Source organism: Dyella halodurans (assembly GCF_026283925.1).
Lineage (GTDB): Bacteria > Pseudomonadota > Gammaproteobacteria > Xanthomonadales > Rhodanobacteraceae > Dyella > Dyella halodurans.
In genome coordinates this window covers 743959-800990 of record NZ_JAPDPF010000001.1, presented here as the reverse complement: position 1 = coordinate 800990, position 57032 = coordinate 743959, and the positions used below count along the sequence as shown (strand labels likewise).

Annotated in this window: 52 protein-coding genes; 23 read left to right on the top strand and 29 right to left on the bottom strand. The window is 61.7% G+C overall.

From position 1 onward, the window contains the following. Nucleotides 1-152: 152 nt before the first annotated feature. Together OUZ49_RS03550 and OUZ49_RS03545 are read right to left on the bottom strand one after the other, a co-directional pair. A complete protein-coding gene (locus tag OUZ49_RS03550; RefSeq protein WP_323134908.1) occupies nucleotides 153-911 on the bottom strand; it encodes a pseudouridine synthase in 759 nt (252 codons plus the stop codon). Nucleotides 912-1096: 185 nt separating this feature from the next. Further along, on the bottom strand, nucleotides 1097-2209 hold the full coding sequence (locus tag OUZ49_RS03545; protein WP_266148650.1) for an OmpA family protein: 1113 nt from the start codon (nucleotides 2207-2209) through the stop codon (nucleotides 1097-1099). Nucleotides 2210-2651: 442 nt separating this feature from the next. Between OUZ49_RS03545 and OUZ49_RS03540 the strand changes: the two genes are divergently transcribed. Beyond that, the gene (locus tag OUZ49_RS03540) at nucleotides 2652-2888 is read left to right on the top strand and encodes a hypothetical protein (RefSeq protein WP_266148558.1); all 237 of its coding nucleotides are present in this window, start codon (nucleotides 2652-2654) and stop codon (nucleotides 2886-2888) included. Here OUZ49_RS03540 and OUZ49_RS03535 read toward each other — a convergent pair. Beyond that, the gene (locus OUZ49_RS03535; protein WP_266148557.1) at nucleotides 2879-4000 is read right to left on the bottom strand and encodes an OmpA family protein; all 1122 of its coding nucleotides are present in this window, start codon (nucleotides 3998-4000) and stop codon (nucleotides 2879-2881) included. The genes OUZ49_RS03540 and OUZ49_RS03535 overlap by 10 nt on opposite strands. Nucleotides 4001-4209: 209 nt before the next feature. Further along, the gene (locus OUZ49_RS03530) at nucleotides 4210-5661 is read right to left on the bottom strand and encodes a bifunctional 2-methylcitrate dehydratase/aconitate hydratase (protein ID WP_266148556.1); all 1452 of its coding nucleotides are present in this window, start codon (nucleotides 5659-5661) and stop codon (nucleotides 4210-4212) included. Nucleotides 5662-6131: 470 nt separating this feature from the next. Here OUZ49_RS03530 and acnD point away from each other — a divergent pair, with 470 nt between their 5' ends. The 4 genes from acnD to OUZ49_RS03510 all read left to right on the top strand — a co-directional run bounded on the left by acnD (nucleotide 6132) and on the right by OUZ49_RS03510 (nucleotide 11812). Next, on the top strand, nucleotides 6132-8726 hold the full coding sequence (acnD, locus tag OUZ49_RS03525) for a Fe/S-dependent 2-methylisocitrate dehydratase AcnD (protein ID WP_266148555.1): 2595 nt from the start codon (nucleotides 6132-6134) through the stop codon (nucleotides 8724-8726). A gap of 217 nt (nucleotides 8727-8943) precedes the next feature. Further along, on the top strand, nucleotides 8944-10131 hold the full coding sequence (gene prpF / locus OUZ49_RS03520; RefSeq protein ID WP_266148554.1) for a 2-methylaconitate cis-trans isomerase PrpF: 1188 nt from the start codon (nucleotides 8944-8946) through the stop codon (nucleotides 10129-10131). 325 nt (nucleotides 10132-10456) lie between these two features. After that, the gene (locus OUZ49_RS03515; protein ID WP_266148553.1) at nucleotides 10457-11143 is read left to right on the top strand and encodes a TerC family protein; all 687 of its coding nucleotides are present in this window, start codon (nucleotides 10457-10459) and stop codon (nucleotides 11141-11143) included. A 57-nt stretch (nucleotides 11144-11200) separates the two neighbouring features. Next, a complete protein-coding gene (locus OUZ49_RS03510; protein ID WP_266148552.1) occupies nucleotides 11201-11812 on the top strand; it encodes a glutathione S-transferase N-terminal domain-containing protein in 612 nt (203 codons plus the stop codon). A gap of 42 nt (nucleotides 11813-11854) precedes the next feature. Here the strand turns inward: OUZ49_RS03510 and OUZ49_RS03505 are convergent, their stop codons facing one another. The 11 genes from OUZ49_RS03505 to OUZ49_RS03455 all read right to left on the bottom strand — a co-directional run bounded on the left by OUZ49_RS03505 (nucleotide 11855) and on the right by OUZ49_RS03455 (nucleotide 23902). Then, a complete protein-coding gene (locus tag OUZ49_RS03505; RefSeq protein WP_266148551.1) occupies nucleotides 11855-13186 on the bottom strand; it encodes a coiled-coil domain-containing protein in 1332 nt (443 codons plus the stop codon). A gap of 364 nt (nucleotides 13187-13550) precedes the next feature. Next, the gene (locus OUZ49_RS03500; protein WP_266148550.1) at nucleotides 13551-14147 is read right to left on the bottom strand and encodes a hypothetical protein; all 597 of its coding nucleotides are present in this window, start codon (nucleotides 14145-14147) and stop codon (nucleotides 13551-13553) included. Between the two features lie 10 nt (nucleotides 14148-14157). Beyond that, on the bottom strand, nucleotides 14158-14844 hold the full coding sequence (locus OUZ49_RS03495) for a C39 family peptidase (protein WP_266148549.1): 687 nt from the start codon (nucleotides 14842-14844) through the stop codon (nucleotides 14158-14160). Continuing rightward, nucleotides 14841-15260, bottom strand: a complete 420-nt coding sequence (locus OUZ49_RS03490; protein WP_266148548.1) for a hypothetical protein — start codon at nucleotides 15258-15260, stop codon at nucleotides 14841-14843. The genes OUZ49_RS03495 and OUZ49_RS03490 overlap by 4 nt, the downstream gene beginning before the upstream one ends. A 132-nt stretch (nucleotides 15261-15392) precedes the next feature. Next, nucleotides 15393-16247, bottom strand: a complete 855-nt coding sequence (locus OUZ49_RS03485; protein ID WP_266148547.1) for a hypothetical protein — start codon at nucleotides 16245-16247, stop codon at nucleotides 15393-15395. A gap of 446 nt (nucleotides 16248-16693) precedes the next feature. Next, the gene (prpC, locus tag OUZ49_RS03480) at nucleotides 16694-17839 is read right to left on the bottom strand and encodes a bifunctional 2-methylcitrate synthase/citrate synthase (RefSeq protein WP_266148546.1); all 1146 of its coding nucleotides are present in this window, start codon (nucleotides 17837-17839) and stop codon (nucleotides 16694-16696) included. A 75-nt stretch (nucleotides 17840-17914) separates the two neighbouring features. Next, a complete protein-coding gene (gene prpB, locus OUZ49_RS03475) occupies nucleotides 17915-18802 on the bottom strand; it encodes a methylisocitrate lyase (RefSeq protein WP_266148545.1) in 888 nt (295 codons plus the stop codon). A 300-nt stretch (nucleotides 18803-19102) separates the two neighbouring features. Then, complete coding sequence (gene prpE / locus OUZ49_RS03470; RefSeq protein ID WP_266148649.1) at nucleotides 19103-20998, bottom strand: propionate--CoA ligase; 1896 nt, start codon at nucleotides 20996-20998, stop codon at nucleotides 19103-19105. Between the two features lie 129 nt (nucleotides 20999-21127). Then, the gene (locus OUZ49_RS03465; RefSeq protein ID WP_266148544.1) at nucleotides 21128-21469 is read right to left on the bottom strand and encodes a hypothetical protein; all 342 of its coding nucleotides are present in this window, start codon (nucleotides 21467-21469) and stop codon (nucleotides 21128-21130) included. Between the two features lie 164 nt (nucleotides 21470-21633). Beyond that, on the bottom strand, nucleotides 21634-22620 hold the full coding sequence (locus tag OUZ49_RS03460; protein ID WP_266148543.1) for a malate dehydrogenase: 987 nt from the start codon (nucleotides 22618-22620) through the stop codon (nucleotides 21634-21636). Nucleotides 22621-22702: 82 nt separating this feature from the next. Beyond that, nucleotides 22703-23902 carry a pyridoxal phosphate-dependent aminotransferase gene (locus OUZ49_RS03455; RefSeq protein WP_266148542.1) on the bottom strand — a complete coding sequence of 400 codons (1200 nt, stop codon included), beginning with the start codon at nucleotides 23900-23902 and terminating at the stop codon, nucleotides 22703-22705. A 249-nt stretch (nucleotides 23903-24151) separates the two neighbouring features. Here OUZ49_RS03455 and OUZ49_RS03450 point away from each other — a divergent pair, with 249 nt between their 5' ends. Beyond that, nucleotides 24152-24409 (top strand): GlsB/YeaQ/YmgE family stress response membrane protein, encoded by a 258-nt coding sequence (locus OUZ49_RS03450; RefSeq protein ID WP_266148541.1) that lies wholly within the window; start codon nucleotides 24152-24154, stop codon nucleotides 24407-24409. 58 nt (nucleotides 24410-24467) lie between these two features. On the opposite strand, the gene OUZ49_RS03445 is transcribed toward OUZ49_RS03450, so the two are convergent. The 3 genes from OUZ49_RS03445 to OUZ49_RS03435 all read right to left on the bottom strand — a co-directional run bounded on the left by OUZ49_RS03445 (nucleotide 24468) and on the right by OUZ49_RS03435 (nucleotide 27544). Further along, on the bottom strand, nucleotides 24468-24896 hold the full coding sequence (locus OUZ49_RS03445; protein WP_266148540.1) for a YidB family protein: 429 nt from the start codon (nucleotides 24894-24896) through the stop codon (nucleotides 24468-24470). Between the two features lie 154 nt (nucleotides 24897-25050). Further along, nucleotides 25051-25560, bottom strand: coding sequence for a peptidylprolyl isomerase (locus OUZ49_RS03440; RefSeq protein WP_266148539.1), 510 nt, complete (start codon nucleotides 25558-25560; stop codon nucleotides 25051-25053). A gap of 118 nt (nucleotides 25561-25678) precedes the next feature. Beyond that, nucleotides 25679-27544, bottom strand: a complete 1866-nt coding sequence (locus OUZ49_RS03435) for a 3-hydroxybutyrate oligomer hydrolase family protein (protein WP_266148538.1) — start codon at nucleotides 27542-27544, stop codon at nucleotides 25679-25681. Nucleotides 27545-27809: 265 nt separating this feature from the next. Between OUZ49_RS03435 and typA the strand changes: the two genes are divergently transcribed. Both typA and OUZ49_RS03425 read left to right on the top strand, forming a co-directional pair. Further along, a complete protein-coding gene (typA, locus tag OUZ49_RS03430; protein WP_266148536.1) occupies nucleotides 27810-29654 on the top strand; it encodes a translational GTPase TypA in 1845 nt (614 codons plus the stop codon). Nucleotides 29655-29807: 153 nt separating this feature from the next. Next, nucleotides 29808-31097, top strand: a complete 1290-nt coding sequence (locus OUZ49_RS03425; protein ID WP_266148535.1) for a carbohydrate porin — start codon at nucleotides 29808-29810, stop codon at nucleotides 31095-31097. A 322-nt stretch (nucleotides 31098-31419) separates the two neighbouring features. Here OUZ49_RS03425 and OUZ49_RS03420 read toward each other — a convergent pair whose 3' ends face one another. Beyond that, on the bottom strand, nucleotides 31420-32031 hold the full coding sequence (locus OUZ49_RS03420) for a class I SAM-dependent DNA methyltransferase (protein WP_266148534.1): 612 nt from the start codon (nucleotides 32029-32031) through the stop codon (nucleotides 31420-31422). Between the two features lie 147 nt (nucleotides 32032-32178). On the opposite strand from OUZ49_RS03420, the gene OUZ49_RS03415 reads away from it, so the two are divergent. The 3 genes from OUZ49_RS03415 (at nucleotide 32179) to OUZ49_RS03405 (ending at nucleotide 35499) form a co-directional block, all read left to right on the top strand. Next, entirely contained in the window at nucleotides 32179-32466 is a 288-nt protein-coding gene (locus OUZ49_RS03415) for a hypothetical protein (protein ID WP_266148533.1), read from the top strand. Nucleotides 32467-32725: 259 nt separating this feature from the next. After that, the gene (locus OUZ49_RS03410) at nucleotides 32726-34285 is read left to right on the top strand and encodes a DUF1800 domain-containing protein (RefSeq protein ID WP_266148532.1); all 1560 of its coding nucleotides are present in this window, start codon (nucleotides 32726-32728) and stop codon (nucleotides 34283-34285) included. A gap of 11 nt (nucleotides 34286-34296) precedes the next feature. After that, the gene (locus OUZ49_RS03405; protein WP_266148531.1) at nucleotides 34297-35499 is read left to right on the top strand and encodes a DUF1501 domain-containing protein; all 1203 of its coding nucleotides are present in this window, start codon (nucleotides 34297-34299) and stop codon (nucleotides 35497-35499) included. Between the two features lie 55 nt (nucleotides 35500-35554). Here OUZ49_RS03405 and OUZ49_RS03400 read toward each other — a convergent pair whose 3' ends face one another. Together OUZ49_RS03400 and OUZ49_RS03395 are read right to left on the bottom strand one after the other, a co-directional pair. Further along, complete coding sequence (locus OUZ49_RS03400; protein ID WP_266148530.1) at nucleotides 35555-36460, bottom strand: sensor domain-containing protein; 906 nt, start codon at nucleotides 36458-36460, stop codon at nucleotides 35555-35557. Continuing rightward, a complete protein-coding gene (locus OUZ49_RS03395) occupies nucleotides 36460-36822 on the bottom strand; it encodes a PadR family transcriptional regulator (protein WP_266148529.1) in 363 nt (120 codons plus the stop codon). The genes OUZ49_RS03400 and OUZ49_RS03395 overlap by 1 nt, the downstream gene beginning before the upstream one ends. 1457 nt (nucleotides 36823-38279) lie before the next feature. On the opposite strand from OUZ49_RS03395, the gene OUZ49_RS03390 reads away from it, so the two are divergent. After that, entirely contained in the window at nucleotides 38280-39881 is a 1602-nt protein-coding gene (locus tag OUZ49_RS03390; RefSeq protein WP_266148528.1) for a hypothetical protein, read from the top strand. Between the two features lie 740 nt (nucleotides 39882-40621). Here OUZ49_RS03390 and OUZ49_RS03385 read toward each other — a convergent pair. Next, complete coding sequence (locus OUZ49_RS03385) at nucleotides 40622-41944, bottom strand: hypothetical protein (protein ID WP_266148527.1); 1323 nt, start codon at nucleotides 41942-41944, stop codon at nucleotides 40622-40624. Between the two features lie 163 nt (nucleotides 41945-42107). Between OUZ49_RS03385 and OUZ49_RS03380 the strand changes: the two genes are divergently transcribed. Continuing rightward, complete coding sequence (locus tag OUZ49_RS03380) at nucleotides 42108-42287, top strand: hypothetical protein (RefSeq protein WP_266148525.1); 180 nt, start codon at nucleotides 42108-42110, stop codon at nucleotides 42285-42287. 587 nt (nucleotides 42288-42874) lie between these two features. Here OUZ49_RS03380 and OUZ49_RS03375 read toward each other — a convergent pair. Together OUZ49_RS03375 and OUZ49_RS03370 are read right to left on the bottom strand one after the other, a co-directional pair. Next, entirely contained in the window at nucleotides 42875-43567 is a 693-nt protein-coding gene (locus OUZ49_RS03375) for an HD domain-containing protein (RefSeq protein WP_266148524.1), read from the bottom strand. Between the two features lie 7 nt (nucleotides 43568-43574). Further along, nucleotides 43575-45539 carry a M61 family metallopeptidase gene (locus tag OUZ49_RS03370; RefSeq protein ID WP_266148523.1) on the bottom strand — a complete coding sequence of 655 codons (1965 nt, stop codon included), beginning with the start codon at nucleotides 45537-45539 and terminating at the stop codon, nucleotides 43575-43577. A gap of 297 nt (nucleotides 45540-45836) precedes the next feature. Here OUZ49_RS03370 and OUZ49_RS03365 point away from each other — a divergent pair, with 297 nt between their 5' ends. After that, the gene (locus OUZ49_RS03365; RefSeq protein WP_380004739.1) at nucleotides 45837-46031 is read left to right on the top strand and encodes a hypothetical protein; all 195 of its coding nucleotides are present in this window, start codon (nucleotides 45837-45839) and stop codon (nucleotides 46029-46031) included. A gap of 30 nt (nucleotides 46032-46061) precedes the next feature. Here the strand turns inward: OUZ49_RS03365 and OUZ49_RS03360 are convergent, their stop codons facing one another. Together OUZ49_RS03360 and OUZ49_RS03355 are read right to left on the bottom strand one after the other, a co-directional pair. Beyond that, on the bottom strand, nucleotides 46062-46661 hold the full coding sequence (locus OUZ49_RS03360) for an NADPH-dependent F420 reductase (RefSeq protein WP_266148521.1): 600 nt from the start codon (nucleotides 46659-46661) through the stop codon (nucleotides 46062-46064). A gap of 70 nt (nucleotides 46662-46731) precedes the next feature. After that, nucleotides 46732-47466 carry an SDR family NAD(P)-dependent oxidoreductase gene (locus tag OUZ49_RS03355; protein ID WP_266148520.1) on the bottom strand — a complete coding sequence of 245 codons (735 nt, stop codon included), beginning with the start codon at nucleotides 47464-47466 and terminating at the stop codon, nucleotides 46732-46734. Nucleotides 47467-47497: 31 nt separating this feature from the next. On the opposite strand from OUZ49_RS03355, the gene OUZ49_RS03350 reads away from it, so the two are divergent. The 8 genes from OUZ49_RS03350 (at nucleotide 47498) to OUZ49_RS03315 (ending at nucleotide 53888) form a co-directional block, all read left to right on the top strand. Further along, entirely contained in the window at nucleotides 47498-47965 is a 468-nt protein-coding gene (locus OUZ49_RS03350; protein WP_266148519.1) for a winged helix-turn-helix transcriptional regulator, read from the top strand. A gap of 28 nt (nucleotides 47966-47993) precedes the next feature. Beyond that, entirely contained in the window at nucleotides 47994-49091 is a 1098-nt protein-coding gene (locus OUZ49_RS03345; RefSeq protein WP_266148518.1) for a sensor histidine kinase, read from the top strand. Beyond that, on the top strand, nucleotides 49091-49819 hold the full coding sequence (locus tag OUZ49_RS03340; RefSeq protein ID WP_266148647.1) for a LytR/AlgR family response regulator transcription factor: 729 nt from the start codon (nucleotides 49091-49093) through the stop codon (nucleotides 49817-49819). The genes OUZ49_RS03345 and OUZ49_RS03340 overlap by 1 nt, the downstream gene beginning before the upstream one ends. 104 nt (nucleotides 49820-49923) lie before the next feature. Further along, nucleotides 49924-50442 (top strand): Cif family virulence factor, encoded by a 519-nt coding sequence (locus tag OUZ49_RS03335; RefSeq protein WP_266148517.1) that lies wholly within the window; start codon nucleotides 49924-49926, stop codon nucleotides 50440-50442. Between the two features lie 138 nt (nucleotides 50443-50580). Next, nucleotides 50581-51432, top strand: coding sequence for a nuclear transport factor 2 family protein (locus OUZ49_RS03330; RefSeq protein WP_323134906.1), 852 nt, complete (start codon nucleotides 50581-50583; stop codon nucleotides 51430-51432). 86 nt (nucleotides 51433-51518) lie between these two features. Then, nucleotides 51519-52076: a carboxymuconolactone decarboxylase family protein gene (locus OUZ49_RS03325; RefSeq protein WP_266148516.1), complete on the top strand. Its 558-nt coding sequence runs from the start codon at nucleotides 51519-51521 to the stop codon at nucleotides 52074-52076. A gap of 211 nt (nucleotides 52077-52287) precedes the next feature. After that, the gene (locus OUZ49_RS03320; RefSeq protein WP_266148515.1) at nucleotides 52288-53010 is read left to right on the top strand and encodes a DJ-1/PfpI family protein; all 723 of its coding nucleotides are present in this window, start codon (nucleotides 52288-52290) and stop codon (nucleotides 53008-53010) included. 38 nt (nucleotides 53011-53048) lie between these two features. Then, complete coding sequence (locus tag OUZ49_RS03315) at nucleotides 53049-53888, top strand: helix-turn-helix domain-containing protein (RefSeq protein ID WP_266148514.1); 840 nt, start codon at nucleotides 53049-53051, stop codon at nucleotides 53886-53888. Here the strand turns inward: OUZ49_RS03315 and OUZ49_RS03310 are convergent. The 3 genes from OUZ49_RS03310 to OUZ49_RS03300 all read right to left on the bottom strand — a co-directional run bounded on the left by OUZ49_RS03310 (nucleotide 53882) and on the right by OUZ49_RS03300 (nucleotide 55843). Beyond that, nucleotides 53882-54229: a hypothetical protein gene (locus OUZ49_RS03310; protein WP_266148513.1), complete on the bottom strand. Its 348-nt coding sequence runs from the start codon at nucleotides 54227-54229 to the stop codon at nucleotides 53882-53884. The genes OUZ49_RS03315 and OUZ49_RS03310 overlap by 7 nt on opposite strands. A gap of 132 nt (nucleotides 54230-54361) precedes the next feature. Continuing rightward, nucleotides 54362-54970, bottom strand: a complete 609-nt coding sequence (locus tag OUZ49_RS03305; protein ID WP_266148512.1) for a hypothetical protein — start codon at nucleotides 54968-54970, stop codon at nucleotides 54362-54364. Nucleotides 54971-55558: 588 nt separating this feature from the next. Continuing rightward, a complete protein-coding gene (locus OUZ49_RS03300; protein ID WP_266148511.1) occupies nucleotides 55559-55843 on the bottom strand; it encodes a DUF4242 domain-containing protein in 285 nt (94 codons plus the stop codon). A 99-nt stretch (nucleotides 55844-55942) separates the two neighbouring features. On the opposite strand from OUZ49_RS03300, the gene OUZ49_RS03295 reads away from it, so the two are divergent. Further along, a complete protein-coding gene (locus tag OUZ49_RS03295; RefSeq protein WP_266148510.1) occupies nucleotides 55943-56884 on the top strand; it encodes a LysR family transcriptional regulator in 942 nt (313 codons plus the stop codon). Nucleotides 56885-57032 lie beyond the last annotated feature (148 nt).

Sequence of the window (57032 nt, the reverse complement as noted above, 5' to 3'; positions counted from 1 at the left end):
CCCCTTTGGGGAGAGGGTTGGGGTGAGGGGTCAATCTTGCGACATCGCCAATTCAAAGCGAGCTCGTTTGCGCGGTTTTCGCGAGCACCCGCCCTTTACCCCCTTTTTGGGGCTCACCTCAGTCCTCTCCCCACCGGGGAGAGGAAGACAAGCTAAGGCACCGCCAACGCGCGCACTTCATCAGCGCTCAAATGCCGCCACTGCCCCTTGGCCAGCTCACCCAGCGCCAGCGGCCCAATCGCCACGCGAATCAGCCGCAGCACCGAGATGTCATGTGCTGCCAGCAGGCGCCTGATGTGCCGATTGCGCCCTTCATCCAGCACGATCTCGAGCCACGCGTTCTTTTCGCCTGAGCGCAACAGCGCGACGCGTATGGCGGCAAGGCGCTCACCCTGCTCGACGATGCCTTCCAGCAGCCGATCCAACAGCGCCTGATCCGGAATGCTGTCGATCTGCACGTGATAGGTCTTGTCCACGTGATGCCTGGGCTCGGTAAGCTGCGCCGCCCAGACGCTGTCGTTGCTCAACAGCAGCAAACCCTCGCTGGCCTTGTCCAGCCTCCCCACCGGACCCAGCCACGGTAACCCGGCATCCTTCAGCAAGTCGTAGACCGTGTCGCGGCCGCGCTCGTCGGCTGCACTGACCACGATGCCTCGCGGCTTGTTGAGCGCGAGATAGACACGCGTCGTGGCCATCACCGGCTCGTTGTCGAACCTGATCTGCTGGCGTTGCGCATCGGTGGGACGTTCGGGATCGAGCACGACCTTGCCATCCACACTCACCCTGCCCTCGCGCACCGCCTTTTCGGCCTGGCTGCGCGAGCACACGCCCAGCTTGCTCAGCACACGCGCCAATCCATGACGAGGTGCAGCCGCTGCGCGTGTCGAGGTGTTGGATCGGGGAGTACGCATGAGTGGTCGAACGATAGGCTCTCGACGAAAGTCGCCATGCCACATGGTAGGCGATTGGGCGACCGGGTGCGCCATTGAGATCGATGGCGTACCCGCGTGGTTGCGGGATCCGTCGGGCCGATACGTGCGCACAAAAAGAAAAGCCCGGCAAAAGCCGGGCTTTTCGGTACTGCTCTACAGGTCGATTACTGCTTGACCTGCAGCTCCGTGCGACGGTTACGTGCGCGGCCAGCATCTGTGTCGTTGGTGTCGATCGGGTTGTTCTTGCCGAAACCGAGCGGGCCTTCCAGACGATCGGCAGCGATGCCGCGCGAGGTCAGGTAGTCAAACACGATCTTCGCGCGACGCTCGGACAGCGCCTGGTTGTACTCGGCGGTGCCGACGTTGTCGGTGTGGCCGGCAACGGTCACGTGCACCTGCGGGTAACGCTGCAAGGTGTCGACAGCCTGATCCAGGATCGCCAGCGAGTCAGCGGTCGGCTCAGCCAGCGCCTTGCGGATGTCGGCCTCGCCCTTCTTCGGACGATCGAACTTGAAGTTCACGCCGCGCAGGTCGATGACGACCTTTTGCGGGCAACCGTCCGGACCGACGATCGTGCCTTCCGGCAGATCCGGGCACTTGTTGTCGCACAGGTTCACGCCGTTGCGGAACTGCTTGGAGCAGTCCGGAGCAACCGGTGCCGGCGCGGGAGCTGCGACCGGAGCGGCAGCTGCCGGCTCGCCGAAGCGCGACACGATGCTGAGGCCCAGGAACCAATCGCCGTAGCCGTTCTTGTTCGGCTGGGTCTTGTCGTCCCAGTCATAACGGTAGCCGGTTTCGACGCGCAGGTCGGTGCTGTCGGTGATGGTCTTCGACACGCCCACGCCCAGCTCGGCAGCCGGTGCCCAGCCGTTGTCGACAGCGTTCTGGTGCTGGCTGCCCATCACGCCGGCGAGCAGGTACGGACGCCATGCGGTCCATTCGCCGTAGTAGAAGCGCGCGGTCACACCGTAGTTGTTGTTGGCCCAGCGACTATTTTGGCCACCATCAACGGTGCGCTTCGTGCGATCGACGAACAGGTCGAGCGACACGTTCGGGGAAATGAAGCGACCAACGCCAAGGCCATAGTAGAACTGGCGGCTGTTGGTGTTGCGATCGGTGTCGTTGTAGTAGCCGCCGACGGTCGGAGCGATATACCAGCGACCATCGTAGCTAGGCGTGGTCGTGGTGGCCGCACCGGCGGTGTTGTCCTGCGCGTGAACGGCACCTACGCCGCCCAGGGCCAGGGCGATCATGAAGTACAAGCCCTTACGATTCATCATCTGGTGTCTCCTAGTTATTGGTATTCGCGTCCATTCCACCCCAGACGGAAATCGCGCGTCTAAAACAAATTTCTACGACCAGGGATTTGTGTCATCCCTTTGCTTCACGTCGCGATCAAGAAAAATTCACGAAATCGTGAGCGCGGCGGAGTGTAGCAAAATCGTTAAGCGCATCGCACGCAATACGAGACGACGTTGGTGAACTGTGGTTCAGACAAGTGCGGATTGCGCATGCATCGATGCTGTCGATGAGTGCGACAAAGTGTCGCTGACCCAGCGCATTTCATGCGCGCAACACCGACCAGCAAGTGCAGTTCGTCACGCATAACGTCAGCAGCAAGCCATGATTTGCGTTCGCGTGCGCGCGATGGTGAGCAAGCGAATTCATTGCTGATGCGCATGCCATCAGCAAACGTGTCGCCACTCGCCGAGGTGTGCGATGTCGACCAGCGAGCGCGCTTCGCCGGAGCACGCTCGCCATGACGACAGAAAAAACGTCACTCACGAAGCGCGTGAAGCGCACAACGAGATGCGCATGAAGCGCGGCAAGTATTTAGGCATTGCCGTACATGCAGTCGCTCAAAGCGATGTCGCGGTCGTGCGCGGCAAAGCAAAAAAAGAGCCCGGCAATGCCGGGCTCTCTTTCCAACTTTACCGTTGCAGCGATTACTGCTGAACGTCCAGCTCCGTACGACGATTGCGAGCGCGACCTTCGGCCGTGTCGTTGGTGTCGATCGGCTTGGTCAAGCCATAACCCACCGGAGGATCGAGGCGGCTCTGATCGATGCCGTGGGCGATCAGGTAGTCGTACACGATCTTCGCACGACGCTCCGACAGGCTCTGGTTGTACTCGGCCGTACCGACGTTGTCTGTGTGGCCAGCCACCAGCACGCGCACCTGCGGGTAACGCTTGAGGGTATCAACCGTCTGATCGAGGATCGCCAACGAGTCCTTGGTCGGCTCAGCCAGCGACGGTCCGATGTTCGTCTCGTTCTTCTTCGGACGATCGAACTTGAAGTTCACGCCGCGCAGGTCGATCACCACCTTCTGCGGGCAGCCATCCGGACCGACGATCGTGCCTTCCGGCAGATCCGGGCACTTGTTGTCGCACAGGTTCACGCCGTTGCGGAACTGCTTGGAGCAATCCGGCGGCGGCGGCGGCGCCGCAACCACGGGTGCAGCGGCGGGCTCGCCGAAGCGAGACACGATGCTGACGCCGAAGAACCAGTCGCCATAACCATTGCGGTTGCGCAGGGTCACGTTGTCCCAGTCGTAGCGGTAGCCGCCTTCGACACGGAAATCGGAACTGTCGGTGATGGTCTTCGACAGACCCACGCCTGCTTCGGCCGCCGGCGACCAGCCGTTGCTGATCTGGGTGATGTGCTGGCTACCCATCACGCCGCCCAACAGATACGGGCGCCATGCGTTCCAATCCAGGAAGTAGTAGCGGGCCGTCACGCCGTAGTTGTTGTTCGACCAACGACCGCCGCCCAGGCTGTCGTCGATGGTGCGCTTGGTGCGATCCGCGAAGAGATCAAGCGACCAGTTCGGACCGAAGAACCGACCAACGCCCAGGCCATAGTAGAACTGAGTGCTGTTGGTGTTGCGCTTGGTGTCGTTGTAGTAGCCACCGACCGTCGGGGCTATGTACCAGCGACCGTCATAGCCCGAGGCCGGGGTCGACTGTGTGGTGGTCGACGTCGAGCTGGAAGTGTTGTCCTGTGCATGAACGGCACCTGCGCCGCCCAGTACGAGGGCAATAAAAATGTATAGGCCCTTACGTTTCATCAGGTGTCTCCTCGTTTATTGGTGTGCGCGTCCGTTCACCCCAGACGGGAATTACATCAGCCGTGGAAACCAACTCCTCTCGAATCCCCGGACATGACTTTAGAACCTATGATGCTCAGATACCCGAAACGGGCGCGGAGTAGTTTAGCAAAAATTAAACAATTGCGAATCGACCCCAAACGCTCGTTCATTTTCAGCTCACGCCGTCTTTACAACGTGAAGAAGCCCAGGAACTGCTGAATAGGCATGCCATCCAGCCTCGCCGGGTCTGCCGTGGCCTCAAGAATGGCCTTGACCCGGTGGGCAGGCAAGTGGCCCCGCAGGGCCGCCTCGAACTTCGCTAGCAGGACCGGGATACCCTCGGCACGGCGCTTGCGGTGGCCAATCGGGAAGTCGATGGAGACCTTTTCCGTGCTCGTGCCGTCCTTGAAGAACACCTGGACCGAATTGCCGATATAACGCTTGTCCGGGTCGTAATAGTCCTTGGTGAACTGCGGGTTCTGGCTGACCACCATCCGCTCGCGGAGGGCGTCAATACGCGGGTCGGCGGCCACCTCGTCGTTGTAATCATCGGCGGTGAGACGGCCGAAGATCAGCGGTACGGCAACCATGTACTGGATGCAGTGATCGCGATCGGCGTAGTTGGCCAGGGGGCCGGTCTTGTCGATGATGCGCGCACCCGCTTCCTGGGTTTCAATCGCCACCTTGTTGATCTGATCGATCCTTCCGGCGACGGCCCCATGCAGCTGCATGGCGCACTCCACCGCGGTCTGCGCATGAAATTCCGCCGGGTAGCTGAGCTTGAACAGCACGTTTTCCATCACGTAGCTGCCGAACGGGCGCTCGAATTGAAACGCGTTGCCCTTGAAGGCCACGTCGTAATAGCCCCAGGTCTTGGCGCTCAGCGCCGATGGATACCCCACCACGCCGCGGTAAACCGCATTGATGGCGTGCGTCACCGCACGGCGGCAGGCGTCACCGGCGGCCCAGCTCTTGCGCGGCCCCGTGTTCGGCGCATGGCGGTAGCTGCGCAGCGCGCCGTTATCGATCCAACTGTGCGACACCGCCGTCGTGATCTGCTCCTTGGTGCCTCCCAGCATGGCCGTGGCGACCGCCGTGGAGGCCAGGCGCACCAGGATCACGTGGTCCTGGCCGACGCGGTTGAAGCTGTTCCTGAGGGCGTAGCAGCCCTGGATTTCGTGGGCCTTGATGGCGTACGTCAGCACGTCGCGCACGCTCAGCGGCCGACCGCCTTCGCGCTCGGCCTGGCGACTGAGGTAGTCGGCCACGGCCAGGATGGCGCCGAGGTTGTCCGACGGATGGCCCCATTCGGCCGCCAGCCAGGTGTCGTTGAAGTCCAGCCAGCGGATCTGCGTCCCGATGGCGAAGGCCGCCTGCACCGGATCCAGCTCGTGACTGGTGCCCGGCACGCGGGCGCCGCCCGGCAGCGTGGCGCCCGGCACGACCGGGCCGAGATGCTTCACGCACTCGGGGAACTTCATCGCCAGCATGGCTGTGGCCAGCGAATCGAGCAGCATGTAGCGCGCGGTGTCGTAGGCTTCGGCGGATTCGATCTGGTAGTCGACCACGTAGTTAGCCACGTCGAGCATCGGCTGGTCAGGCTCGGGGCGCTTGGCGGAACGGATGTCGTGCGCGCTCATGGGAGATCTCGCAGCAACCGGGGAACGCAACCATACCTCGGTCGACTGGACCGCGCGCGACTCGGTTTTTTGCCGCGCCACGAACCTTGCCCCTTGTTCCCGTCAAACGACCTGACCAGGCGTTTGTTGCGCACAAACGCTGGACCGACCACGAGGTGCACATTGCGCCCCTTCTATTTGGGGGGGACGAATGCCGCCTCGGCTCGGGTCATGTCCGGGAGGCGTGCGTTACAATCGCGAGCTAGATAGTGCGAATTTCCGATCGTGTCCCGGTCACGGGCGTCGTTGCGCCCTGGTCGCCGACACGAGGACTTCCGCTGTTGGGCCACGCGCGGGGCGCCAGTCCATCTGCCCCGGCGTGCGCGGCCATGGTCATTCAGACAGGTCGCAGGTGCCGATCGGGCGGCAGGTCCGCGCCGAGCATCGGCCTGCGGTCCGTCGGGCGTTAATCTCCAGGATTCTTGATACGTATGAATACCGTCTACCGCCAATCCCTCCCCGGCACGTCGCTGGATTATTTCAATACGCGTGCCGCCGTCGAGGCGATCCAGCCGGGCGCTTATGACGCGCTGCCCTATACCTCGCGCGTGCTCGCCGAGAATCTGGTGCGCCGTTGCGATCCGGCCATCCTCACCGAGTCGCTCAGGCAGATCATCGAGCGCAAGCGCGAACGTGATTTCCCCTGGTTCCCGGCGCGCGTGGTATGCCACGACATCCTCGGCCAGACCGCCCTGGTCGACCTGGCCGGCCTGCGCGACGCCATCGCCGAACGCGGCGGCGACCCGGCCAAGGTGAACCCGGTGGTGCCGGTGCAGTTGATCGTCGACCACTCGCTGGCAGTGGAGTGCGGTGGCTTCGACCCGCAGGCATTCGCGAAGAATCGCGCGATCGAGGATCGCCGCAACGAGGACCGCTTCCACTTCATCAACTGGACCAAGAAGGCGTTCGAGAACGTCGACGTAATTCCGCCGGGCAACGGCATCATGCACCAGATCAACCTGGAGAAGATGTCGCCGGTGATCCAGGTCCAGGACGGTGTCGCCTATCCGGATACCTGCGTGGGTACCGACAGCCATACGCCGCACGTGGATGCGCTCGGCGTCATCGCCATAGGCGTGGGCGGCCTGGAGGCCGAGAACGTGATGCTTGGCCGCGCCTCGTGGATGCGCCTGCCCGACATCATCGGCGTGGAGCTCACCGGCAAGCGCCAGCCCGGCATCACCGCCACTGATATCGTGCTGGCGCTCACCGAGTTCCTGCGCAAGGAAAAAGTGGTTGGCGCCTACCTGGAATTCCGCGGCGAAGGTGCGGCCAGCCTCACCCTGGGCGACCGCGCCACCATCTCCAATATGGCGCCCGAATACGGTGCCACTGCGGCGATGTTCTTCATCGACGGGCAGACCATCGACTATCTGCGCCTGACCGGGCGCAGCGACGAGCAGGGCAAGCTCGTTGAAACCTACGCCAAGGCTGCCGGCCTGTGGGCCGACTCGCTCGTCGCTGCGCAGTACGAGCGCACGCTGACGTTCGACCTGTCTTCGGTCGTGCGCAACATGGCGGGCCCGTCCAACCCGCACAAGCGCCTGCCCACCTCCGATCTCGCTGCACGCGGCATCGCCGGCCAGTGGCAGGAACAGCCGGGCCAGATGCCCGATGGCGCGGTGATCATCGCCGCCATCACCAGTTGCACCAACACCAGCAACCCGCGCAACGTGATCGCGGCGGCACTGCTGGCGCGCAATGCGAACGCACGCGGGCTCACGCGCAAGCCGTGGGTGAAGAGCTCGCTCGCGCCCGGTTCCAAGGCGGTGGAGCTGTATCTGAAAGAAGCAAACCTGCTCCCTGAGCTGGAGCAACTCGGCTTCGGCATCGTCGCGTTTGCGTGCACCACCTGCAATGGCATGTCCGGCGCGCTCGATCCGGCGATCCAGCAGGAGATCATCGATCGCGACCTGTACGCCACCGCCGTGCTGTCCGGCAACCGCAACTTCGACGGCCGCATCCATCCGTATGCCAAGCAGGCTTTCCTGGCTTCGCCGCCGCTGGTGGTGGCTTACGCCATCGCCGGCACCATCCGCTTCGACATCGAGCAGGATGTGCTTGGCGTCGATACCAACGGCCAGCCGGTAACGCTCAAGGACATCTGGCCCACCGACGAAGAGATCGATGCGATCGTGGCGAGCAGCGTCAAGCCGGAGCATTTCCGCCAGGTCTACGAGCCGATGTTCGCGCGCAGCGCCCGCGCCGGCACCAGCGCCGCGCCGCTGTACGACTGGCGTGCGCAGAGCACCTATATCCGTCGTCCGCCCTACTGGGAAGGCGCCCTCGCGGGCGAGCGCACGCTCAAGGGCATGCGTCCGCTGGCCGTGCTTGGCGACAACATCACCACCGACCACCTGTCGCCGTCCAACGCCATCATGCTCGACAGCGCCGCGGGCGAGTACCTCGCCAAGATGGGCTTGCCAGAAGAGGACTTCAATTCGTACGCGACCCATCGCGGCGATCACCTCACGGCGCAGCGTGCCACCTTTGCCAACCCCACCCTGGTCAACGAGATGGCCGTGGTCGATGGCGAAGTGAAGAAGGGTTCGCTGGCCCGCGTGGAGCCGGAAGGCAAGGTCATGCGCATGTGGGAAGCGATCGAAACCTATATGGAGCGCAAGCAGCCGCTGATCGTGATCGCCGGCGCCGACTACGGCCAGGGCTCGTCGCGCGACTGGGCCGCGAAGGGCGTGCGCCTGGCCGGTGCGGAGGCGATCGTGGCCGAAGGCTTCGAGCGCATCCACCGCACCAACCTGATCGGCATGGGCGTGCTGCCGCTGGAGTTCAAGCCCGGTACCAACCGCAAGACGCTGGGCATCGATGGCACCGAGACCTTCGACGTGGTTGGCGCGCGCACGCCACGCGCGGACCTCACCCTGGTCATCCATCGCAAGAACGGCGAGCGCGTGGAAGTACCGGTGACCTGCCGCCTGGACACCGCCGAGGAAGTGTCGATCTACGACGCTGGCGGCGTGCTGCAGCGGTTTGCGCAGGACTTCCTCGAAGCCTCGCAGGCGGCTTGACCGCTCTTGCCCGTCATTCCTGCGAAAGCAGGAGGCGCTTTACAACGGCGCAGCCGGTCATCCAGTGTCTTTGCTTTTGAAAGCCCGACAGTCACTGGATTCCCGCTTTCGCGGGAATGACGAGTTAATTGATACGCCCCGCTAGGCCCGCCTCGAATCGGTGACTCGGCTCGCGCATTGCGCGCCGGCCTGGTCCACTCATCACAGGACAACACAGATGGCATCGCTTCCCCAGCTCCGCATTCCCGCCACCTACCTGCGCGGCGGTACCAGCAAGGGCGTGTTCTTCCGCCTGCAGGACCTGCCGCAGGCCGCGCAGGTGCCGGGTGCCGCGCGCGATGCGCTGCTGCAACGCGTGATCGGCAGCCCCGATCCCTACGGCAAGCAGATCGACGGCATGGGCGGCGCCACCTCCAGCACCAGCAAGACGGTGATCGTGTCCAGCAGCAGCCGCCCGGATCATGACGTGGACTACCTGTTCGGCCAGGTGGCCATCGACAAGGCCTTCGTCGACTGGAGCGGCAACTGCGGCAACCTGTCGGCGGCGGTCGGTCCGTTCGCCATCGCAAGCGGCCTGATCGATCCTGGGCGCCTGCCGCGCGATGGCATCGCCACCGTGCGCATCTGGCAGGCCAATATCGGCAAGACGATCATTGCCCATGTGCCGATGACCGACGGCGCCGTGCAGGAAACCGGCGAGTTCGAGCTGGATGGCGTGACCTTCCCTGCCGCCGAAGTGCAGCTGGAGTTCATGGACCCGGCCGCCGAGGAAGAAGACGGCGCGGGCGGGGCCATGTTCCCCACCGGCCATCTCGTCGACGACCTGGAGGTACCGGGTGTCGGCACGCTCAAGGCGACCATGATCAATGCCGGCATTCCCACCATCTTCGTCGAAGCCGCCGCGATCGGCTACACCGGCACGGAGCTGCAGGACGCCATCAACGGCGATGCCAAGGCGCTGGCGAAATTCGAGACCATTCGCGCGCACGGTGCGCTGCGCATGGGCCTGATCAAGTCGCTCGATGAGATCGCCACGCGCCAGCACACGCCCAAGGTGGCCTTCGTTGCCAGGCCGGCCGACTATGTCGCGTCGAGTGGCAAGCCCGTGAAAGCAGGCGATGTGGACCTGCTCGTTCGCGCCATGTCGATGGGCAAGCTGCATCACGCCATGATGGGTACGGCGGCGGTCGCCATCGGCACCGCCGCGGCCATACCAGGCACGCTGGTGAATCTTGCCGCAGGCGGCGGCGAGCGCCAGGCGGTGCGCTTTGGCCATCCGTCGGGAACGTTGCGCGTGGGCGCCCAGGCGGTCCTGGCGGACGGCACCTGGAGCGTCACCAAGGCGGTCATGAGCCGAAGTGCGCGTGTGCTGATGGAAGGCTGGGTGCGCGTTCCTGCGGAGTGAACCCAGCGGCGTGCCTGCATCACGGATGTCACGCGCACGCATGGCATTCCCGCAGCAAAGGCCATTGGGCTTTTCCAACGACGGCGCGCCGGCTCAAGCGGCGCTTGACCGGCATGAGCCACGACCTCGACAATGGCCGGGTACTGACCCCAAAAGGGAGTAGTTCCAGGATACGGCTTCCGTCGTATCCACGCAGTGGTCGTCATCACGAGCGGAACCCCGCTCCGGTCACTGCGGCGGCTCTGCCGCGAACGAGACTTTTGCAGTCATGGCGGGCCGCGCGTGTCCGTCGTTACTGCACTGTCCACGCGCAGAGGCCCTCCCCATGCAATTCATCGGCAGCGATTTTCTCTCTGGCCTGCTCACCATTGTCCTGCTGGACCTGGTATTGGCGGGCGACAACGCCATCGTGATTGCGCTGGCCGCGCGCAACCTGCCCCGTCAAGTGCAGAAGAAGGCCATCCTGTGGGGCACGGTAGGCGCAGTGGCCGTGCGCATCGCGCTCACCGGCGTCGTCGTTTTTCTGCTGGAGCTGCCCGGCCTGATGCTGGCAGGCGGCCTGCTGTTGTTGCCGATCGCCTGGAAGCTGCTGCAAACCGAGGCCAAACCGGCGCATGGGATCGACGCTGCGAACAGTTTCTGGACCGCCATGCGCACGATCGTCGTCGCCGACGCCCTGATGGGCTTGGACAATGTGCTGGCCATCGCCGGTGCCGCCGACGGCCACATCGCGCTGGTGGTTATCGGCTTGGCGATCAGCGTACCCCTGGTGGTGTGGGGCTCGTCGTTGATTTTGCGCCTGATCGAGCGTTTCCCGATCATCGTCTATATCGGCGCCGCGGCTATTGCCTGGACCGCCGCCCGCATGATCGCGCACGACCATTGGATCGCGCCGTGGTTCGAGGCCAGGCCGTGGGCCAAGTGGACCCTCGACGTACTGCTGGTGGTTGGCGTCTGCCTGAGTGGCTGGTTGGCGCAACGCAGGCAAGCGCAACGCGTCGACAAAGCTTGAGGCGAAGTCGCCTGACCGGCGACACTGCGCCGCTTTACCAGTCCAAGGAAACAACGCATGAAGCTGTACTACCTGCCGGGTGCCTGCTCGCTCGCCGACCATATCGTGCTGGAATGGATCGGCCAGCCTTATGAAGCGCGTCGTGTCGAACGCGAGGAACTGCGTTCCCCGGCTTACCTGAGCATCAGTCCCGCCGGTGTCGTGCCCGCACTGCAGGAGAACGATGGATGGGTGCTCACCGAGAATGCGGCCATCCTCAACTATCTGGCGGACAAGTACACGGAATCCGGCCTGGGCGGCGACGGCAGCGCGCGCGGCCGCGCGGAAGTGAACCGCTGGCTCGCCTATATCAACTCCGACCTGCATCCGGCGTTTCGCCCGGTGTTCCGCCCGGAACGCTTCATCGAGGGTGAGGCCGCACAGGAAGCCTTGCGCAGTACGGCACTGACGAAGTTGCGCCCCTACTACGAGCGACTGGATGCACAACTGAGCGGCCGCGACTGGCTGACCGGCGCCCGTTCGTTTGCCGACCCCTACCTGTTCGTGGTGTTGCGCTGGGCCCTGGCCAAGGGCGTGAACCTGGACGGACTGGACAACCTCGCCCGCTTCCAGCAGCACATGCTCGCCGACGCCGGCGTCAAGGCCGCGATGCAGCAGGAAGGTCTCTAATCCAGGCAACGGCTCACCGCTCTGCGGAGCGGTGAGTACGTTCTAGTACATCATCGGCACACGTACGGTGACCGTCGCATCCGGTGTGTCGCGGGTCACGCCCACGCCTAGGGTGAAGTTGAGCGTGCGTTTGTCGGTCATGCGCCATGAGCCGCCGATCAGCAGCGTGCCGAGCACGGTTTTCACCGAGCCTGGCACGGTATGGTTGTTCTGCTTGGTCACGCCTACAAAGCTCTGGTCGTAGCCGATACTCAAGGAGGCCTTCTCGTTGAGCGACAAGCCCATGCCGATGCTCACATCCGCAATATCGCCTTCCGAAACCTTGCCCAGAAACTCCGTGCCGCCGAGCAGGATGTTGCGGCTGACGTTGTTGCGCGGGAAGTTGTGCAGGTAGCTCAGGTTGCCAAAGAACACCACCGGATCGGACGGGTACAGCCAGGTGACGCCCGGCTGCAACGCATAGAAGCCCGTGCCGGTCGGCTGCTGCAGCGGCAGGCCGGTGCCTGTCGCCTGCAGGTTCGCCTCATTCGTGCCGTCGATCACGGCCTCCACGCAGCGTTGTATGCAGTCGGTGGTGACCGAGAACGGATCGGTGCCGGTGCGGGATTTGAAGCGCAGCCAGCCCACATAGAATGCCTTGTCGGGACCACCCACATTGATCTGGTAGCGTGCGGTCGCCTCGACATCGCCGAGTCCGTGGCCGCTGGACCCGAACGCGACGTCGGTCGCCGAACCGGTGAAAATCTCACGACTCACCGTGTCGGTATGCTGGTAGACATACGGCACGCGCACTTCGACTTCCAGCCGATTGGTGATGCCGTAGCGCGTGGTGAGCCAGCCGATCTGGGTAGTGGTTCTGACCTGGCGCGCGTCGATCAGGCCGATAAGAATCGCCGGGATTACGGTGTAACCGACCAGTGCCACGCGCTCAGCGGATGAATATTCGTACTGGTAAGCCGGTTCGATGATGAACTTGCCCTTGGGCGTCAGCACGCCAGGTTGCTGGAAGATCGGCGCCACCTCGGGCGGACGCGTATCGACCTTTGGCGCCTCGCCGACAGGCTGCTGGCCTGACCCATCGGAAGACTGCGGACTGGCCGATGGCGCGTTGGACGCAAGTGCCTGGCCCGCTGGCATGGGTAGCGCCGATGCACCGGGCCCACCCGCCGAAATGCTGCCGGCGCGCTGCTTGTCCAGCTCATCCATGCCGACCGCGTGCCGCAGCGCCTGGTAATCGGCTTCCTGCGCCGCCAGCGCGCGCTTCATCGCATCGAGCTGCTCGATCTGCGCGCTGATCTGGCTGCGCATCGCGTCGATGCGCTCACCCTGCTCCGCCACTTTCTTGCGCACGTCGTCGGGGGCGACAGCGTTCACCGGTGCTGGAGCCGTTGGTGCCGCCGTCGTTCCAACAGATTGCGCCGCCGAAGTGGGTTGCGCGGCTGGAATGGGCTGCGCTGCAGGCGCCGCCTGCGCTGTTGGAGTCGCCTGCGCTGAGGGAATTGGCTGCGTCGCTGTCGGGGTCGGTTGCGGTGCCGCGCCTTGTTGAGCCGCAACCGGGGCTCCGAGTGCCACCAACCCCGCGCACCCTGCCGAACATAAGTATCGCCACGCTGCGTGTCGCATCATGCATCCTTATGATTCTGTGATTAAGGTCGATGGTGTACGAGCGCACCGCAACCATGGGCTGCAGCGTTCGAAGGAAACACAGCGACGGCGGACGGTGTGCATGCCATGGCGATCAGTGCCCCAGGGACTGCAGCTCGGCCTGCTGCAACGCACTCTGGAAATTCGCCTGCCGGAATGCATTCAGCGAATTGACTGAGGCGTTGATGGTGGTGATGCTTTGGATGTTCTGATTATTCAGTGTGTTCTGGATCACCGTCCCTGCCGTGGTTTTGCTAAGCGACCCGGGATTGAACGTATTGTTTGGACCGACCTGGGTCAGCGAGACCGAATTGAGCGCCGCATTCATCGCGGCAGCCTGCGTCGTGGTGATGTGGGAGACATCCGGAATATTGAAGCTGGTCGTCGTGACCAGATCACCATTCACGTACACCGCGCGATCGATACCAAACGACGCCACTAGCCCGTTGCCCAGGTCGAAGCCACCTCGCATGTCGTCAAGCGTGTCCTCGCTGACCGGAGTCCAGTCGGCTATTTCATGGTTGGTACCGATATCGCTGGTGGGCGCGGCTGCAATTACGGACGCCGGCTGGGGGGACGCCGGAAGTGTCGCAGGCAACGGTGCAGACTCTTGGGCCAGCGCACTGTAAATCCAGGGACCGCCGGCCAGGAATACGGTGCTCAGGCAAATGGCGCGGATGATCGGCTTCATCGCTATCCCCTCAGAGGTCGTCCGGCCCGCGCTTGGGCATCACCATGTTGAAGAGGCCATTGCGATCGATGCCGGTGTTCAACGGCGCCAAAGGTGCGACCTTCCAGTCATTGGGGTTGTTGAAAACCGCCAGATTGCGGCGGTTGTGGATCACGAAGAGCAGCCCGTTCTTCCACAGCATCATGAAGTGATCGAGCGGAATGATGCGCGTGCCACGCGCGGGATCGCCAACGAGCACGCGATCGTCGCGGATGCCCTTGATCACCACGAAATGGTGATAGCCCTTGTCGTCGATCAGCACGATGGCGGGCAGCCGTTCCTTCTCCAGCCGGTCAAGCGGCACCTTGAAGCCATCGGCTTCGAATCCATTGGCCCCCAGGAAGCGCTTGATATCGAGCAGCGAAAAGCCTTCCTTGTTGATCTTCGCGCGGTCGCCGTTGGCATACATCTGCTCGAACGCGACCTGCTCGTTCATCGGATAGCCGTACTGGTAGGTCAGCAAGGTGGCTACCGCAGCCGAGCCGCAGCTGAAGTCATATTTCTGGTGCAAGGTGCTCTTGTAACGAGCCTCTTTCAGGCTCGTCAGGTGCACCGTATAGGTGTTGCCCTGTCCGCCCAATACACCCACCGGCGTGCTGGCATGTAGGGCGGGAGGCAGCGCCGCCAATACCACCAGCAGCGCCGCGAATCGATTCATGGCTTGAACTCTACGTTCAAGACCGTCGCGTTCTGGATCAGCACATTGCTGCCAGAGTTCTGTATCACGACGGGGATACCCGCCTCCCCGGCGAACGAGTTACCGGAAATGAGGTTGTACCCTGAAGCGATGTGGTCGGCGGAATCGTTGGACTGCGTGCCGGTCAGCGTCGTGTTCTGTGCCACCAGCATGCCACCGGTCGAGCTCGACAGCGTGGTGCCGTCGACCGCTTGTCCAAGGTCCTCCGCATCATTGTTGCAATCGCATCGCGCGGCGGCCACGTAGACGGCCACGGGCGAATCGTCACCGGTGATCAGGTAGGCGGGCGGAATGCCGTCATCGTCGGCCAAGGCCGCTACGGGCATCACAGCCGCGCCCAGCGCGGCACAAGCAAGCATCCGACGGAAGATACGCACGGTAACGCCTCCCAATAGGCAGACCACCACAGCGAGCGCGAGGACGCATCATCGCGATCGTCCACTCTCAACCACCTTCGGCAAACGGACACGGAGGGGTGCGAATACCCCTCCGTGCCGTGTCCTAGCTACTCAATGAACGGTCAGGTTGGCCTGCACACTTACGCCCTGCTGCACCAGCGATGCCGCACCGCTGTTCTGCGCCAGGATCGAAATGCCGGCCGCCGCTGCCGCTGCGCCGCCCATGTTGTTCGACATGTCGAAGCTACCGCCGTTGGCCGACGTTGAACCGCCAGCACCACCGGCAGCGCCCGCGCCACCCATGCCAGAACCGCCGCTACCGCTACCGCCAGCACCGCCGCCTGCGCCCGCGCCGGCCGTGGCGTCTGCTGCGCCGCTGGTTCCGCCCGTGGCAGATGCTGCGCCGCTGGTCGACGACGCGGCTCCGGCCGTGCCGGCTCCACCCGTCCAGCTGCCGCTTCCGCCAGTGGACGTACTGGTATTGGTGCCGTCACCACGTGCACGCGCATGTGCGCTAGCGTAGTTGTCGCCATCGGCACTGCCACCGGCCGCGCCGGAGAACGACCCTTGTCCGCCGCTGTTGGCGCCGCTACCGCCGGCATGGCCGCTACGCGCATGCGCGTTGCCGCCGTCACCGCCGTTGCCGCCACGGCCGCCGTCACCGCTGCCGCCGTCGCCGCTACCACCGTTGCCGCCACGTCCGCCATTGGCGTTGCCATCATTGGACACATAGTTGCCAATATTGGATACGCTCAAATTGCTCACGGTGCCGGACAAGGTGCTGTTGGACTCGACGCTGCTTGAATTGAACGAGTCAGTCGTGGTGGCGGTGAACGGGTTCGCCTCGTTGGTGGTGTTGGTGATGGTGCTGGAATCGCCAGCGGTATTGGTGTTGTTACTCGCGAATGCGGGCAGAGCCAAGCCCAGTCCCAGCACTATCGCGGTTGCTATTAGAGTCTTACGCATAGTCATTACTCCTGGAACGATGCGGTGACCCCCTGTGTTGCTGGAGTTGCCGACCCAGCACATGGTGATCGCAACATGCGTGCCACCCGGTGGATGACCGTGTTCACCTAGGTGATGTTCCAGAAATCAGACGCTTGGCGAGACTATTGGCAGATGATTCTGGCTTTGGTCAGACAGCAACGAAACGAAACTGATTCATGCCTGTTACACCGTAGATTCGCCTATGGCGAACGCGGCCCTTCCGGCTCGACTGCAGGGATCGGCAAAACAAGGCTTTGCGAGACATTGCAGACAACTTTGCTGGCGTGACGCCGGGTGTAACATCTGCGTTACACCCATGCACACAAAACGATAGCAATGTCGTACAGGGTCCTGAACCTAAACAAAAGACGAAAAAAAAAGGGAGCCATCGGCTCCCTTTTTTTCGTCGTGAAATCGGCGTGATTTCAGCGCTTTTCGATCGGCACGTAGGCCTGGTCTTCCGGACCGATGTAGTTCGCGCTGGGACGGATGATCTTGCCGTCTTCGCGCTGCTCGATCACATGCGCGCTCCAGCCGGACGTCCGTGCAATCACGAACAACGGCGTGAACATGGCCGTCGGCACGCCCATCATGTGATAGGCGCTGGCCGAGAACCAGTCGAGATTGGGGAACATCTTCTTCTGTTCCCACATCAGCTTTTCGATCTTCTCGGACACGTCGAACAGCGTCGGATTGCCGCCTTCAGTGCAGAGCTTGCGTGAAACTTCCTTGATGATTTCGTTACGCGGATCGGACACGGTGTAAACCGGATGGCCGAAACCGATGATGATTTCCTTGCGCTCCACGCGGGCGCGAATGTCGGCTTCCGCTTCTGCTGCGTTGCGGTAGCGCGCGATGATCTCCATCGCCACTTCGTTGGCGCCGCCGTGCTTCGGGCCACGCAGTGCGCCAATCGCGCCAGTGATGGCCGAATACATGTCCGAACCCGTGCCGGCAATGACGCGCGCCGTGAAGGTGGACGCGTTGAACTCGTGCTCCGCGTACAGCACCAGCGACTTGTCCAGCGAATGCGCATGCAGCTCGCTCGGCTTCTTGCCATGCAACAAGTGCAGGAAATGCGCGGCGATCGACTCGTCCTCGGTCTCAGTCTCGATGCGCTTGCCGTTGTGGCTGTAATGGAACCAGTACAGCAGCATCGAACCGAAGCTCGCCATCAGCCGATCGGCAATATCGCGCGCGCCGGTGACGTTGTGGTCGTCCTTCTCGGGCAGCACGGTGCCGAGCACCGAGCAACCCGTGCGCATCACGTCCATCGGATGGGTGGCGGCCGGCAGCAGCTCCAGCGCGCTCTTGACCGGTGCCGGCAGGCCGCGCAGGCGCTTGAGCTTGGCGCGATACGCATTCAGCTCGGCCCAGTTCGGCAACACCCCGTGCACCAGCAGGTAAGCGACTTCCTCGAAGCAACCCTTGGCGGCCAGGTCGTGGATGTCATAACCGCGATAGTGCAGGTCGTTGCCGCTGCGGCCCACCGTGCACAGCGCGGTGTTGCCAGCGGCCACGCCCGACAGGGCGACGGATTTCTTCGGCTTGGGAAGGGTTTGCTCAGTCATTCGGTACATCTCCTGAAGACGCGTGCAACATCAAACGTAGGCGGCAGCGAACTGCCGCGTGGATCCATGGGTCGATCAGCCCTTCTTGGCGAAGAGCTGGTCCAGGCGGCGCTCGAATTCGTGATAGCCGATACGGTCGTACAGCTCCTCGCGCGTCTGCATCGTGTCAATGACATTGCGCTGGTGACCATCGCGGCGAATCGCGGTGTAGACGTTTTCCGCCGCCTTGTTCATGGCGCGGAACGCCGACAGCGGATAAAGCACGATGCCAACGCCGGCCGTCGCCAGCTCTTCCACGCTGAACAGCGGCGTCTGGCCAAACTCGGTGATATTGGCCAGCACCGGCACCTTCACCGCATCGACGAAACGGCGATAGGTCGGCAGGTCGTAGGCGGCCTCGGCGAAGATGCCGTCGGCGCCCGCTTCGACGCAGGCGATGGCGCGCTCGATCGCCGCATCCACGCCGTCCACGGCAATGGCGTCGGTGCGGGCAATGAGGAAGAAATCCGCATCGGTCTTGGCATCCGCCGCTGCCTTGACGCGGTCAGCCATTTCACCCACGGGCACGATTTCCTTGCCCGGACGATGGCCACAGCGCTTGGCGCCGACCTGGTCTTCGATATGGCAGGCCGCCGCGCCGAACTTGATCAGGCTCTTGACCGTGCGTGCAATATTGAAGGCGCTCGGACCGAAGCCCGTATCGATGTCCACCATCAAGGGCAGGTCGCAGACATCGGTGATGCGGCGCACGTCGGTGAGCACGTCGTCCAGCGTGTTGATGCCAAGGTCGGGAAGGCCCAGGGAACCCGCGGCCACGCCGCCGCCCGACAGGTAGATGGCGCGATAGCCTGCGCGCTTGGCGAGCAAGGCATGGTTCGCATTGATGGCGCCGATCACCTGCAAGGGGTGTTCGGCCGCGAGGGCAGCGCGAAACTTCGCGCCGGGGGATGCGATCTGGGCCATGGAACCTCCGCGTTAAAGCATCGATTTTAGCGCACCACGTGTGCAAACCCTGTTGCGCGGCAGCATGAAAAGTTTCGAACGCTGCATGCGCTAAACGTGGCTCGTGGCGCTCACCTCTGCTCCCTTCAGGGAGACCCGCAGGCCGTCCCGGCGAAGAGCAGAGATTGGGATCAAGAGTGGTTGCTGCCGGCGGAGCTGACCGCAAAACAAAGCCAGCCTCGAACCGTCGCGAGCGCCAGCTTGGCCGCTGGCCCGGCCGTTCGCCCCCCCAAAAAAGGAGAGGGAAAAGCAGGCAACCGCTCAGCCACCCTGCTCCGGACCGCGCTCGAGTGCGCGCCGAACCTCGTCCAGCGCGCCGGGGTCGTCCAGTGTCGAGAGATCACCTGGATCGGTGTGCTGCACCAAGGCCTGCAATGAACGTCGCAGCAGCTTGCCCGAACGTGTCTTGGGCAGCGCGTTCACCACATAGATCCGCGCAGGTTTGGCCACACCGCCGAGCTGCTCGACCACACGCTGCTGCATCGCTTTCGCCACGACGCGCAGTTCTTCGGTGACACCCTGCTTGAGCGTGGCGAAGACCACCGGCACCTGCCCCTTCAGATCGTCGTGGACGCCGACGACGGCGGCTTCCGCGCACGCCGGATGAGTGGACACCGATTCCTCGATTTCACGGGTGCCCAGACGATGGCCGGCGACATTGATGACGTCGTCGGTGCGGCCAAGAATGGTCGTATAGCCGTGCTCGTCGCGTATCGCCCAGTCCAGCGAGCTATACAGCAACTCGTTGAAGTGGCTGAAATAGCTGCTGACATAGCGATCGTCATCGCCCCATACCGTGCTCAGGCAGCCCGGCGGCAGCGGCGGCACGAACACCAGCACGCCCTTCTGATGTGGCGGCAGTTCCTCGCCCGTGCCCTCGTCAATCACCTTCATGCGATAGCCAGGACTGGGCAGCCCTGGCGAACCGAACTTGACCGGCTTGAGATCCAGCCCCGGCATCAGGGTGATGGCGGGCCAGCCGGTCTCCGTCTGCCAGTAGTTGTCGATCACCGGCACACCGAGGCCGTCGGTAATCCAATGCGCCGTGGGCTCGTCCAGGGGCTCGCCGGCCACGAACAACCACTTGAGCCGGGACAGGTCGTACTTCTTCAGCCAGCTGGCGTCCTGCTTCTTCAGCACGCGCAAGGCCGTGGGAGACGAAAACATCGCCCGCACGCCGTAGCGCTCGCACAGCCGCCACCAGATACCGGGATCGGGATGCGCCGGCAGACCTTCGTAGAGCAGCGAGGTCGCGCCACCGATCAGGGGCGCATACACGTTGTAGGAATGCCCCACCGCCCAACCCACGTCGGAGGTGGAGAACATCACCTGGCCCGGAGCGATGTCGAAGATGGTGGTGATCGACATCGCCATCGCCACCGCATAGCCGCCGACATAACGCTGGATGCCCTTGGGCTTGCCGGTGGTGCCCGAGGTATACAGCAGGTAACTGGGCTCGTTCGATTCCAGCCAGGTAACAGGCACTTCCGTGCCTTCATACGAGGCACGCAAGCTGGCGTAGTCCAGATCGCGCCCGGCGACGCGCGTCATCTGCACATCCAGTCCGCGATCGACCAACAGCACATGGGCCGGCTGATGCCGCGCCTCGTCGAGCGCCGCGTCGACCAGCGGCTTGTAGGGAAAGACTTTGCCGCCGCGCATGCCGGCATCCGTCGCAATGAGCAATTTTGGCTTTGCGTCATCGATGCGCAGCGCCAGGTTATGCGCTGCGAATCCGCCGAACACCACGGAATGAATGGCACCGATGCGTGAGCAGGCCAGCATCGCGAAGACGGCTTCGGCGATGTTCGGCATGTAGATGACGACTCGATCGCCGTGCCCCACGCCAAGCGAAGCAAGCACCGCGGCGAAGGTATTCACCTCACGATAAAGATCGCGGTAGGTGAGCTCGCGCGTGATGCCGGTTTCCGCGGAGATGGCGACGAGCGCAAGCTGCCCGCCACGCTCGGACACATGGCGGTCGACGGCGTTGTAGCAGAGATTGGTGGTGCCGCCGACAAACCACTGGCGGAACGGTGGACGGGAGGCGTCGAGAATCTGCCGTGGCGGCGTATGCCAGTGAATTCGCCGCGCCTGTTCCGCCCAGAACAGCTCGGGCTGCTCCACCGATTGCCGATAAAACTCCTCGTAGCGCATCGCTCCACCCTGCTCGTTCAAGCCCTGATCCAGGCCAGCCTAGATCAGCAGCGCGAAGCGGGCCTTGCGACCTTGGTCGAGGTGGGCGGCGGTCGATCCGGTGCTGCGATCGTCACGCCGCCATCGGGCTTACAGGCAGGCGACCGCCGCGTCGCGGTAGCTCGAGTTGTAGTCCTTCTTCTCGTTCTGATGCTCGTACATGGTCACCAAGGCGCCGGTGCCATCAGCCGTTGCGCTTAGCAGCGCGTGCACGCCCGACTTGTCGCTGGCCGACAGCGTGCCCTCTTCCTTCTTGTTCGACAGGCTCACTTCCGCGGTCTGGGCCCACTTCGCGCGGACGCATTCGAGGTAGGTCGCCACGTCCTTGGTCGTGCGGCTGCTCATCTTCGGCGTGCTGTCGCGCAAACCATGGGCACCGCCACAGGCAGTCAGCAAGACACTAAAGGCAGCGATCGCAAGAAGTTGTTTCATGTCCAGTTTCCAGTTGGCGTTCAGCGGATTCTACCTATCCGTGTCCGCGTAGCCAGCGTTCTCGTGTAAGAGATTCAGCGGCCCGTGGCGATGGGACAAAAAAAATGGGCGGCCAAAGCCGCCCATTCCGTCACATCGCACGCAGCACGCGTGCAACCCGAGGCTTACTTCTTGGCGAACAGATGCTCGACGCCGGCGCGCTCTTCACGCAATTCCTTGTCGGTGGCGTCCATGCGGGCGCGCGAGAAGTCGTTGATCGCCAGGCCCTGCACGATCTCGTACTTGCCGTTCTTCACCGTCACCGGATAGCCGTAGATCACGCCCGGGGCGATCCCATACGAACCGTCGGACGGGATGCCCATCGAAGCCCAGTCGCCCTCGGCGGTGCCCAGGGCCCAGGTGCGCATATGGTCGACGGCAGCCGAAGCGGCCGAGGCAGCCGACGAAGCGCCACGCGCCTTGATGATCGCCGCGCCGCGCTGCTGCACGGTCGGGATGAAGTCGCTCTCGTACCAGGCCTGGTCGACCAGCGACAGCGCAGCCTTACCGCCGACGGTGGCATGGTGCAGGTCCGGGTACTGGGTGGAGCTGTGGTTGCCCCAGATCGTCATCTTCTTGATGTCGGTGTTGTGCTTGCCGGTCTTCTCGGCCAGCTGCGACAGCGCGCGGTTGTGGTCGAGGCGGACCATCGCGGTGAAGCACTTCGGATCGAGATCCGGAGCATTCTGCTGGGCGATCAGCGCATTGGTGTTGGCCGGGTTGCCGACCACCAGCACGCGCACGTCGCGCTTGGCGTGATCGTTCAGCGCCTTGCCCTGCGGGCCGAAGATGGCACCGTTCGCTTCCAGCAGATCCTTGCGCTCCATGCCCGGGCCACGCGGACGCGCACCGACCAGCAGGGCGTAATCCACGTCCTTGAAGGCGACATTGACGTCGTCGGTGGCCACCACGCCGGCCAGGGTCGGGAACGCGCAATCGTTGAGTTCCATCACCACGCCCTGCAGGGCGGGCAGTGCCGGAGTGATTTCCAGCAGGTGCAGGATCACCGGCTGGTCAGGACCCAGCATGTCGCCCGCGGCGATGCGGAACAGCAAGGCGTAACCGATCTGGCCGGCTGCGCCGGTAACGGCAACTCGAACGGGGGCTTTCATCAGGGTAACTCCTTCAACTTGGCTAGATATGCGACTAGACATAAAACGAGGCCCATGCTGCAAGGCATGGGCCCAGTACCGATCAGGTCAGTTCGGCGAAGAACGCCTGGATACGCTCCAACCCAGGCTGCAACTGTGCCGTGGGACAGGTGTAGGAAATGCGCAGGGCGCGCGGCTCGCCGAAGGCCGAACCCGGCACGCAGGCCACGCCCTTGGCTTCGAGCAACGCAGCGCAGAAGTCGACATCGCTGTCGATGCGCACGCCGTTGTGGCTCTTGCCAAATGCCACGGAAATATCGGGGAACGCGTAGAACGCGCCCTGCGGACGCGGGCATACCACGCCGGGAATGGCGCGCAACGCATTCACCACAATGTCACGCTTGCCAGCGAATTCCTCGCACTTGGCCCGCGGCACATCCTGCGGGCCAGCGAACGCCGCGACGGCGGCCGCGGTGATCACTTCAGGCAGGCTGGTGATGTGGTTGGAGTTGAGCGTGGTGATGGCCTTGGCGACCACTTCGGGACCCGCGACCAAACCCACGCGCCAGCCCGGCATGCCATAGGTCTTCGACACGGAATCCACGAAGATCAGGCGATCCTTCAGCTCCGGCTTCGCATGCACGAAGTTGTGATAACCGATGCCGTCGAACACCATCGAGTTATAGATGTCGTCGGTGATGATCCAGGTGTCCGGATACTTCACCAGCACTTCGGCCAGCGCCGCGATTTCCTCGCGCGTATAGACCATGCCGGTGGGATTGGACGGGTTGTTGAACAGGAACACCTTGGGCTTGCGCGCCAGCGCGGCATCGAGCTGCGCCGGCGTGAGCTTGTAGTTCTGCTCCGGCGGGCACGGCAACACATTGACCTTGGCGCCGAGGATGTCGGCGATGTCGCGGTAGGTGGTCCAGTACGGCGCGGGGAAGGTGATCTCGTCGCCTTCGTTCAACAAGGCCTCGGCCAGGTTGTAGAGCACCTGTTTGGCGCCGATGCCGATGGAGAGGTTGTTGCGGCCGTAGCCGGTGAAGCCCAGCTTTTCGATATGCGCCAGAAACGCATCGAGCAAGGTGTCGGCGCCACGGTTACTGCCGTACTGACCGGAGTCGCGCTGCAACGATTCGCGCGCGGCGGCGTAGACATGTTCGCCAGGCAGAAAATTCGGTACGCCGATGGAGAAGCTGATGATGTCGCGGCCGGCAGCCTTGAGCTGCTTGGCCTTCTCGGCGATGACCATGATCGCGCTGGGCTTGGCGCGACCGACACGCTGGGCTAGCTGGGGCATGACTTCCTCGTGTATGGGGGGACGAAGGCAGCAAACCGGGCGATTTTAGCATGCGGCGGCGCGTCATCGGCCTGTCATGCCACCCCGGCCTGCAATCACCCCTGTGCGCGCCGCCGCGTGTCGTTGCATGATGGGCAAGCCGCCACCGCCCGATGCACGGGGAATGGGACGGGGCGACAGGGTCTGCCGGGGGCGGCTCGGCAGCATGGTTCAGGGGCTCTTCCGAACAATCACCAAGGACACACGAATATGCATTGGCTATGGGTATTCATTGTCGGTCTGGTTGTAGGCATCATCGCCAAGGCGTTGACGCCGGGTAAAGAAGCGATGGGCTTCATCATCACGGCGATCCTGGGTATCGCCGGCTCGTTCCTCTCCACCTATATCGGGGAGAAGCTCGGCTGGTGGGGCGAAACGGGTTTGGTGCATTTCCTGGGATCGATCGGCGGCGCCATTGTCCTGCTCGCGATCTACCATATGTTGTTCAGGCGCAACGCCTCGACGTGATGCAACTCGATATCGGCGGTGCCTTGCGCACCGCCGATATCGATCGCGCAAGCGCGGCTCAGGCCGCGTTGTTACCGAACAGCTTGCCCGCCAGCGAGGCAAGCGAACCCAGATCCAGACCGCCCTGCCCCGGAGCCGGCGCCTCACCGTTGGGCGTGAGGTGATCGACGGCATGCGGCAGCACCTGCGAGAGCTGGCCCATCAACTGGCCGGGATCGACGCCCAGTTTGCCCGCCGCTTCCTCGACGACCGGACCCAGGCCACCGTTCTGCAGGGCCTGGCCAAGCTGCTCGCCCGATACCGCCTGATTGGAACCGTTGGCGACCCAGGACTGCGCCGCTTCGCCCAGGCCATGCTGCTGCAACATCGCCACCAGGCCCTGCACGCCACCCGCTTTTTCGATCAGCGCACCGGCCACCGAAATCAGCGAAGCACCACCGGCCGCATTGCCCTGACCACCACCGAGCAGATCATTCAAAAATGACATGGCTACATCTCCTTGGACTATGGGATGACGCAGATCGTGTGGAGCACGTCGATTCTAGGCTTCTGATCGGCATGCCGCCGTGACGGCATGGGGCATGAAAAAAGCCGCCGTGCGGGGCACGGCGGCTTTTTCACATCATCACGACAAAGCGCGTTTAGCCGCGCTGGTCGAGCACGTCGTTCCATTCCTTCACGCGCTCGGCCTGGGCCGCCAGCAGTGCGTCGACGTCGCCTTCGACAATCACCTTCTCGATGACGTCGCCCTGGCGGATGGCGTCGACCACGGCCTGGTCTTCCGCACCGACCACTTCGCCGAACACGCTGTGCTTGCCGTCCAGCCACGGCGTGGCGCCATGGGTGATGAAGAACTGGCTGCCATTGGTACGAGGACCGGCATTGGCCATCGACAGCACGCCCGGCTTGTCATGACGCAGCGAAGCGTCGAACTCGTCCTCGAAACGGTAACCCGGGCCGCCACGGCCGCTACCTTCGGGGCAGCCGCCCTGGATCATGAAATCGGCGATGACGCGATGGAACGACAGGCCATCGTAGTAGCCACGGCGGGCCAGGTTGACGAAGCTGGCCACGGTCACCGGGGTCTTGTCGTCATGCAGGCGCAGATGGATCGGACCGCGGTTGGTGTTGAAGGTGACGTTGATGGTCATCGGAAATCCTTAAGTTTCTGGGCGGCGCGAGCCACGGGCGCCCGGCGGGGCGGCAAGGATACCGTAGCTGGGGTCGCCTGCTGCGGCTCACAAGGCGAGCGACCGCCAAAAAAAACGTTTAACCCGGCCCGGGTGACCAGGTAGCGGGCAAATCCAGTGTCGCCGGCGCCAGCGTTCCCGCGCCACGCGGCTGGGGCGCGGGCGTCGGTACCACGGCTGGCCACGGCGCCCCCTGGTACAGATGCGCCCATAGCCGATCGAGCGCGGCATAACCGTAGGGCAGCAAGGGCACGTGCTTGTCACCAAACCCTGGCAGGGCGAGGAACACATCAAAATGCTGTGCGTACGGCACCTTCCAATACAAGGGATGCCCACCTTTGCCGCGGAGCCAGGCGATATAGGGTTCGGAGGTGAAGGCCGTGGGCAGCAGGCCGTCGGCAGCGCCATGCACCACCCAAAGCGGCAGGCTGGCACGCGGCAGCTTGACCGTGGTGGCTGCTACACCGTCGCGCAACGCCTGGGTGCTGGCGTCGGTGTCCTCCCACAGCGAGCGCAGGCACAGCGCGCCCGGCAAGCTGGGGTCGAGCGAGTGATCCGTTCCTCCCAGCAGGCCGACGCCATTCCCGGGCGGGATACCCGACGCGTCAGCCCACCAGGCGGCACGCAGGGCCGGATCTGCCGTGCCGGGCGCACCGTTGGCGCCCACCGCGGCATAGTGGAAACCGCAGGGCATGTCGGTTGGCCCACGCCGCATGTAGGCGGAGGCATAGGCGGCCGTCACGGCACGCCACATATCGAACGACGTACTGCTGGCTGCCGCCGCCATGGCCTCGTCGGTCCAGCCCATGGAGCGAAGACGCTCATGCGCCTGCGCGGCCTGGGCGCTGACCACCGTTCCACCGACCAGGCCGCGTTCGTGCAATTGATGACAACGTTGCGCCCATGCGGGCGGAACGTCGCCGTTGGCCGCGCGTGCCAGCGGCGTGGCATCAAAGCGTGCATCGAGCAAGGCGCAAGGCATCCATATGGAAGCCTCGGTTGCATAGTCGAACAGCGCACGTCCCTGCTCCGGCACCCGTACATTGGGTTCCAGGGCGACGACGCCGGCGAGCAGGTGCTCGTCATCCAGCCCCGCCGCCTGTAACACCGCGCCGCCACCATTGGAGAGGCCGGTGGCGATGATGCGGGTGTTCTCCGCGGTAAACGGCGCCTGCTCGGGAAACGCGCGATCGAGCATGGCCAGGCCAAACTGCGCGGCCTGCAACACATGACGACCCCAGTCGGCCTCGGGGTTGTCGCCCGAATGCGCATGTTTGACGGCGATGCCCGTATGCGTCCGGCTGGCCACCGGCTCGAATTCCAGTGTCGCCGTGCCGCGTCTGGCCCGTGTGCCATCGAGAACCACGCCACTATCGTCGGCGAGGTCGAAATAGCCGGCGCCGGCGCCCTTGTCGGTATAGGCCACCGCGCAGCCGCGCGGCAGCCCCCACGCACCCGCCAGCGCAATGCCCCCGTAGATGCCGCGCGAACCGGAGGATGCCGTCACCACCAGGCAGCGCTTGGTGCCATCGAACTGATCTGGCACCTGCAGCAGGACACGATGCGGCGAGCGGGCACCAGGAATCCATGCGAACGCCTGGTACTCGCGACCGGGTACGGTGGGCACGGCCCCGTACGCGCTGCCGAAACCGCCGAACGGGCCAAGATCGGCAATCCCCTTCCAGCTTGTCTGGATAGCACGCCGACGCAACTCTTCCGGGGTCGGCCGCAAAGGATGGGCAAAGGGCGATGGCGAGCCAGCCAATCCAGCCAGCCCAAGACCCGCGCTGAGCAAGTCGTCACCCGTACGATGCTCGGTGACGCTCACCTCGCCACGCACGAATTCAGGGTGTTGCATGCCGGACTCCTTGGGCGCGGGCGTGGTAGCGCAGGACGCCAGCAGGGGCGCAAGCAGCAGGATCCACCGAGGGAAACCCTTATTCATGCCATCCACCATGACGTGGTAGCAGACGCATCATCGTACGAAACTCCAGCACAGACGCGGTCTCGGTCGCGTGATGCCATGAACTTGCGATTCCGACGTGCCAGCCCGCTTGCCCTGCCCGCGGCCCCCGGCCCCAGCCTGTTTTCGTTGCCTGAACGGGTTTGCAAGCGGATTTGAGGCAAGTTGTCACATAAGTCCGTATAATCGTCCGATTCGCCCTTCAGAAACCTCACGTGACGGCCCCAGCGCCGCCCGAGCCGACCTCATGTCCATCGAAAATCTGCGCAATATCGCCATCGTCGCCCACGTCGACCACGGCAAAACCACGCTCGTCGATCAGCTGCTGAAACAGTCCGGCACGCTCAACGAGCGCACCGTGCTGGCCGAGCGCGTGATGGACAGCAATGACCAGGAAAAGGAGCGTGGCATCACGATCCTGGCCAAGAACACGGCCATCACCTGGGAAAACAAGAAGACGGGTGCGAAGAATCGCATCAACATCGTCGACACCCCAGGCCATGCCGACTTCGGCGGCGAGGTGGAGCGCGTGCTGTCGATGGTCGACACCGTGCTGATCCTGGTCGACGCGATGGACGGCCCGATGCCGCAGACGCGCTTCGTGACGCAGAAGGCGTTCGCGATGGGCTTCAAGCCGATCGTCGTGGTCAACAAGGTCGACCGCCCGGGCGCCCGCCCGGAGTGGGTGGTTGAGCAGGTGTGGGATCTGTTCGAGAAGCTCGGCGCCACTGACGAGCAGATGGAATTCCCTATCGTCTACGCATCGGCGCTGAACGGCTACGCCTCGCTGGACGAAAACGCCCGCGAAGGCGACATGACCCCGCTGTACGAGGCGATCATGCAGCACGCGCCGAAGCCGGAAGTCGATCCGGAAGGCGCGTTCCAGATGCGCATCAGCCAGCTCGATTACAACAACTTCGTCGGCGTGATCGGCATCGGCCGTATCCAGCGTGGCACCTTGAAGAAGGGCATGCCAGTCGCCGTGATCGACCGCGAAGGCAAGAAGCGCCAGGGCAAGATCGGCCAGGTGCTTGGCTTCCTCGGCCTGGAGCGCATCGAGCAGGATTCGGCCGAAGCCGGCGATATCGTCGCCATCTCGGGCCTGCCCGACCTGACCATTTCCGACACGGTCACCTCGATCGACACCCCCGAAGCGCTGCCGGCGCTGAGCGTGGACGAGCCGATGATCAGCATGACCTTCCAGGTCAACAACTCGCCGTTCGTCGGCAACAAGGATCTGTCGGGCGGCAAGTTCCTCACCAGCCGCCAGCTGCGTGAGCGCCTGGACCGCGAGAAGGTGCACAACGTGGCGCTGCGCGTGGAAGACGGTTCGGATGCCGACAAGTTCCTGGTCTCGGGCCGCGGCGAACTGCATCTGTCGGTGCTGATCGAAAACATGCGCCGCGAAGGCTACGAGCTGGCCGTGTCGCGTCCGGAAGTGATCATCAAGGAAATCGACGGCCAGAAGATGGAGCCGATCGAACAGCTGGTGGTCGACATCGAAGAGCAGCACCAGGGCGGCGTGATGGAGCGCCTGGGCATCCGCAAGGGCGATCTGAAAAACATGGTGTCCGACGGCAAGGGCCGCGTGCGCCTCGAATACCTGATCCCGGCGCGTGGCCTGATCGGCTTCCAGAACCAGTTCAAGACCCTGACCCAGGGTTCGGGCCTGCTGTTCCACGTGTTCGACCATTACGGCCCGTACACGCCGGTGGCCATCGCCAAGCGCCTCAACGGCGTCATGATCGCCAATGCCGGCGGCACCACTCCGGCCTACTCGCTTGGACCGTTGCAGGATCGCGGCAAGCTGTTCGCGGCCGAAGGCGACTCGGTGTACGAAGGCCAGCTGATTGGCATTCACGCCAAGGACAACGACCTTACCGTCAATGCCATCAAGCCGAAGCCGCTGACCAATATGCGCGCCTCCGGCAAGGACGATGCGATCCAGCTCACCCCGGCGACGAAGTTCTCGCTGGAGCAGGCGCTGGACTTCATCGACGACGACGAGCTGGTCGAGGTCACCCCGAAGGAAATCCGCATGCGCAAGAAGCACCTGACCGAGAATGATCGCAAGCGTGCCTCGCGCGGCTGATCGTTCTGCGCAAGACCCAAGACAAAAGGCCGCCGCAAGGCGGCCTTTTTCTTTGGCCGTGTCATCATCACGCGCTACAGTCCACCCTTTCGCCCCCTCAACTCTCTCCCTTGAACCATGCGATTTGCACGAGTCCAAGCCACGGCGTGCCTGATGCTCGCCGCACTGACGCTTCATGCCGAAGAGGTGAGCCTCTGGGTGCCCCAATGGCTGGGCGCGCAATACACGTTTGTCGACCAGCACCAGGATTCGCTGCACTCGCCTTACGCCGGCAACCTCAGCCTGCGTCCGGAAGGCGACACCGCGCGCTCGCACACCTTTGGCGCCTATTTCGGCATGGCCCTGCCGGCGCACCTGCAGTTCTATGCGGACGTGGAGATGTTCAAAGGTGAAGGCGTTTCAGGTGCAACCGGACTCGGCGGCCTCACCAACGGCGACGTGATCCGCTCAGGCACGGCCGGACTCGGCAAGGGGCCCTATCTCGCCCGCGCCTACCTGCGCTGGGCCCTGCCCCTGAGCGACGACACCGTCGAGGTCGAACGCGGCCAGGACAACCTGCCAGGCAAGGAAGCAACGCAGCGCGTCGAGGTGAAGCTGGGCACGCTGGCGGTCAATGATGATTTCGACAGGAACCGCTACGCAGGCGGCACGCGAACGCAGTTCATGAACTGGTCGTTGTTCAATAACACCGCCTGGGATTTCGCTGCCGATACACGCGGCTATACCGACGGATTGGTCGTTGGATGGATCCACCCGAGTTGGAGCCTGCGCTACGGCATCTATCTGATGCCTTACGAAGCGAACGGACAACGCCTCGTCTACTCCCTGCCCGACTCGAACGGACAGCAGATCGAGCTGACCCTGCAACCGCAAACCGATGGCTGGGCACTGCGCCTGCTGGCTTTTCGCAACAAGGCCCGCATGGGCATCTACGCAGATGCCATCGCCATCGCGCAGGCCACCGGCCAACTGCCGGACATCCGTGCCGACGATCAACCGGGCCGGCACAAATACGGTTTCGGCGTGAATGGCGAACTGCCACTGGCCGACGATGGCGACACCGGCTTGTTCATGCGCGCGGGCTGGAATGACGGCCGCACCGAATCGTTCGTGTTCACCGAAGTGGATCGCACCCTCAGTGCGGGCCTGCAGCTGTCCGGCGCGCATTGGGGTCGCCCCACGGATCACTTCTCCTTAGCCGTGGCCATCAATGGATTGTCATCGATCCACCGCGACTATCTGGCCCTGGGCGGCGAAGGATTTGTGCTCGGCGATGGTGCACTCAACTACGGTCGCGAACAGATCCTCGAGGCGTATTACAGCTTCACGCCGATCGCGCATCTCACGCTCAGCCCTGATCTGCAGCTGATCCATAACCCCGGCTACAACCGCGATCGCGGGCCGGCCCGTTTCGTTGGCTTGCGCGCCCATCTCGAATTCTGATCGGCTTGGTTACTGCGCTCGCTCCAATGCCGCGATACGTCACCAAGAGTGGTCCGAGATAGCAATGCGAGCTACATGGCACCGTGCACTTCCCGTCATTCCCGCGAAAGCGGGAGGCGATCTACAACAGCGAAGCTGGTCATCCAGTGCCTTTGTATTCAGTGAGGCGAAAGTCGCTGGATTCCCGCTTTCGCGGGAATGACGAGTTTTTCGACGTTCCCTAAGGGGTGCTGGCCCGCACTACCTCTTTGCCCCAGCGCTGCACCCCGAATGCCCGACTTTCCAGGCATCTTCGTAGCTGGCGAGCACAATAAATGACATCTCAGCGCGGCGGCATTTGCGCTCGTTCCAGCGCGGCAATGCGGCGATCCAGGCGCGGCCCCAGATAGCAATGCGAGCCACACGGCAGCAACCCCACGTCGCCGAATGCCTTCAGATACCAGGACGGCGCGCGCGCGTGGAAGCCATCCATATCGCCGTCCACACCGTCACGGCTGGTGAATACTTCGAGGAAGGCCACGCCCTCCAGCATGTCGCTGATGCCCATCAGGCCGGCGCGTAGCTCGGCGGGCTTGAGGTAATGCAACACGTCGGTACACACGATCAGATCGAAGCGGTGGTCGAAGCGCAGCTGTTCCAGTTGACCGAAGCGCGCCAGGCCGATATTGCGGCGGGTGCCATAGCGCATCACTGCATATTCGCTGGCATCCAGCCCCTGGTAATGAATCCCCGGCCGCAGCGCACGCAGCGGCGCGCGCCAGGTGCCTTCGCCGCAGCCGACATCGAGCACGCTGCGCACGGCTCGCCCGAGGTAGTACTCGGCCTGCCCCACCACCATGGCCACCTTGCGCCGCAGCTCCGCCGGCGAGGCGACCGCGTGGTCCGGGTGGCGATACCACTTATCGAAATAGGCGCGGTCGTAAATCTTGGCCACAAGGCTTCTCCGGCAAACGTCGTATTTTAGAACGTGTTGACCCTGAGCACGCGGAACATCGCGCAGGGCGGCCTGATGCGTCGACATCACCTGCCGTGAACATGCTTGGCGTCAGCATAAAGACGGTGGAAACGAGAGCGGAACACCATGCCCACGATCCGCATCCGCATGACCGGCAGCCGCGATAACGCGGATACGCTGCTTACCATCTTGCATGGCATCGATGGCATCGAGCATGTGGAGGAGATCGACGATCCCGCACTCAACATGCGCGACGAATTCGACTATAGCGAGCTGACCGATGACAGCAGCGGCGAGCTGTTCCTGATCGAGGTGCGCGCAGCCGACCACCTCCACGCCGATGCCGTTCACGCCGTGGCCGAAGTCGAAGCCGGTCAGCTCGGTGTCGTGGTGGAGTTCGTCGACGAGTTCTGACCCCCCATCGCTCGCTCTCCCCCGTTGGACCGTCGAACCTTCGCTGGATCGAGCCTGGGTGCGCTCCTACCCTTTTGGAGACGCGGGTCGCCGGCCGCGGGGTCTCAGCTGTCGCTGAACTGACGAAGACGGGCGTCCCGTCTGAATCCGTGCCTAATGGATCACATTCCCGCCAAATACCCGGTAAGCGGGACGATCACTGCCGCGTTGACACTGGTCAGCAACCGCCGTCGTTTACTCTCACCAGGAATTCCGACGCATGCGCCTTACCCTGAAAACCCCGTACCGCAGCGGCCGCCCCTGGATGGCGCTGCTCGGCTTGTTGCTGGTGCTCGGTCCTGCCGCTGCCATGGCGCGAGATCCACGCCCCCTCAGCGACGACGACATCGCCTGGCTACGCCGCGACGGCTTCGAGCTGGATAGCGCCACGGTCACCCGCTACCGCGAACTGGGGCGCTCCCGTTTCCTGGACCAGCAGCTAGATCAGCGTGACAGCGACGACCGCCTGCCCGCCCAGGTCACCGCGCTGATCAATAGCTACGAAGTGGCGAACACGCCGCTGGAACAGTTGCTCACCAACCTGCGCGATGAGCAGCAGAAGATCAAGGACATGCCCGACGGCGACGACAAGACCGCCGTCAAGAAAGCCCAACAGCAGCACGCCAACGACCTGGGGCAGCAGGCCCAGCAGATCGAATTGCTTCACGCCATCTACGGCGAGAACCAGCTGAAGGAGCAGATGGTCTGGTTCTGGCTCAACCATTTCAGCGTCTACGCCGGCAAGGGTCGCGTGCGCTGGGTCGCCAACGACTACGTGCAGAATTCGATCCGTCCGCACGCGCTCGGCAAGTTCCGCGACCTGGTGATGGCGACGCTGGAAAGCCCTGCCATGATGGAGTTTCTCGACAACGCCCAGAATGCCAAGGACCACGTCAACGAGAACTACGCCCGCGAGTTGATGGAGCTGCACACGTTGGGCGTGGGTTCCGGCTACACCCAGCAGGACGTGCAGCAGCTGGCCCTGATCCTCACCGGCTCCGGCGTAGCGCCGCTGCGCGATCGTCCCGCACTGCGGGAGCATCCGCGCTATGCCGCCATGTTCGTGCACAACGGCATGTTCGAATTCAATCCGCGACGTCACGACTACAGCGACAAAATGTTGCTGGGCCAGAAGATCAAGGGCAGTGGCTTCGACGAGGTGACCGAGGCGGTCAAGCTGATCACGCGCCAACCGGCCTGCGCGCAGTTCATCTCGAAGAAGCTCGCCGAATACTTCGTCGCCGATGAACCACCGCCGGAACTCGTGGCAAAAATGGCCAGGACGTTCCAGCATACGGACGGCGACATCGCGGAGGTACTGCGCACCATGCTGGAGTCGAAGGAGCTGGCCACCAGCTATGGCAAGAAGTTCAAGGACCCGATGCAGTTCGTGGTGTCCTCCGTGCGCATGGCTTACGACGGCAAACCCATCGCCAATGCCAAGCCCCTGCTGAACTGGCTCAACCAGCTGGGCGAGCCCGTGTTCGGCCGCCTCACGCCGGATGGCTGGCCGCTCGAGGGCAGCGGCTGGTCCAGCTCGGGACAGATGGCCAAGCGCTTCGAGATCGCCGGCGCGATCGGTACCGGCAACAACCGCCTGCTGACGCCGGAAGGCACGGTCAAGGTGGGCGGCGATTTCCCCATGCTGACCACGCGGCTTTATTACGACACGTTCGATCCGCGGCTGAGCCCGCAGACGCGCGACGCGCTGGCCAAAGCCACTTCGCAGCAGGAATGGAACACCTTCCTGCTCTCGTCTCCCGACTTCAACTACCGCTGAGGCCGACCGCCATGAATCGCCGGGAATTCCTGCTCGCCGCCGCCACCGCCGCCGTCGCCGCCCCTGCCCTGTCGTTCTCCGGCAAGTTGTTTGCCGCACCGGCCGGCGCTCCGCGTTTCCTGCTGGTGTTCCTGCGCGGCGGCTACGACTGCAACAACCTGCTCATACCCTATGGCAGCGACTTCTACTACGAGTCGCGCCCGACGCTATCGATTGCCAGGCCCGACCCGTACAACCAGAACAGCGTGATCGGGCTCGACAGCGAGTGGGGGCTTAATCCCGCACTCCGCGACAGCCTTTATCCGCTGTGGCAGAAACGCCAGCTCGCCTTCGTGCCCTTCGCCGGCACCGACGACATGTCGCGCAGCCATTTCGAAACCCAGGACAATATCGAATCCGGCGAGCCCAGCAACCAGCGCAGTGATTTCCGCTCCGGCTTCCTGGCACGCCTGTCCGGCCAGATGGCCAAGCTGCCTTCCATCGCCTTTACGGATGCGTTGCCGCTGAGTTTCCAGGGCAGCAATCACGATATTCCGAACATCTCGTTGCGCGGCAATACCAAGCCCGTATTCGACGATCGCCAAGCCAGCATCCTGGCCGGCATGTACCAGAACACGTCACTTGCCGCTGCCGCCACCGACGGCCTGGAGCTGCGCCAGACGGTGTCCAAGGAGCTGCAGGACGAAATGATGAAGGCCAATCGTGGCGCCGCCAACGCCAAGAACTTCGCCGATGAAACCCAGCGCATCGCCACCATGATGCGCGACCAGTACCGCCTGGGATTCGTCGACGTCGGTGGTTGGGACACGCATGTCAACCAGGGCAGCACCACCGGTCAGCTGGCCAACAACCTGACCAACCTGAGCAAGGGCCTCGCGGCCTATGCCGATGCCCTCGGCGACGAGTGGAACAACACTGTCGTGGTAGTGATCTCGGAATTCGGGCGCACGTTCCGCGAGAACGGCAACAAGGGCACCGACCACGGCCACGGCACCGTGCACTGGGTGCTCGGCGGCAAGGTCAATGGTGGCCGCGTCGCGGGACCGCAAGTGGCCGTGAACGCACAGAGCCTGCTGCAGAACCGCGACTACCCCGTGCTCACCAACTACCGCGACATGCTTGGCGGCCTGTTTGCAAAGACCTGGGGCCTATCAGGCAGCCAGCTGCAGAACGTGTTTCCGGGGGCCAAACCCAAGGATCTGCAACTGGTGTGAGCACGCGGCCGACGCCATCACCGACCCGCGCCCCAGGCGCGGACTTAGTTTTCGCTCACGCCCTCTCATCGTCCGAGCGAACCAGCAAGCCCTTCGCAATGGCACCGTGCATCTTGCCCAGCGCACGCACCAGGTGCAGGGTGGCAAACAGCAGGAAGACGCCAATGATGCAAAGAAGCAGCGCATCGCCCCAGCCTGGCTCATGCGATCCCAGGCCCCAATTGATCAGGACATTGTCGTTGTTGAACGCCAGGCCGATCGGTGAAGCAATAAAGGCCAGCGAAACGACCATCGGCACGACGGTGAAGACGAAATAGAGGATGCCCAGCGGCAACATCAGGATCATGTAGAACAGCATCGTCCATGTACGTCCATCGGTGAAGATGGCACCCACGCGCTGCCACAGCGACATGCCCGTCATCGCCGGATACGGTGGCCGGCGCGGCATGCGCACACCCAGCATCGTCTCCACGATGCGCCCTTCCAGAAGCGACAGTGCCCGCACCGTGCTGAGGAACAGCACCACAAACGGAATGCCGATGATCAGCACCAGCAGGCCCAGCGAGAGCGAAATGCCGGTCACCGCCCAGGTGAAGTAAAAGATGCCGCTGGCCAGGGCCAGCACCATGTAGAACATGGCACCCCAGGTATGCGAATCGGCCGCAACGCCAAAGAAGCGCCCCATGGCGGAGCGACGCTTGGGCATCGGCGGCGGACGCAACGCGCGCTGGATCTTGATCTCCTGATCCCGGTAGAGATCGGCCACTTCATCCGGTGCGCCGTAGGTGCCCACCACATGGGCCAGCATCTCGGCTTCCCCGCGCTGGGGATTCTCGGCCAGTTCGGCGCGCAGATGTTCCTCGGCGTCATACAGCGCATCCTGGATCAAGGCCGGATCCGCGCCACGCAGGGCGTCGCGCAGTTGCTTCAGATACTCGGCGATCGTACGTGGTGCGTTCATTACACCCCTCCTTGCAAAACGGTATCGACGGAATCGCGCGTAGCGCTCCAGGCATCCACCCAGTCGCGCAACACGTCGCGACCCAATTTCGTAATGCGGTAATAGCGACGAGGCGGCCCACTGACCGACGGCTCGACCTCGCTGGCCAGCAAGCCAGCCCCTTCCAGGTTGCGTAGCACCGGATACAGCGCGCTCTGTTTGCCCGCCAACACGCCCTCCCCCACCTCCTCCAGGCGCTTGGCGATCTGGTAGCCATACATCGGCTGACGCGACTGCCCCAGCACGGCCAGCAACACCAGGGACACGGTGCCGGCCGAAAGCTCCTTCTGGAATTTCTTCAGATGGCTGACGGTATCTTCCACGACCCACCCGCACTGCTACTTACCTTGGAGTGAACCATAGTATTGACTTAATACTAGTGCATGGGCCTGAAGTCATGGCCTGGTGGACAGACCTTCTTGGGCATGAAACCAATGTGTGTACGTGTTGTACAAACATTGGTTTCAGGGGCCATGAGCAAACAATGGTTCCGAACGGCCGCCCAGACGGCAAATTTCTCTCGGGCAACAGGGCGTTCGAATCTGGACCAATACCCTTGGAACTGCGCCTTGCGCGCAGCTGACGCACGTTCTATCGAGGCGATAGCCGGCTGTCAATATGCGCCCTTGCGCAATATATTGCGATCGAAGGACTTGGACGCGAGGGTTGTACGGATCGTTTCACCACCGCAGTTATAGCCGCACCCTATACAAAGGCATCAGTTTCGCTCGGATGACTTGTCCTTGGATTGCCGCCGTAGGTCGAGCGCCTCAATCAAGACAACTTGGCCGGACGAATTCCCTCGCGAGGCGGCAAGTGCTCGACCACCTGGCCCGCGATTCGGCGCATATCTCAACGGCCAAAGCGCGTAAGCGCCCAATCCCATCTAACTAAGTATTTGATCTAGCTAGTTACCACACATTTTCTGCTCCTTCTCGAGCCGCAACATTGCGTACGGAAGCCGCCCTCACGGCACACACCCTGCCCGAAGCGCATCTGCCCACCAAAACGGCGCGCTGTACCGAGTCCCGAGCTGACATCTCCAGACCACCGGCCAAGTCTTGATGCGGAATGTGATGCGCGGCGCAGCAATAGTCACCACTGGTGTGCATCTATGGCAGTCGGCAGATTCGGCTTTTAGTGGAGATCCAATTCGGCGATGCGCTGCTGCAGCTTGGTCAGGGAGATTCATCATGAGTTTTCTGTCGTCAATTTGCCGCCGCCCCAGTTGCACCAGGGACGTACACACGATGGACTTCCGAGCGGCGCACCGGCGAAGAGCAGGCGTTCACTAGATCGTGGCGACTCCGCAACTCCATTCTTTACCTTTGTCCCTAAGGGTGAAGCGCGCTTCAATTCGAAGTTCTACCTGCTCCGTGGAAGTACCTCGGGGGTTTGCACGGGCCGTCACCCAGTTACGATTCCGTTCGAAGCCCTCTACCAAGTAACGATTTGGCTCAGTCGCTCGAGCTTCAAACACTCCTTCTCACCAACGTAGTGACACGGAGGTCTAAATGAGGCGTTTGTTGTTCGGACTATTGATACTCGTCGCATCGGCCATCGCCACGAGCGCACCGGCTGGCACAAACGTAAGCGGAGATACACCTAGCGAAAATTCAACACCAGACAAGTTCATGGTGAGGGCCGCTCAAAGGCCTGGGCATTCCCTCCCCAATCCAGGAGCCTGAGCGCTCCCATCTCTACTTTTTGGCGACCATGAAATTCGGACACGACGTCAATTCCCCCTAAATTCCAACTGGATTACGCAAAAGGGACGAAAATGCGCGCTATTCTTTTTTGGGTGACTGTCACCATGTTTGTCTGCGGCGTTGCCTCCGCACAAACACTGACGACGTCGAACATAACTTCACCGGTTATCGTTTCGACTCATGCACAGATGACAAGTGGGACCCTTGTCGGTACGCAGCTGGACGCGCCGATATCTACCTATACGTGGGGTGGTTCAAGATATTGGTTTGCTACGGCATGGGCGCTTAGCGGTGGCCTAAAGCAATCAATGCTTGCGGGCAGTCTGGACAATCCTTACGCCACTGTGGCATGGACCAAGGATACGTGCCATCGCGCAAGCAGCAACTTTTGCATTAACGGACCATACACCGCTTTCACCACCATCGTTCCATCTGATGTGGTGCAGCTTTGGTTTGTAAACCTCTATCAACCTCAGCCCAATAGCGGCAACCTATTGGCATTCATACACGAAGAGCAGGTTGGTAATAGCGGCGGGGTATCGGGTAACCAAGAAGGGTTCACTCGAATCGGTCTCGCGTGGTCATCGGACGGGGGAAACAATTGGACCTACTTGGGGCGAATCATTAGTCCATTTGGCGACGTGCAACCGCTGAACATCCAAGGCGCTCCTTACATCGTCAAGGACGGATACTTCTATGTTTACTTCACAGATTCGCCGACAGGCGATTCATCGTCCCTCGGCATTGGTGTCGCCAGAGCGAGCGTCAGTGACGTTATTGCTGCTGCGCAGGCAGGCAACGTCGGGACGAATCTTTGGCAGAAGTACTACAACGGTAGTTTTAGCCAACCGGGCCTCGGCGGGCAGCCAAGCCCAATCGCACCCTGGGGAATCACCCACACGCAAGCGGTGCATAGCAGTTATACAGGGAAGTACTATCTCCCATTGACATTCATGTCTTGGGGTGGCGTCGATACTAGCGTCAAGCTCTATGAGTCGACCGACGCCGTGACCTGGACCCCTTCTCTCGTCATTGCAGATGAGTCAGCTGCGTCACAGCGTCCCAATGGTGGCTATCAGTACTGCAGTGCAGTAGATCGCGATGGTTCAGTAAACGGGGAAGTCGGACAGTACTTCTATGTCTACTGTGAAAAGGACCCACTCGCAGATCAATCAAATTTCGCACTATATCGTTGGGAGGTGAATCTCGGCCCCTCGGTCGACGCGTATCGTCAATCCAGCGACTATTCGTCTTCGCAGGGTCCTGTATGGTCGTATCAATTCGGTGGCACCGGCCCCATCTTCGATATGACCTGGCTGAGCCCATACTGGGTAGGTACGGATTCCTGGGCCCGCATATACCCAGATTCGATGCATCCAGGCACGAGCCAGGTTCCCGTCCTCAAATGGGTGGCGCCGAAAGCGGGAACCGTATTCATCGGAGGGACGGTTCGCGACGCGGACCCAACATGTGGTGATGGTGTGAGCGCAAGTTTGGTGCACAACGGGACTCAGATATTTTCGGCGACCATCGCGAATGGTGACACCGTTGGCCAAAGTCCTAACATGTACCTGACCGTTGCTGCCGGCGACGGCCTATTCTTCATGGTCGGCCCCAATAGCAATAACTATTGCGACATGACGCGGTGGGACCCGTCGATCAACTATCAATAGCGATTTTGGAACCAGCCCACGCAGGCGAGTTGCGAAGGCGACGTCCCCCCGCTACTGAACGCGGGGGACGTCGCCACCACAACACACTGCAAGCAGGATTTTAACTTTCCTCTCCTGTTTTGGTCGTCACGGTCCAAAAGCAGATACTCCCTGACGTCTTTTACGCACACACTTTGGTTATCAAACGGTTGACCCTGGCGAAGAACACATGAGCCTAAGCAGCTGATTCAAGTAGGCACGCACGACCTTTGCTGTCCAGACACAAGCAAAGCATGTGCACTCCACATGCGAACTGGACACACTTTGGTCTCCAAAAGTGCACAGACTTTGATCCTGTCCAGCCGTCGGCAGATTCGGCCTTTTAGTGGAGATCCAATTCGGCGATGCGACGCTGCAGCTTCATCATGAAGCCTCACCAGGAGTTTTCTGTCGTCAATTCGCCACCGCCCCAGTTGCGCCAGGGACGTCCACACGATTCACTTCGGAGCGGCGCACTGGCGAAGGCCAGGCGTTCGAGTGGGTTAAACGTCATCACCTGTTGAATCTCGAAGGATGTCGTCTCGCCTGCGACTTGTCGTGACGACCTTTGTGAAATCAGCAGACGGGGAGTACTCGCAATCTGGGGGGCAGTCCAGATTGCGAGCGTAAACGCTTCGAAGTTATCGGACTGCACGTCTAACGGCGCCGCCAAAGAGCGGCCAAATCACGCATCCCTCTGAAGTCCGAAGGGATGCGTGATTTCAGTCAAACCAAATAAGTGGAAGATCTTGGGTCATCGCCAGATGCGCAAAACTCCCAACGGCCTCACCGTAGAGCACCACATGATGAGTACCTGGAGAGAGCGCACCACTCCCTGTCGCCAGATAGCTTGTAGACATCGTTCGAGAGCTCGCGGAATTAGGCGACGCCAATTGCTGCACGCCTAGCGAGCCGACCTGAGCACCATCAATTGTCATTAAGAAGTACACGGTCCCCCCCTGGTCCCCTGCATCACCTTGCACTCTGGTTTTACCAGTAATGAATACGTTTCCATTATGCCCAGAGGGAATTACAATATCGGCCTGCACAATCGGGTACATAGTACCCGTTGGCGGAAATCCGGATGACGGGTTACTAGACCCAATTATTACGTAGTTCGCAACGTTGTTCTGCGTACTGCTTAAGGATGCGGAGCCAAAAACAGACATTCCGCCACTCAGGGTCACGAGCGTAGAGTCTGCTCCAAATCTATATTGAACTGTATTTGTTCCGCCAACATAGGGAATCGCCGACGTGTCAATCCCTACTACATGAAATCCATTACTTAGGCCGTTGTATATCGCATGGTTAAAGAATGGCGCCTGCTTTTCAGCCCCCGAATTCATATCATTGTCTGACCATGTGCCCACATTATTCGCAGGAGTTTGGCCGTCCATAGTTATCGTGGTTAGCGGGTCTCCCTGGTTTCCCCACTCGTATATGCGAGAAGAAGCTAACGCAATCAGGCTCGCACCGGCCTGCGCATTAATGCTCGTGGAAACCTGAGTTGAATGCGGCAGTGGCGACAGGAGAGTGAGGCCAGCAGTATTATAGGATAGTTGAGCGCTATCCGCGCCCATGGTGGCGTTCGTGACCGATGTCGCAGGATTGATAACGGTCGACAGATTGCTTTCGGCGCCGATCACAACCACACCAGGATTCAACGTGGCTGCAAGTAGAGATATCGTGTGGCTTCCAGGATTGAGGTATACGGCACCTATTGCGTTGAAACAGTGTTGCTTTCGATTAGTGGATTGCGACCAATCGTCAACGCTAAGGTTACTTACTTGCGAGCCATCCACGGCAATCCAAACAGAGCCAATCGGATTTCCACCGTTGGGGTAATATCGCCCGTCGGACTCGACAAAGACCCATGTTCCCGTCGACAAATTTATCGTCTGTTGAAGAATTGTGGTGCCTGAGTTCGAGACTGAAGTGTCACTTGCCAATTGGGAATATCGTGAACCAGCGTCGGCCGCGGTGACTTGCTGGGAGATAGCCACCATTGCAAGCAGGAAGGCGTGCCATACTCTTAACTTAATCATCAGATGTCCTTAGTTTCAGTTATCGCTCTTCGTGACACAAATGTGATCGCCCATTAGATGGTCATCAGATAGTGGATATCACAGCGAAATGAGCGCCACACAAGACTTTCATTGACGATCTTTGGATCTCGTTTACCGAGTTAACCTCTCACTATGGAAGTGCATGCTGCTCGACGCGCCCGAAGAGGAGTTCGGCAACTGCTTGGGCGCCGCCCAAGAAAAACGAACGGCTGCACAAGCGCAAATAGCGGCGCTCGACGGCATCCCTGCACGAACTCTTTCATTCGATTGTCCCTTTAGTGCTGCGCATTGCGCGCAGCTGGGGCAAGTTCTAGCGATGTAGCAAATGGCTGTCAATATGCCGCGGGGAATCGCAATTTATTGCGTCACTTACCGCCAATTTCGTCAACTTCCACAGCCTCGCAAGCTCACTTTTTGGTGGGAACGTTTTGATATCTGATGATCCAATGTGCTCGAGAAGATCATCGATGCCAGCCGGACGCCAACAAGGTCGTAGCTCCCTTAGACACCTACGAATGTCCTAAAGTGGCTGATATCAGGATAGAGATACGGGACACAGAAGACGGCGATTGCCCTTCAGTCGAATTCGACAGGCCTTTCTAAGACATCTTTTATGCCAACGGCTCCTCTGCCGCATGCAGGCGGGGAACTACGCCCCGCGCGCGAGTACAAACTTTGCTTGTCTAAGTGCGCCCATTGTCGACGAAGCCCTCCGACTAAGTAATTGATCTGGCGTTCAACGCACAAACTTTGCTGTTTGGCGCGAAGCAAAGTACGTACATAAGACGCTTCCACTGCACACACTTTGGTCTCCAAAACTGCACGGACTTTGGTGTCATGCCCATTCTGGGCATGACACCCATGTATGTACTGGTCGTACAAGCATTTGGTGCTGCCGTACACGATGGCCTAGAAATCCGTCAGGTTGTCGGTTTCGTCGCGCAGTGTGCGGAGAAACTGCTCCAATTCTGCCTGGCGCTCCGGCACGCGCGCTCGTCCAGCAGGAGAGAGGACGTGGCCGGGAACTTGCGCCAAATTGGTGTCGAGCATGGGGATAACATCGGGCCCTTGCGGCTTTCCGCCATTCGCGTCGATCAGGGCCAAGATCCTCGCCGCCCCGATCGCCCCCAGCCAGTCAAGCGCATCAGCATCATGCAGGTATAGCGCTTCGGCGCCTTGTGGCGAGCGATCATACATATGGGTTCGAATGGCATCTTGAACCTTGGCGATTTTCTCCATCGGAAAACCGGTTCCCTTGAGAACGGACGCCACGGTATCGGCGGCCACATCGGCATGGTCACGCTTGGGATCCCGCCATGGGGCAAACATCCCCATGTCGTGAAGATAGGCGGCTGCAAACAAGACATCATCGTCGAGTTGTACGTGATCCGATGCCGCTAACTCGCGTGCAAGACGGTAGTCGCGAGTGGAGTGGGAATATCCCCACGCCGGATGCTTGAAGTGCGCCGCCGCGATTTCCCGTACCGTCTGACGCCAGTCGGATGCTGCCGCGTTTGGTGCCGCGTCAATGGACGTGCCTAGCGACATGACAGCAAGAACAGTGAGACACAGCACCCGCCTAAAGTACGTCATGGTAGCCATCATCCTTTCATTGACGAGGCGCAAGAATATCGTCGAGTAGCGCGGCAGTCCCAGGCACTCGTTCAAGATGCGGATATCGCAGACCGCTGCTGCACGCCACCGACAACACCTGCGTCGTCACGCCTCGCGCGACCTTCAAGTCGATCTTGCCACCGTCGCGAGCAGCCACGACGGCGGTCTTCAATGCGTCTGGATGGTACGGGGCGCCATTTACGGACTGCACCTTCGCCCCCGCCACGATGCCCGCGCGCCATGCAGGCCCGTCCCAGGTGACGGCGCTGACCGTGCCCTCCTTGTCGAGTGTCATCCCCAGCGAAAAGCGCAGGTCGATCATCCCACTGCGTTGCTCAGTCGCGAGCTGCTGCGCAGACGGTTGACCCGTCCAGTTCAGCCTATAGCCGCCGCGAGCAAGGCCATCGAGATCGGCGGTAGCAGCGACGCTGTCCACGCGGGCACGCAGGAACGTCTCCCAATCGTAAGGCAGTACGGCATTGAGGCCGGCGACGAGATCGTCGAACGTATAGGGCGCCGCCACCAGGCTGCCGTCGCGAATACCGAAAAACGCGCGCGCAAAGTCGTCCAGCGATTTGCGGCCGCCGCTGCGCTCGCGGATCAGCGTGTCGATGTCCAGCCAGACCAACTCCCCTTGTGAGTAGGCGTCAATCACTCCCAACTGCCAGTCCGGCCAGGATTGGCGCCGTCCTTCCGGCCAGAGGTTGGCGTTGCCGTGCTGGATAAGAACCTCGTCGGACGCGTCCTGAAGCGTGCGCCACTGCATGCCCGGGCGCGCCGAAAAGTCCGACGCTACTTGCTCCCACGACGACACGGCTTGCGGGAGGGTCGTGATGCCCGATCGGGCATCGAGCACGCCGTTCCAGTAGACCGTCAGGCCTTCAAAGACCCAGAGCAGCGATTCTTGCGGCGGCGTGTTGAAGTTCGCCGGCCACATGCGTGCGGGGACGCGAAACAAGCCGTTCCAGGAATGCACATAGCCGTGAAAGGGAACGCCCCATCGGCTGGCGTAACGCTCGCGGTTGCTGAAGAAGTCTGCCGGCAGTTGGTTCTCGCCGGATTGACGCTGCTCGAAATAGCTCGGGCCGAAGTCGTTCGACAGCCATATCATCAGGTCGTAATGGCCGAAATGCCGGCCTCCGAACAACTTATAGGCCTGTGCCACCTCGCGCCGATATCGGTCGATGGCCTCGTCCGGTATCGCGAGGCCGGCCTCCGTGTCGGCGGCGATATCCAGGCGTACCGAAACCGGGTGCTCGCTGAGCGTGTATTGCTTGAACCAGCGCGCGGCCATGACGGGCGAATCCACAAGTGCATCAAGCGATGTGGGCGCGAACCGTACGACATCGCCCGAACGCCGGGCGCCGTCGAGCGATGAGGCGAATTGCCAGTGAGCGGGCAGCGTTACCGTAGGAGCGACCATGATGCGGCGTGCGTAGTAGCCGGCCGGATACAGCACGTGGCTTTGCCATTGCAGGTCGAGCATGGTCGGGGTGGCGAGGACCGGGCCGGCACGCTGCTCCGAGGGAACGAGAAACTGGAAGTTGATATCGACTTCTTTGACTCCCGCAGGCACGTCGATGTGAAACGCAGCGGGTTCCGCCGCGTCGCGTTGCCACTTCAACGGCGTGCCAGACGCCTTGACCACCAGGCCGGCGAGTTGGTCGAGAGCGTTGGGCGGCACCGGGTCGCCCGGAATCCACTGCGGAAACAGCAGCGTCAAGCGCTGGCCGCCTTGCGCCGGCACCGTTTCGTGGATCCACTGAATGCCGCGGGCTACGTCAGTTGCGTCGATCTCGAGGTGGATTACGCCCGGATAGGCGACATCGCGGGGTGCTGCGATCGCCGGTGGCGGTGTCACGGCCGTGGGTAGTGGCCAGACATCGGACGATGTGCTCGCGACCGCCAGCGTTGGCAGCCCGAGCAGGATCAGAAAACCAAGCGCCAGTGCTTTGATCATGTGGGATCCCTTTGGCGTTCAAAATCAGCCCAGCTTAGAACCGGACAGCAAGCTGATCTCTCTACAGTGATGTTGGCTAAGCGAACCATGGGGTTCATCCGGATGCTCCAAGGAAAGAGGAGTCCCATTGGAGGACGAACGGGTCAGGCGTGCCTAGAGGGCTTGCGGCCAGCCGTGCTCCGAATGCGGCCGATGGTCTCGTTTAGCTCGCGCCAAGCAGGAATAGCGCTTGTCGTAGGGCTTGCGTTTAGCTTCGACTGATCCATAACGCGGTGCCGTCAGTGAGCTGCGGAGGTGATGCTCCGCGCTCAGGCCGCAGGTACGGCGCGCACCGATATGAGTGGCGACGACCTGTTCGGCCTGATGGCGGCGCTCGGCTGGCTCGTCGACCTGCCCTCGAACGCGCCACGGGCTGCTCATCTCGTTCAACTCATCACGAGCGCCATCCTGACAAATCCATCCAGCAAAGATGCCAGGAAGGCAACTCGATAAGTCAGAACGACCCCGGATGATCGCCGGGGATCAGTTGAATTTGACCAGGTCCTTGAAGATCAGTTGACCCCAGCTATGGCCGCGCGCCTGCACAAGCAATCCTCCTTCAGAAAGCCCGCCAAGTTTGATCGGCGAAAAACCGAGATTTTCCGCAAGCGCAGCAATCTCCGCTGCAGCGCCGTCATCGTCGCTCGCCAAAAACACAACTCGCCTGCCACCCTGCACCGCCGGATCCTGGCCAAGCACGGCAGCGACCAAATGGTTGAAGCCCTTGACCAGTCTTGCACCAGCGAAAGCCTGCCCAACGACCTTGGAAGAAGGCTGTCCTCCCAGCTCCTCGGGAGGCACGCCGTAGGCATTGGTCACATCAATGACGGTCTTTCCCCTCCAAGTGCGCAGCGCATTCGCGACATCGCGATGCGACTCGAAACGTACGGCCAAAAAGATCGTGTCCGCCTTGACCGCGTCCGTCAATGTTTTGGGCATGACCCCAGGTCCGATAGCGGCCGCAGCGGACGCAAAGCTTTCCGGGTCGCGCGTGCTTGCAACCGACACTTCCATGCCGCTGCGGGCAAACGCCTTGGCAAGCGCCTGGCCCATCTTGCCGAAGCCAATAATGGCGTAGCTCATATAACTTCCTCAGGGTTACCTGCCCTACGGGCTCGAATGTCCAATGGAGTGACTGGCCGGCCGTCGCTCGTCACAGTTGTGCAAGGCCGCCATCCACGGCGACTTCGCTGGCGGTCATGAAGCTGCTGTCCGAAGACGCGAGAAAGGCAGCAGCAGCCCCGATCTCCGCCGGATCGGCCATGCGCTGGAGCGGAGTCATCGAGGCGAAGACCTTCTGACCCTCCTCGCCTAGCGCTTCCTTCGCGAGTTCGGTCGCCGTCGCCCCGGGCGACAGCACGTTGACCCGGATGCCGGTGCCCTTCAGGTCCTCCGCCCAGGTCCGCGCGAGGTTGCGCACGGCCGCCTTGCTCGCGCTGTAAGCGCTCATGGCCGGGGCACCGGTGGTGCCGGCGCTCGATCCGGTCAGGATGATCGAGCCGCCCCGGCCCATCAGCGGCAGCGCCTGCTGGACCGTGAAGATCGTGCCCTTCACATTGGTGTCGAAGGTTTCGTCGATGTGCTCGGCCGTGATTGCGCCGAGCGCAAGCTGGCTTCCCGCCCCGGCATTGGCGAAGACGATATCGAGAGTTCCGCGTTCGGCCTTCACCATGGCGTAGAGCCGGTCGAGATCGGCCGGGTCGGAGACCGAGCCCTTCACTGAGCGGGCATGGGGCCCGAGTTTGGCCACGGCGGCGTCGAGCGCCTCCTGCCGGCGGCCGAAGATGAAGACGAAGGCGCCCTCGTCGATGAAGCGCTTCGCGGCGGCGAAGCCGATACCGGTCGCACCACCGGTGATAACAGCGGTTTTTCCATTTAGTCGGGTCATGGCTTGGATACCTGGGTGGGGTTGTCCAAGCATGTGGTTGCAATTACCTTATGACAAGTATGCACTTTTTGGTAAGTATCAAACCATGACCACGCCTCCTGACATTTGCGATACCGGCTGCGGGCTCAACGCCACCCTCCGCATCATCTCGGGTAAATGGAAACCGCTGATCCTGTTTTTCCTGCGCAAGGGCCCGAAGCGCTACGGCGAGATCAAGCGTTTGATCGAAGGCGTCAGCGACAAGGTGCTGATCCAACAGTTGAAGGATCTGGAAGCCGATCACGTGCTGGCGCGAACCGACTACAAAGAGGTACCTCCGCGCGTGGACTACGCACTGACTCCGCTCGGTCGCAGCCTGGCCGAGGCGATCGTCCCGCTGTGCACCTGGGGAACCGAGAATGCGGCGGAAATGGCCAGCATCTTCGCCAAGCGCGACGCTGCCCTGGAAAAGGTCTCAGCTACCGGCGCTCACTCGCGGCCATCAGCGATTTCCCGCTAGCGAAGCTTTGATCGCATTGAGTGAGCCCATGCCCCTAAAGCAAGCTCGAATGGATGCCTACCCGGTGCCGGAGTCACCTTCCCGGCTGCTAACTTTCGTGATCGGATGGGTGCCCTGCACACTGGCCAGCAGCATTGGCGCCCTGGCCGTTCTCCACGATGCGCCACGGCAGGCACTGTTCGACTTGCTGCTATGGCTCGCCTACAGCCTGGCCGCAGGCCCGTTTGCCTGGATCTTGCGCGCTACCTGGCGCGCCAACTTGCGCTTCAGCAGGGCTGTACCACTGCTGCTGTTGACCAGCTTCCTGCTGGCGATGCTGGTGTCGATTCCGCAATATGAGCTGGCAACCCGACTTGGCCTGATACGACCTGCGCCGCTATGGCCTGCCCTGCTCATTCGCATGCAAGGCTGCTGGTTCCTGCTGATCATCTTCGCGGCGTTTTATTGGGTGGCCGGCTACAGCCTCCTGGCCATGAAACGGCGGGAGAGGGAAGAACAAGCCGTGGCACTTGCCCGGGATGCTGAACTCGTGGCCCTTCGTTATCAATTGCAGCCACACTTCCTGTTCAACGCGCTTAATGCCATCTCGACGCTCATCGTCGAACGCCATACGGATCAGGCCACCCGCATGATTGCCCGTCTGGGCGACTTCCTGCGACTTACCCTGATCGGTGACGGGAGGCATGAAGTTTCACTGGCGGACGAATTGAACGCCACGGCGTCCTATCTGGATATCGAGCGCGCGCGATTGGGCGATCGCTTGTCGATCACCATGCAAGTGGGACCCGAAGTCATGCCATGCCGCGTCCCGTGGCTTTTCATGCAGCCCCTGCTCGAAAACGCCATTCGACATGGAATAGCCACGCGACCTGAAGGTGGCCGTATCGATGTCGAAGCATCGCGTGATGGCGATCATCTCTGTGTACGCGTGCGCAGCGACGGCGCATGGCGTGAACGAGCTTCATCGTCACTCGATGGCCCAGGCATTGGCCTGAGCAATATCCAGGCAAGGCTCTCGAAGCTCTATGGCGATGCTGACGCCTTGGTGATCCAACAGGGCCAGGACGATGTCACCGTCACGGTCCGCATCCCGTTTGTCACCCGCCCTTACCCCGAGGCACCTTGATGCGTGTTCTAGTGGTTGATGACGAGCCCCTGGCACGCCGCGGGATCATCGCCCGCCTCGCCCGAGAGCAGGACATGGCCGTGGTGGGCGAAGCGGCAGACGGCGCCAGTGCCGTCTCGGCCATGAACGAACTCAAGCCCGATCTGGTCTTTATCGACATCGCCATGCCAGCACTCGACGGCTTATCCGCGGTGGCGATGCTTCCATGGGAACATCGCCCCATCGTGATCTTCGTCAGCGCGTTTGATCAGTTTGCCATCCAGGCGTTTCAGGTGCGCGCGCTGGACTACTTGCTCAAACCCATCGATGACGATCGATTTGCCGAATCCGTTGCCCGGGCCAAGGAAGCATGGCTTGCCCGCTCCCCTATGCGCACAACACCCGCACCACCCTCGAGGCTCACCGTTCGGGTGGGTACCCGAGAGGAAGTAGTCGACATGGACGATGTGGACTGGATCGAGGCCGACGGTGACTACGCGACGCTTCACCTTGGACCGCGGCAGTTCTTGCTTCGCGAAGCCTTGCACAAGCTGGCTTCGCGTCTCGATCCAGGCCAATTCGTACGTATCCATCGCTCCACCATCGTGCGCGTCTCGCGCGTCGCACAGATACAGGCACTGACCAATCGGGACGCCATGATTCGGCTCACCGATGGCACCGCGTTACGGGTCAGTCGAACCTATACGCAAGCGCTGCGACAAGCGCTATTCCAGTCTGGCGTGAGCTGAACACGACCGCCTGGCGCATGCGGGGCACGGCTGGCCGCACGCTCTCTAGGCATACCCGATCCGTTCGTCCTCCAATGGGACTCCTCTCTCCCTGGAGCATCCCTATGAACCCCCTGGTTCGCTTCATCAGCCTCCTGAGCTTGCCCTTGGTTGCCTCTGCCCATGCCTTCGCAGCGCCCACCACTATCGAAGACACCCAGGACGTCGACCATGTCATGCACGCCTTCCATGAGGCAGTGGTCCATCACGACGGCGAACGGCTGTCGGCGCTGTTTTTGCCTCAGGCCAATCTCTTCCTGAATGTCCTGGGCGATGATCGATGGGCGGCAGCTCGAGCCAAGTCACCGGATGCCCTGAAAGTGCGCGTCAGTTCCCCGGCGGAATTCGCCCACTACGTGACGACGACGAAGTCGGCCCTGGACCCCGTACACAGCCATCTTCAAGTACTCAGCGACGGCATCATCGCTACCGTCTACTTTGATTTCGTATTCAATACCGACGGCAGACCCGGCAATGTCGGCAATGAAACGTGGCAACTGGTCAAGGGAGAACAGGGCTGGCGTATCGCAGCCCTTACCTACTCGTCACGGATCCCAGGCTCGCAACGCACCTCATCACCGTAAACGGCCGAAAACCAGATATAGAGCGCAGACTCTTTCGAAGTTGGCCCTGTTGGCTGGCGGTACCAGGCTTGTTGCCTTGGCCATGCCGGGTTCGGCAGAAATCAACAACACGGAATCACTTTCCGGAGACGGCTCCCGATGCGCTCGCTACGCATATTTGCCAATCACTTTCAGCCCTGGCTACCGCACAAATTACTGGGTGCACTCCAGCGGCCCCTTGGGGCAGGAAGGCTGTCCTTCGCGAGAACATTTGCCCTCATCCCTTTTCTATGCATGGCGAGCGCCTCGAATTCATATGGACAAGCGCGAACAGCCGACCCTGATGTAAGTCGGCTACTCCGCCAAAACGACGAGCTCCTGTTGAACGCCATACATCGGGGAGATGGTGAGACATGGAATCGACTGACGACATCGGATTTCATGTATGTCGAAGAGGGCGACGTGAACCGGAAGCCTGAATTTCTTCGTGAACTGAAAGAAGATGGTCTTGCTCCGCTCATCATCACGGAATACGAGGTGCAAGTGATCGGAGATACCGCGCAGGTTTTCTACAGGGATGACGTACCCCAAAGACCTGGAGGCCCATCGACCCGAAATGCGCACCTTTTGATGACGGAAACTTGGCAGCACGTAGATGGCGCCTGGCTGCTGCGCATGGTGCATACGGATCGCATTCGCGTGGATCCGCCGGCCATAGTCCTCTCACCACAACAAATGGATGAGCTGGTGGGCACTTATCGGAGCAGAGCGATGACCTACGTCGTCCGACGTCAAGCCGGCCAGATCCTGGCCAGCACAGGCGGAACTCATTCTGTCGTATTGAAGGCCGAGACGAGGGATGTGCTTTTCGAACCTGGCGATGTCTGGGTAAGAAAGGTCTTCCAACGTGACGTCAAAGGCCGCGTCACTGGGTTCGTTGATAGAAGCGAAAGTACAGAGCGTGCGTGGACGCGCGTGTCTGCATCCACATCCTTATTACCTCTGAGGTAATTGAGCCGACCCAGCGCATTTCGCATAGTGACGGCCACTCGGGAACCTTCCTCGAGCCTCCCCACCCCGTTTGCGAGATCCAGGTCATGTCCAACTTCCCCGTTCACACACTGAACTCCGCTCCTGACGCCTCCAAGCCCGCGCTGGAGGGCCTCCAATCCGCCTTTGGCTTCATTCCCAACATTGCCGGCGCGATGTCGACCTCGTCAGTCCTGATCAACAGCCTTGTCGCCCTCTTCCACCAGGTCCATGGCGATGGAAAGGGCTTTTCCGAACCGCAGATCGAAACGGTGCTACTCACCGATGCGGTCACAAATGGATGCACATGGGCGGTCGCGTTTCACACGTTCCTGGCGCTCAAAAAGGGCGTGGCTCTGTCCGAAGTTCAGGCGATTCGCGATGGCGACCTTCCGCAAGACGCCAAGCTCCAGGCACTGTCCCGGGTCGCCAAAACGCTGATCGAGAAGCGTGGTCGTCTAAGCGCGCACGATAAGGACGTGTTCCTGCAAGCTGGCTTTGGCCCGAATCAGCTTCTTGAGGTCGTGGCCATTGTGGCCGCCTCGACCATCACCAATTACACCGGCAGTGTCACGCAGCCGCCGCTGGAACCGGATTTCCAGGCGCATGCCTGGACGGCGTATTGATTCATCGAAAATCCGTGGCCATGACGCAGCGCAAATCACCGCATGGCGTCATGGCACCGGATGGTCATCGAGGTCGACGCGCCAGATCGCCCCTTCGATCGATCCCTTAAGCAAGCGTGTCGCATCGATGATGATTTCATTAAGCAAGGCTTACTGGTCCAGTATTGGCAGACGAAACTGCAGCCGTTGAACGCGAGAGAGACTATCCATCATGCCCAGCATCGACTCCGATACTCACCTTCTCATCGGTGCCCTAATCTTCGAAGACATGGATCAATGTGACCTGACGGGTCCGTTCGAGGCACTTTCCAGGGTGCCCAATGCCACGTTCAAGACGATTGCCAAGGACACCACGCCCATACGCGATCTTCGTGGCCTTCGCATCCTTCCCGACCTTTCCATCGAAGATGCGCCGCAACTCGATGTGCTGCTGGTGCCCGGCGGGTACGGGCAGGAGGCGCTGATGGACGATGAACAGGTCATCGCGTTCCTTCGAAGGCAGGCCCGCCATGCACGCTATATCTTTTCCGTGTGTACGGGCGCCTTGCTTTGTGGCGCGGCAGGACTTCTGGAGGGAAAGCGTGCGACGACTCACTGGACCGCCATGGAGGTACTCCCCCTTTTTGGTGCCGATCCCGTGAATGATCGCGTGGTCATCGATGGCAACCTCATCAGCACGGGCGGCGTCACCGCCGGCATCGATGGCTCGCTCACCGTCGTATCCCTGCTACGTGGCAACGAGGCGGCGGAAGAGATACAGCTTTATATGGCATACGATCCAAAAACGCCGTTCACCGCGGGTTCGCCTGAAACTGCACCACCGCGCGTTCTGCGCACGGTGACCGAGCGCGCGAAGGCCATCACCGAACGACGCATGGATACCGGGCGTCGTTATCAAAGATCGCGTCAGCATGAAACCAGCGCCGATCGATAAGATCGCCCCGGCTGTGCACATCACGGGCAAGCAAAATCATGAACTCGACACCCGGCATAAACACATCACGTGCAACACATCAGAATGAACTCGGCAGTCTGCTTCGCTACTGGCGAGGTACCCGCGGCAAGAGCCAGCTCGATGTATCTCTCGACACCGGGATTTCACAGCGTCATATCAGCTTCATCGAGAGTGGACGCAGCGCACCAAGTCGCCAGACCTTGACTGACATTGCCCAGGCACTCGACGTCCCCTTGCGAGAGCGAAACACCCTGCTCCAGGCGGCTGGCTATGCGTCCATGTACTCGGACAGTCCGCTTGAATCCGGGGAGATGCAAGGCATCTATAAGGCACTCGATCGCATGCTGAGACAGCATGCACCCTTCCCTGCCCTGGTCATGGATGGGCACTGGAATATCCTGCTGGCCAACGATGACACACCTCGTTTCTTTGGGTGCTTTATCGATATGTCATTGCACCCCAAGCCGCGCAACATGCTCCATCTGATTTTCGATCCGAACGCCATGCGTCCGTTCGTCGCGAACTGGGAGAAGACCGCCCACAGCCTGATCCAGCGCGTACATCGCGAATCCGTGGGGCGCGTCATCGACGAAAAGACGCGCGATCTGTTGTCTGCGCTTCATGCTTATCCTGACGTCAATCCCGAGTGGCGGGGAACCAAGCGTGCGGACGAATCACCTCACTCGCCGGTCATCCCCTTGAGCTTCATCAAGGATGGAACGTTGATGAACTACTTCTCGATGGTCACCACCGTAGGAACGCCGCAAACGATCAGCGCGCAGGAACTCCGCATCGAGTGCTTGTTCCCTACGGACGACGCGACGGAAACGAAGCACCTGCAAATGCTGGCTCATTGATCATCGCGATGATCTGGCGTCGTCTCCAACGAAACTGCCGGCTCGGGGAACTGGATGGCCTCTGAGACGGCCCTGCAAAGTTCAGCCTGAGTCAGGGCGCCGCTCGGTGACTGGCGGATCGCAACGGCCTTCATCGATTGTGGTTTAAGCATCAGGTGACGCTGAGCCTCCCAGTTCTTCGCTAGATGTTGTGCCTGGGCGACTTCGGCAGGGGTGGCTCCGACGAAACCGACAACTACATGGCCATTCACGTTGATGGTGTAGGTTTCAACTTCGGCGTTGACCTGCCCGATCCAGGCGAAGCCGAGGGTGACAACCGTGGAAATCATTAGACGCTTCATGGGATGACCTCCTCATGGGGATGATGATCGGTGCCACGGAGCCGCTGGGCAGACGACTGCTCTTTCGCACCGCCGATACTTCTGCTCAAACCTTCCTGGCCAGCGCCAAGGCGCGCGCTCGCCCCTGAGTTCTCACCAGGGCGGGCCGAACAAAGACCGCGGCCCATTCAGGTCGGCCACCTTTACTGAGGTGCCGCGGCCATGCTGGTACCGCAGGGTCTCGTTCACCACCAGGTAGCCTGGCCCGCCGGCATAGTCGTCCTCTGAGAAGTCAACGCCATCCACCTGGACGACGTGGATACCGAGCCGCCTCATGTTGTCCAACATCCGCTCTTCGCCCACTTCGCGCATCGCAATCTGATCCTGAAAAGTCACGGTCACGCTCCCGGGATGTCTGCGCGCGTGCGAATGAATGTCTTCACCCGTATATGTCATGCCTTCAGGCATGACTGTCGAGCGCAGGCAGACGATCTGCGCCTTTAGGGTAGTCAGCTGCACGTAGTAGCGGCCGTCGCCTGTCCTCGCGATCGGGCCACAGGCTTCGGTACCCGTTTGGTCCGTCCATGTCTTGAGCGCCTCGGCCACGCGCAACACAAAGGCGTCGTGTTGCTCGTTCGAATCACTGACGTAGGTGCCCACAACCCATGCCTGCCCCTTGTAGGTGGCCGGTGTGGCGAGCGCCGACAGGCTGCCGGCGGTCGTCGCCAGGCAGAGCAAAAGAAAGTGCGGGACCTTGTTCATGACGGTCACTCCCGCCGGGGAGCGACACCCATCGGTAGCAGTCCTTTACGTCGAAGGCATCACGTAGTCGCGCAGAAGGTCATGACACTGACGTGCCATTGCGCGCGAACGGCATGAGCAGGGCCAACGGCGGATACCGATCGGTATCGCCAGTTCCTCGGCTAGCACATGGGTAAGTTGAACCTGGAGACTTGCGTGGAGGCGAAAAGGCCGTGGTCGGCGGTGGATTCTGCTGGGAACGGAAGATCGCTTACTTCACTTGCTCGTCCATCAACCCCATGGATCGCGCGATTCCTGACCGGCCCATGCCGGCCAGGCGACTCGTCAGGCCGGGTGCAGAGTCCTTTCACCCGCGGTCGCTATGGAAAACAGCCCAGTACCGGCCACACAACGCCCCAAACCAGCGTGGCCTTTGTCGCCCTCATCGATCGCCTCCTGTGGGCACCTTATCGATCATCGGTGTGGCGTCGTCGCCGACAGCAACGACAGGAGAAAATGCCAGCGCAGACACCGAACACCGTGAACAAAATAGTTTACGTGTGGAGTAATGCATGCCTCTTCTCCTCGACAGCGCGGCTGCGCGGCCTGTCAGTGGTTGGCGGTCAGCGGGTCGATGATCTGCGGAATCTCCAAGATGCGCGTGACGGGGATCCCGCTGAGCTCTGCGTGCTTGCGGATCAGCTCCTCATTGGCGGCGAGGTAGATACAGAAAGTCTTGTCGCCTGCGACGTAGCTGTGTTGCCACTGGATGCCCTCGCCAATTTGATCGATGGCGCGATTGGAGGCGCGAGCGGCACCGCACAATTCCAGAATCGACATACCGCCAATGCCAGGGATGTCGCGCTCGATCAGGTATCTCTTCAGGGTCGTCATGTGTTTCGCCCTCTCGTTGTGCCGATTTTCGGCTTCTCGCGGTCCAGATTAAAGCTAAGAGTTCTTGCCATGGCTAAAGATCAGCTTTAGCTTAGTGTCATGGCGCTCTCCCACCTCAAGTCCCTGCAGGCACTTGAATTGGCCTTGCGGCTGGGGTCGCTGCAGGCGGCTGCTAACGCGCTTTGGATCACGCCTGCTGCCGTAGGGCAGCGCATCAAGGCGCTCGAGGAATATTTGGGGATCGATCTGGTGGTACGCGGCCGATCGGGTCTGCGACCCACCCCCGAGCTCGCGGGAGCGCTCGAGCACTTGCGGGCTGCGTTCCAGGAGTTGGACACCGTCGCCGCGATATTGAACCTGCAGCGCGGAGACGAGATCCATATCGCCGCCACAGCCGACTTCGTCGACCTTTGGTTGAAGCCTCGCATCGGGAGCTTCAAAGCCGCATATCCACACGTCCTCTTCTGTATCAACGGTGAAGGTGATGTGCCGTTGCGCATCGGTCAGGTCGATTGCGAGGTCAGCTTCGCTCCCCGTCGCGCCAATGCGAACGATGACCTTTTGTTTCGGGATTTCCTGTTGCCCATCAGCACGCCAGAAAACGCGCGCCGCATATCCGACCTTCCCCTGCGCGACTGCCTGGAGGGCTTTCCCCTATTGCATCTGGATTTCTACAAGGAGGATCCGAGCGCGCCGAACTGGTCTACCTGGATCAAGGTCCAGCGACTCAAGCGAACGTACCCCAACCGTGGCATTCGTTTTCAGCGGATCAGTGCTGCGCTCGAGGCCGTGCGCGCGAATGCGGGTTTCACCATCTGCGGGCTGGCATTGGTGGCCGCCGAGATCGAGGATGGCTCAATCAGCCTGCCATTTCCGGTATCGACGGGACACTGGACAGAGCATGTCTTTCAAGCGCGCTTTCGACCCGATGCGCTGCTCCGGCCGCAAGTGACGTGCTTTCGCGATTGGCTTGTTGGTCAGGCCACGGGTACCAGGGATTGGCTCTTGCAGTTCGCCCAATCCACGAAGGGTGCACCCTGATTCGTTCGTTCAGGGCTGCGGGCCCATTTGGGGCCCTGCAGACTAGGCGCCAAGGATTCGACAAAGGCGCAGCGATCCAAAGCGCGAGCATGCCCCACGGGTCACGCATCGGTAGCACTCGCGATAGTTGCAGGGCCCATGCGCCTAT

Bases quoted from the DNA above. Each gene is read 5' to 3' on its own strand.
- OUZ49_RS03325 (WP_266148516.1), top strand. From the start codon at position 51,519: ATGTCCAACTTCCCCGTTCACACACTGAACTCCGCTCCTGACGCCTCC.
- OUZ49_RS03500 (WP_266148550.1), bottom strand. From the start codon at position 14,147: ATGAAGCCGATCATCCGCGCCATTTGCCTGAGCACCGTATTCCTGGCC.
- OUZ49_RS03350 (WP_266148519.1), top strand. From the start codon at position 47,498: ATGTGGTTGCAATTACCTTATGACAAGTATGCACTTTTTGGTAAGTAT.
- OUZ49_RS03550 (WP_323134908.1), bottom strand. From the start codon at position 911: ATGCGTACTCCCCGATCCAACACCTCGACACGCGCAGCGGCTGCACCT.
- OUZ49_RS03400 (WP_266148530.1), bottom strand. From the start codon at position 36,460: ATGAACGCACCACGTACGATCGCCGAGTATCTGAAGCAACTGCGCGAC.
- OUZ49_RS03370 (WP_266148523.1), bottom strand. From the start codon at position 45,539: ATGATCAAAGCACTGGCGCTTGGTTTTCTGATCCTGCTCGGGCTGCCA.
- OUZ49_RS03530 (WP_266148556.1), bottom strand. From the start codon at position 5,661: ATGAGCGCGCACGACATCCGTTCCGCCAAGCGCCCCGAGCCTGACCAG.
- OUZ49_RS03380 (WP_266148525.1), top strand. From the start codon at position 42,108: ATGCTGCTCGACGCGCCCGAAGAGGAGTTCGGCAACTGCTTGGGCGCC.
- typA (WP_266148536.1), top strand. From the start codon at position 27,810: ATGTCCATCGAAAATCTGCGCAATATCGCCATCGTCGCCCACGTCGAC.
- OUZ49_RS03510 (WP_266148552.1), top strand. From the start codon at position 11,201: ATGAAGCTGTACTACCTGCCGGGTGCCTGCTCGCTCGCCGACCATATC.
- OUZ49_RS03355 (WP_266148520.1), bottom strand. From the start codon at position 47,466: ATGACCCGACTAAATGGAAAAACCGCTGTTATCACCGGTGGTGCGACC.
- OUZ49_RS03375 (WP_266148524.1), bottom strand. From the start codon at position 43,567: ATGGCTACCATGACGTACTTTAGGCGGGTGCTGTGTCTCACTGTTCTT.
- OUZ49_RS03340 (WP_266148647.1), top strand. From the start codon at position 49,091: ATGCGTGTTCTAGTGGTTGATGACGAGCCCCTGGCACGCCGCGGGATC.
- OUZ49_RS03300 (WP_266148511.1), bottom strand. From the start codon at position 55,843: ATGACGACCCTGAAGAGATACCTGATCGAGCGCGACATCCCTGGCATT.
- OUZ49_RS03440 (WP_266148539.1), bottom strand. From the start codon at position 25,560: ATGACCATCAACGTCACCTTCAACACCAACCGCGGTCCGATCCATCTG.
- OUZ49_RS03450 (WP_266148541.1), top strand. From the start codon at position 24,152: ATGCATTGGCTATGGGTATTCATTGTCGGTCTGGTTGTAGGCATCATC.
- OUZ49_RS03310 (WP_266148513.1), bottom strand. From the start codon at position 54,229: ATGAAGCGTCTAATGATTTCCACGGTTGTCACCCTCGGCTTCGCCTGG.
- OUZ49_RS03360 (WP_266148521.1), bottom strand. From the start codon at position 46,661: ATGAGCTACGCCATTATTGGCTTCGGCAAGATGGGCCAGGCGCTTGCC.
- OUZ49_RS03515 (WP_266148553.1), top strand. From the start codon at position 10,457: ATGCAATTCATCGGCAGCGATTTTCTCTCTGGCCTGCTCACCATTGTC.
- OUZ49_RS03365 (WP_380004739.1), top strand. From the start codon at position 45,837: ATGCTCCGCGCTCAGGCCGCAGGTACGGCGCGCACCGATATGAGTGGC.
- OUZ49_RS03445 (WP_266148540.1), bottom strand. From the start codon at position 24,896: ATGTCATTTTTGAATGATCTGCTCGGTGGTGGTCAGGGCAATGCGGCC.
- prpC (WP_266148546.1), bottom strand. From the start codon at position 17,839: ATGACTGAGCAAACCCTTCCCAAGCCGAAGAAATCCGTCGCCCTGTCG.
- OUZ49_RS03385 (WP_266148527.1), bottom strand. From the start codon at position 41,944: ATGATTAAGTTAAGAGTATGGCACGCCTTCCTGCTTGCAATGGTGGCT.
- OUZ49_RS03435 (WP_266148538.1), bottom strand. From the start codon at position 27,544: ATGAATAAGGGTTTCCCTCGGTGGATCCTGCTGCTTGCGCCCCTGCTG.
- prpE (WP_266148649.1), bottom strand. From the start codon at position 20,998: ATGCGCTACGAGGAGTTTTATCGGCAATCGGTGGAGCAGCCCGAGCTG.
- OUZ49_RS03465 (WP_266148544.1), bottom strand. From the start codon at position 21,469: ATGAAACAACTTCTTGCGATCGCTGCCTTTAGTGTCTTGCTGACTGCC.
- OUZ49_RS03540 (WP_266148558.1), top strand. From the start codon at position 2,652: ATGTCGACCAGCGAGCGCGCTTCGCCGGAGCACGCTCGCCATGACGAC.
- OUZ49_RS03425 (WP_266148535.1), top strand. From the start codon at position 29,808: ATGCTCGCCGCACTGACGCTTCATGCCGAAGAGGTGAGCCTCTGGGTG.
- OUZ49_RS03320 (WP_266148515.1), top strand. From the start codon at position 52,288: ATGCCCAGCATCGACTCCGATACTCACCTTCTCATCGGTGCCCTAATC.
- OUZ49_RS03415 (WP_266148533.1), top strand. From the start codon at position 32,179: ATGCCCACGATCCGCATCCGCATGACCGGCAGCCGCGATAACGCGGAT.
- prpB (WP_266148545.1), bottom strand. From the start codon at position 18,802: ATGGCCCAGATCGCATCCCCCGGCGCGAAGTTTCGCGCTGCCCTCGCG.
- OUZ49_RS03535 (WP_266148557.1), bottom strand. From the start codon at position 4,000: ATGAAACGTAAGGGCCTATACATTTTTATTGCCCTCGTACTGGGCGGC.
- OUZ49_RS03485 (WP_266148547.1), bottom strand. From the start codon at position 16,247: ATGCGTAAGACTCTAATAGCAACCGCGATAGTGCTGGGACTGGGCTTG.
- OUZ49_RS03335 (WP_266148517.1), top strand. From the start codon at position 49,924: ATGAACCCCCTGGTTCGCTTCATCAGCCTCCTGAGCTTGCCCTTGGTT.
- OUZ49_RS03460 (WP_266148543.1), bottom strand. From the start codon at position 22,620: ATGAAAGCCCCCGTTCGAGTTGCCGTTACCGGCGCAGCCGGCCAGATC.
- OUZ49_RS03295 (WP_266148510.1), top strand. From the start codon at position 55,943: ATGGCGCTCTCCCACCTCAAGTCCCTGCAGGCACTTGAATTGGCCTTG.
- OUZ49_RS03545 (WP_266148650.1), bottom strand. From the start codon at position 2,209: ATGAATCGTAAGGGCTTGTACTTCATGATCGCCCTGGCCCTGGGCGGC.
- acnD (WP_266148555.1), top strand. From the start codon at position 6,132: ATGAATACCGTCTACCGCCAATCCCTCCCCGGCACGTCGCTGGATTAT.
- OUZ49_RS03495 (WP_266148549.1), bottom strand. From the start codon at position 14,844: ATGAATCGATTCGCGGCGCTGCTGGTGGTATTGGCGGCGCTGCCTCCC.
- prpF (WP_266148554.1), top strand. From the start codon at position 8,944: ATGGCATCGCTTCCCCAGCTCCGCATTCCCGCCACCTACCTGCGCGGC.
- OUZ49_RS03330 (WP_323134906.1), top strand. From the start codon at position 50,581: ATGCGCTCGCTACGCATATTTGCCAATCACTTTCAGCCCTGGCTACCG.
- OUZ49_RS03410 (WP_266148532.1), top strand. From the start codon at position 32,726: ATGCGCCTTACCCTGAAAACCCCGTACCGCAGCGGCCGCCCCTGGATG.
- OUZ49_RS03405 (WP_266148531.1), top strand. From the start codon at position 34,297: ATGAATCGCCGGGAATTCCTGCTCGCCGCCGCCACCGCCGCCGTCGCC.
- OUZ49_RS03345 (WP_266148518.1), top strand. From the start codon at position 47,994: ATGCCCCTAAAGCAAGCTCGAATGGATGCCTACCCGGTGCCGGAGTCA.
- OUZ49_RS03315 (WP_266148514.1), top strand. From the start codon at position 53,049: ATGAACTCGACACCCGGCATAAACACATCACGTGCAACACATCAGAAT.
- OUZ49_RS03390 (WP_266148528.1), top strand. From the start codon at position 38,280: ATGCGCGCTATTCTTTTTTGGGTGACTGTCACCATGTTTGTCTGCGGC.
- OUZ49_RS03455 (WP_266148542.1), bottom strand. From the start codon at position 23,902: ATGCCCCAGCTAGCCCAGCGTGTCGGTCGCGCCAAGCCCAGCGCGATC.
- OUZ49_RS03305 (WP_266148512.1), bottom strand. From the start codon at position 54,970: ATGAACAAGGTCCCGCACTTTCTTTTGCTCTGCCTGGCGACGACCGCC.